56 protein-coding genes, 1 tRNA gene, 1 other RNA gene and 1 riboswitch (1 of these 59 only partly in view) are annotated in these 55,239 nt (G+C 65.8%); of the genes, 28 read left to right on the plus strand and 30 right to left on the minus strand.

Annotation, left to right across the window (positions count from 1 at the left end; genetic code table 11):
- Positions 1-174 precede the first annotated feature (174 nt).
- The 9 genes from BTE28158_RS23640 to BTE28158_RS23680 all read right to left on the minus strand — a co-directional run bounded on the left by BTE28158_RS23640 (position 175) and on the right by BTE28158_RS23680 (position 11,577).
- A complete protein-coding gene (locus tag BTE28158_RS23640) occupies positions 175-750 on the minus strand; it encodes a recombinase family protein (RefSeq protein WP_151048990.1) in 576 nt (191 codons plus the stop codon).
- Between the two features lie 159 nt (positions 751-909).
- On the minus strand, positions 910-1,107 hold the full coding sequence (locus BTE28158_RS23645) for a hypothetical protein (RefSeq protein ID WP_151048989.1): 198 nt from the start codon (positions 1,105-1,107) through the stop codon (positions 910-912).
- Positions 1,108-1,227: 120 nt separating this feature from the next.
- Positions 1,228-3,105 (minus strand): type VI secretion system baseplate subunit TssF, encoded by a 1,878-nt coding sequence (tssF, locus tag BTE28158_RS23650; RefSeq protein WP_151048988.1) that lies wholly within the window; start codon positions 3,103-3,105, stop codon positions 1,228-1,230.
- A 4-nt stretch (positions 3,106-3,109) separates the two neighbouring features.
- Positions 3,110-4,249 (minus strand): AcrVA2 family anti-CRISPR protein, encoded by a 1,140-nt coding sequence (locus BTE28158_RS23655; protein WP_151048987.1) that lies wholly within the window; start codon positions 4,247-4,249, stop codon positions 3,110-3,112.
- Between the two features lie 11 nt (positions 4,250-4,260).
- Positions 4,261-4,521 (minus strand): PAAR domain-containing protein, encoded by a 261-nt coding sequence (locus tag BTE28158_RS23660; protein WP_151048986.1) that lies wholly within the window; start codon positions 4,519-4,521, stop codon positions 4,261-4,263.
- Between the two features lies 1 nt (position 4,522).
- Positions 4,523-5,332 carry a DUF6708 domain-containing protein gene (locus tag BTE28158_RS23665; RefSeq protein WP_239007382.1) on the minus strand — a complete coding sequence of 270 codons (810 nt, stop codon included), beginning with the start codon at positions 5,330-5,332 and terminating at the stop codon, positions 4,523-4,525.
- Positions 5,333-5,607: 275 nt separating this feature from the next.
- Entirely contained in the window at positions 5,608-8,208 is a 2,601-nt protein-coding gene (locus BTE28158_RS23670; RefSeq protein ID WP_151048984.1) for a T6SS effector BTH_I2691 family protein, read from the minus strand.
- Positions 8,205-9,101: a DUF4123 domain-containing protein gene (locus tag BTE28158_RS23675; protein WP_239007383.1), complete on the minus strand. Its 897-nt coding sequence runs from the start codon at positions 9,099-9,101 to the stop codon at positions 8,205-8,207. Before BTE28158_RS23675 ends, BTE28158_RS23670 begins: the two co-directional genes overlap by 4 nt.
- 4 nt (positions 9,102-9,105) lie before the next feature.
- The gene (locus tag BTE28158_RS23680; protein ID WP_151048983.1) at positions 9,106-11,577 is read right to left on the minus strand and encodes a type VI secretion system Vgr family protein; all 2,472 of its coding nucleotides are present in this window, start codon (positions 11,575-11,577) and stop codon (positions 9,106-9,108) included.
- A gap of 696 nt (positions 11,578-12,273) precedes the next feature.
- Here BTE28158_RS23680 and BTE28158_RS23685 point away from each other — a divergent pair.
- The 8 genes from BTE28158_RS23685 to BTE28158_RS23720 all read left to right on the plus strand — a co-directional run bounded on the left by BTE28158_RS23685 (position 12,274) and on the right by BTE28158_RS23720 (position 17,651).
- Positions 12,274-12,465 (plus strand): helix-turn-helix transcriptional regulator, encoded by a 192-nt coding sequence (locus BTE28158_RS23685; protein WP_058039768.1) that lies wholly within the window; start codon positions 12,274-12,276, stop codon positions 12,463-12,465.
- Positions 12,462-12,986: a hypothetical protein gene (locus BTE28158_RS23690; RefSeq protein ID WP_151048982.1), complete on the plus strand. Its 525-nt coding sequence runs from the start codon at positions 12,462-12,464 to the stop codon at positions 12,984-12,986. Before BTE28158_RS23685 ends, BTE28158_RS23690 begins: the two co-directional genes overlap by 4 nt.
- Before the next feature lie 330 nt (positions 12,987-13,316).
- On the plus strand, positions 13,317-13,493 hold the full coding sequence (locus tag BTE28158_RS23695; RefSeq protein ID WP_151048981.1) for a hypothetical protein: 177 nt from the start codon (positions 13,317-13,319) through the stop codon (positions 13,491-13,493).
- Complete coding sequence (locus tag BTE28158_RS23700; RefSeq protein WP_151048991.1) at positions 13,486-13,788, plus strand: hypothetical protein; 303 nt, start codon at positions 13,486-13,488, stop codon at positions 13,786-13,788. The genes BTE28158_RS23695 and BTE28158_RS23700 overlap by 8 nt, the downstream gene beginning before the upstream one ends.
- Entirely contained in the window at positions 13,781-13,993 is a 213-nt protein-coding gene (locus BTE28158_RS23705) for a hypothetical protein (protein WP_151048980.1), read from the plus strand. The genes BTE28158_RS23700 and BTE28158_RS23705 overlap by 8 nt, the downstream gene beginning before the upstream one ends.
- On the plus strand, positions 13,986-14,333 hold the full coding sequence (locus BTE28158_RS23710) for a hypothetical protein (protein WP_011545898.1): 348 nt from the start codon (positions 13,986-13,988) through the stop codon (positions 14,331-14,333). Before BTE28158_RS23705 ends, BTE28158_RS23710 begins: the two co-directional genes overlap by 8 nt.
- A 10-nt stretch (positions 14,334-14,343) precedes the next feature.
- Positions 14,344-14,670 carry a hypothetical protein gene (locus BTE28158_RS23715; RefSeq protein WP_151048979.1) on the plus strand — a complete coding sequence of 109 codons (327 nt, stop codon included), beginning with the start codon at positions 14,344-14,346 and terminating at the stop codon, positions 14,668-14,670.
- A gap of 113 nt (positions 14,671-14,783) precedes the next feature.
- Entirely contained in the window at positions 14,784-17,651 is a 2,868-nt protein-coding gene (locus BTE28158_RS23720) for a DUF927 domain-containing protein (RefSeq protein ID WP_151048978.1), read from the plus strand.
- A 608-nt stretch (positions 17,652-18,259) separates the two neighbouring features.
- Here the strand turns inward: BTE28158_RS23720 and BTE28158_RS23725 are convergent.
- The 4 genes from BTE28158_RS23725 to BTE28158_RS23740 all read right to left on the minus strand — a co-directional run bounded on the left by BTE28158_RS23725 (position 18,260) and on the right by BTE28158_RS23740 (position 21,988).
- The gene (locus tag BTE28158_RS23725; protein WP_151048977.1) at positions 18,260-19,474 is read right to left on the minus strand and encodes a tyrosine-type recombinase/integrase; all 1,215 of its coding nucleotides are present in this window, start codon (positions 19,472-19,474) and stop codon (positions 18,260-18,262) included.
- A 172-nt stretch (positions 19,475-19,646) separates the two neighbouring features.
- Positions 19,647-19,731: transfer RNA gene (locus BTE28158_RS23730), tRNA-Leu, on the minus strand.
- Positions 19,732-19,824: 93 nt separating this feature from the next.
- Positions 19,825-20,982: an ABC transporter substrate-binding protein gene (locus BTE28158_RS23735; protein WP_151048976.1), complete on the minus strand. Its 1,158-nt coding sequence runs from the start codon at positions 20,980-20,982 to the stop codon at positions 19,825-19,827.
- A gap of 64 nt (positions 20,983-21,046) precedes the next feature.
- A complete protein-coding gene (locus tag BTE28158_RS23740) occupies positions 21,047-21,988 on the minus strand; it encodes a CysB family HTH-type transcriptional regulator (protein ID WP_009689198.1) in 942 nt (313 codons plus the stop codon).
- Positions 21,989-22,202: 214 nt separating this feature from the next.
- Between BTE28158_RS23740 and BTE28158_RS23745 the strand changes: the two genes are divergently transcribed.
- The 6 genes from BTE28158_RS23745 to cobA all read left to right on the plus strand — a co-directional run bounded on the left by BTE28158_RS23745 (position 22,203) and on the right by cobA (position 28,392).
- Positions 22,203-23,882, plus strand: coding sequence for a nitrite/sulfite reductase (locus tag BTE28158_RS23745; protein WP_124901030.1), 1,680 nt, complete (start codon positions 22,203-22,205; stop codon positions 23,880-23,882).
- 25 nt (positions 23,883-23,907) lie between these two features.
- Positions 23,908-24,450, plus strand: a complete 543-nt coding sequence (locus BTE28158_RS23750; protein WP_151048975.1) for a DUF934 domain-containing protein — start codon at positions 23,908-23,910, stop codon at positions 24,448-24,450.
- Positions 24,447-25,190 (plus strand): phosphoadenylyl-sulfate reductase, encoded by a 744-nt coding sequence (locus tag BTE28158_RS23755; protein WP_151048974.1) that lies wholly within the window; start codon positions 24,447-24,449, stop codon positions 25,188-25,190. Before BTE28158_RS23750 ends, BTE28158_RS23755 begins: the two co-directional genes overlap by 4 nt.
- A gap of 75 nt (positions 25,191-25,265) precedes the next feature.
- On the plus strand, positions 25,266-26,228 hold the full coding sequence (cysD, locus tag BTE28158_RS23760) for a sulfate adenylyltransferase subunit CysD (protein WP_059603846.1): 963 nt from the start codon (positions 25,266-25,268) through the stop codon (positions 26,226-26,228).
- Between the two features lie 22 nt (positions 26,229-26,250).
- The gene (locus BTE28158_RS23765; RefSeq protein WP_059603843.1) at positions 26,251-27,567 is read left to right on the plus strand and encodes a sulfate adenylyltransferase subunit 1; all 1,317 of its coding nucleotides are present in this window, start codon (positions 26,251-26,253) and stop codon (positions 27,565-27,567) included.
- A gap of 75 nt (positions 27,568-27,642) precedes the next feature.
- Positions 27,643-28,392 carry a uroporphyrinogen-III C-methyltransferase gene (gene cobA / locus BTE28158_RS23770; protein ID WP_151048973.1) on the plus strand — a complete coding sequence of 250 codons (750 nt, stop codon included), beginning with the start codon at positions 27,643-27,645 and terminating at the stop codon, positions 28,390-28,392.
- 77 nt (positions 28,393-28,469) lie between these two features.
- Here cobA and BTE28158_RS23775 read toward each other — a convergent pair whose 3' ends face one another.
- Genes BTE28158_RS23775 through lptF form a run of 3 tightly spaced genes read right to left on the minus strand, consistent with a single transcriptional unit; the run spans position 28,470 to position 31,122 of the window.
- Positions 28,470-28,853 (minus strand): sirohydrochlorin chelatase, encoded by a 384-nt coding sequence (locus tag BTE28158_RS23775; RefSeq protein ID WP_059603835.1) that lies wholly within the window; start codon positions 28,851-28,853, stop codon positions 28,470-28,472.
- 25 nt (positions 28,854-28,878) lie between these two features.
- Positions 28,879-30,027, minus strand: a complete 1,149-nt coding sequence (lptG, locus tag BTE28158_RS23780; RefSeq protein ID WP_059603833.1) for an LPS export ABC transporter permease LptG — start codon at positions 30,025-30,027, stop codon at positions 28,879-28,881.
- A gap of 3 nt (positions 30,028-30,030) precedes the next feature.
- Positions 30,031-31,122 (minus strand): LPS export ABC transporter permease LptF, encoded by a 1,092-nt coding sequence (gene lptF, locus BTE28158_RS23785; protein ID WP_151048972.1) that lies wholly within the window; start codon positions 31,120-31,122, stop codon positions 30,031-30,033.
- 122 nt (positions 31,123-31,244) lie between these two features.
- Between lptF and BTE28158_RS23790 the strand changes: the two genes are divergently transcribed.
- The 3 genes from BTE28158_RS23790 to BTE28158_RS23800 are packed head-to-tail and all read left to right on the plus strand — an operon-like array spanning position 31,245 to position 33,922.
- Positions 31,245-32,756, plus strand: a complete 1,512-nt coding sequence (locus BTE28158_RS23790; RefSeq protein ID WP_151048971.1) for a leucyl aminopeptidase — start codon at positions 31,245-31,247, stop codon at positions 32,754-32,756.
- A gap of 34 nt (positions 32,757-32,790) precedes the next feature.
- Complete coding sequence (locus BTE28158_RS23795) at positions 32,791-33,207, plus strand: DNA polymerase III subunit chi (RefSeq protein ID WP_059603821.1); 417 nt, start codon at positions 32,791-32,793, stop codon at positions 33,205-33,207.
- A 25-nt stretch (positions 33,208-33,232) separates the two neighbouring features.
- Positions 33,233-33,922 carry a DUF2486 family protein gene (locus tag BTE28158_RS23800; RefSeq protein ID WP_151048970.1) on the plus strand — a complete coding sequence of 230 codons (690 nt, stop codon included), beginning with the start codon at positions 33,233-33,235 and terminating at the stop codon, positions 33,920-33,922.
- A gap of 143 nt (positions 33,923-34,065) precedes the next feature.
- On the opposite strand, the gene BTE28158_RS23805 is transcribed toward BTE28158_RS23800, so the two are convergent.
- Complete coding sequence (locus tag BTE28158_RS23805) at positions 34,066-34,395, minus strand: c-type cytochrome (protein WP_059603815.1); 330 nt, start codon at positions 34,393-34,395, stop codon at positions 34,066-34,068.
- A 125-nt stretch (positions 34,396-34,520) separates the two neighbouring features.
- Positions 34,521-36,194: a dihydroxy-acid dehydratase gene (ilvD, locus tag BTE28158_RS23810; RefSeq protein ID WP_151048969.1), complete on the minus strand. Its 1,674-nt coding sequence runs from the start codon at positions 36,192-36,194 to the stop codon at positions 34,521-34,523.
- 135 nt (positions 36,195-36,329) lie between these two features.
- Here ilvD and BTE28158_RS23815 point away from each other — a divergent pair, with 135 nt between their 5' ends.
- Positions 36,330-37,247, plus strand: a complete 918-nt coding sequence (locus tag BTE28158_RS23815) for a LysR family transcriptional regulator (RefSeq protein ID WP_124901037.1) — start codon at positions 36,330-36,332, stop codon at positions 37,245-37,247.
- 89 nt (positions 37,248-37,336) lie between these two features.
- Complete coding sequence (gene lgt / locus BTE28158_RS23820) at positions 37,337-38,227, plus strand: prolipoprotein diacylglyceryl transferase (RefSeq protein ID WP_059603806.1); 891 nt, start codon at positions 37,337-37,339, stop codon at positions 38,225-38,227.
- A gap of 167 nt (positions 38,228-38,394) precedes the next feature.
- On the opposite strand, the gene BTE28158_RS23825 is transcribed toward lgt, so the two are convergent.
- The 5 genes from BTE28158_RS23825 to BTE28158_RS23845 form a co-directional block, all read right to left on the minus strand.
- Positions 38,395-39,135 (minus strand): SIMPL domain-containing protein, encoded by a 741-nt coding sequence (locus BTE28158_RS23825; RefSeq protein WP_059603803.1) that lies wholly within the window; start codon positions 39,133-39,135, stop codon positions 38,395-38,397.
- A 208-nt stretch (positions 39,136-39,343) separates the two neighbouring features.
- Positions 39,344-39,805, minus strand: coding sequence for an EVE domain-containing protein (locus tag BTE28158_RS23830; RefSeq protein WP_059603800.1), 462 nt, complete (start codon positions 39,803-39,805; stop codon positions 39,344-39,346).
- Positions 39,806-39,874: 69 nt separating this feature from the next.
- Positions 39,875-40,056: non-coding RNA, 6S RNA (gene ssrS / locus BTE28158_RS23835), on the minus strand.
- 80 nt (positions 40,057-40,136) lie between these two features.
- Positions 40,137-40,451 (minus strand): cell division protein ZapA, encoded by a 315-nt coding sequence (locus BTE28158_RS23840; protein ID WP_011885730.1) that lies wholly within the window; start codon positions 40,449-40,451, stop codon positions 40,137-40,139.
- Entirely contained in the window at positions 40,448-40,798 is a 351-nt protein-coding gene (locus BTE28158_RS23845) for a hypothetical protein (RefSeq protein WP_059603797.1), read from the minus strand. The genes BTE28158_RS23840 and BTE28158_RS23845 overlap by 4 nt, the downstream gene beginning before the upstream one ends.
- 165 nt (positions 40,799-40,963) lie before the next feature.
- Positions 40,964-41,216, plus strand: a riboswitch (cobalamin riboswitch).
- Between the two features lie 699 nt (positions 41,217-41,915).
- On the opposite strand from BTE28158_RS23845, the gene BTE28158_RS23850 reads away from it, so the two are divergent.
- Genes BTE28158_RS23850 through cobC form a run of 5 tightly spaced genes read left to right on the plus strand, consistent with a single transcriptional unit; the run spans position 41,916 to position 46,166 of the window.
- On the plus strand, positions 41,916-42,914 hold the full coding sequence (locus BTE28158_RS23850) for a FecCD family ABC transporter permease (protein WP_124621602.1): 999 nt from the start codon (positions 41,916-41,918) through the stop codon (positions 42,912-42,914).
- On the plus strand, positions 42,911-43,723 hold the full coding sequence (locus BTE28158_RS23855; protein WP_174920125.1) for an ABC transporter ATP-binding protein: 813 nt from the start codon (positions 42,911-42,913) through the stop codon (positions 43,721-43,723). The genes BTE28158_RS23850 and BTE28158_RS23855 overlap by 4 nt, the downstream gene beginning before the upstream one ends.
- 52 nt (positions 43,724-43,775) lie before the next feature.
- Positions 43,776-44,831 (plus strand): nicotinate-nucleotide--dimethylbenzimidazole phosphoribosyltransferase, encoded by a 1,056-nt coding sequence (cobT, locus tag BTE28158_RS23860; protein WP_124621605.1) that lies wholly within the window; start codon positions 43,776-43,778, stop codon positions 44,829-44,831.
- A complete protein-coding gene (locus BTE28158_RS23865) occupies positions 44,821-45,597 on the plus strand; it encodes an adenosylcobinamide-GDP ribazoletransferase (protein ID WP_059603788.1) in 777 nt (258 codons plus the stop codon). The genes cobT and BTE28158_RS23865 overlap by 11 nt, the downstream gene beginning before the upstream one ends.
- Positions 45,582-46,166, plus strand: a complete 585-nt coding sequence (gene cobC, locus BTE28158_RS23870) for an alpha-ribazole phosphatase (RefSeq protein WP_059603785.1) — start codon at positions 45,582-45,584, stop codon at positions 46,164-46,166. The genes BTE28158_RS23865 and cobC overlap by 16 nt, the downstream gene beginning before the upstream one ends.
- Before the next feature lie 47 nt (positions 46,167-46,213).
- Here the strand turns inward: cobC and BTE28158_RS23875 are convergent, their stop codons facing one another.
- From BTE28158_RS23875 to cobU, 4 genes are read right to left on the minus strand one after another with little or no spacing between them, the layout of a single operon-like run.
- Positions 46,214-47,131: a cobalamin-binding protein gene (locus BTE28158_RS23875; RefSeq protein WP_151052466.1), complete on the minus strand. Its 918-nt coding sequence runs from the start codon at positions 47,129-47,131 to the stop codon at positions 46,214-46,216.
- Positions 47,128-48,147, minus strand: a complete 1,020-nt coding sequence (gene cobD, locus BTE28158_RS23880; RefSeq protein WP_174920127.1) for a threonine-phosphate decarboxylase CobD — start codon at positions 48,145-48,147, stop codon at positions 47,128-47,130. The genes BTE28158_RS23875 and cobD overlap by 4 nt, the downstream gene beginning before the upstream one ends.
- A complete protein-coding gene (cbiB, locus tag BTE28158_RS23885; protein ID WP_124621612.1) occupies positions 48,140-49,084 on the minus strand; it encodes an adenosylcobinamide-phosphate synthase CbiB in 945 nt (314 codons plus the stop codon). Before cbiB ends, cobD begins: the two co-directional genes overlap by 8 nt.
- On the minus strand, positions 49,078-49,638 hold the full coding sequence (gene cobU / locus BTE28158_RS23890; protein ID WP_059604003.1) for a bifunctional adenosylcobinamide kinase/adenosylcobinamide-phosphate guanylyltransferase: 561 nt from the start codon (positions 49,636-49,638) through the stop codon (positions 49,078-49,080). Before cobU ends, cbiB begins: the two co-directional genes overlap by 7 nt.
- A gap of 75 nt (positions 49,639-49,713) precedes the next feature.
- On the opposite strand from cobU, the gene BTE28158_RS23895 reads away from it, so the two are divergent.
- From BTE28158_RS23895 to BTE28158_RS23910, 4 genes are all read left to right on the plus strand, one after another.
- On the plus strand, positions 49,714-51,219 hold the full coding sequence (locus tag BTE28158_RS23895; RefSeq protein WP_151052152.1) for a cobyric acid synthase: 1,506 nt from the start codon (positions 49,714-49,716) through the stop codon (positions 51,217-51,219).
- An 81-nt stretch (positions 51,220-51,300) separates the two neighbouring features.
- Positions 51,301-51,441 (plus strand): hypothetical protein, encoded by a 141-nt coding sequence (locus tag BTE28158_RS23900; RefSeq protein ID WP_170296487.1) that lies wholly within the window; start codon positions 51,301-51,303, stop codon positions 51,439-51,441.
- Between the two features lie 163 nt (positions 51,442-51,604).
- A complete protein-coding gene (locus BTE28158_RS23905) occupies positions 51,605-52,018 on the plus strand; it encodes a DoxX family protein (RefSeq protein WP_059604000.1) in 414 nt (137 codons plus the stop codon).
- A 127-nt stretch (positions 52,019-52,145) separates the two neighbouring features.
- Complete coding sequence (locus BTE28158_RS23910; protein WP_059603772.1) at positions 52,146-52,805, plus strand: ParA family protein; 660 nt, start codon at positions 52,146-52,148, stop codon at positions 52,803-52,805.
- A 188-nt stretch (positions 52,806-52,993) separates the two neighbouring features.
- Here BTE28158_RS23910 and panD read toward each other — a convergent pair whose 3' ends face one another.
- The 3 genes from panD to BTE28158_RS23925 all read right to left on the minus strand — a co-directional run.
- Positions 52,994-53,380 carry an aspartate 1-decarboxylase gene (gene panD, locus BTE28158_RS23915; protein WP_006484038.1) on the minus strand — a complete coding sequence of 129 codons (387 nt, stop codon included), beginning with the start codon at positions 53,378-53,380 and terminating at the stop codon, positions 52,994-52,996.
- 41 nt (positions 53,381-53,421) lie between these two features.
- Positions 53,422-54,261, minus strand: coding sequence for a pantoate--beta-alanine ligase (gene panC, locus BTE28158_RS23920; RefSeq protein ID WP_124901047.1), 840 nt, complete (start codon positions 54,259-54,261; stop codon positions 53,422-53,424).
- 258 nt (positions 54,262-54,519) lie between these two features.
- Positions 54,520-55,239 carry the 3' portion of a segregation and condensation protein A gene (locus BTE28158_RS23925; protein WP_059527573.1) on the minus strand. The gene runs 153 nt beyond the window's last position, so only the last 720 of its 873 coding nucleotides appear in the window; the start codon falls outside the window, past its right edge — the gene reads right to left on this strand; it ends in the stop codon at positions 54,520-54,522.

Consider the following 55,239-nt stretch of genomic DNA (forward strand, 5'->3'; position numbering starts at 1 on the left):
CGCTGCTTTACCCGGAACGATTCAACATCGGAATCTGAGTCTTAACCCGCCTCACACACAAGATTCCGGATACCTCCCCGGAACCGCGCATGCGCCGCCTCGCGCCTTTAAGCTGCTCGCTCCACGACCCAGCGAGCCGAGCTCTAGCACGTCGTGAGTTGAACGGCGCGCCGCTTAGACTGCGTCGCGTACCCGCATGATCGTCTGGCGGCTCGTGCCAAATCGCCGAGCGAGCGCGGCCACGCTTGCCCCCGTGTTCAACTCGCGCAGCACGCCCGCCCGCTGCTCGTCCGACAGGGCGGACGGCCGCCCCATCGCCTTGCCTTCCGCCTTGGCGCGAGCGATACCAGCGTGCGTGCGCTCAATCAACAGATCCCGCTCGAATTCGGCCACTGCGTTCAACACCTGCATCGTCATCCGGCCGGCCGCGCTCGTCAGATCTACGCCGCCCAGGGCGAGACAATGAACCCGGATACCGCGTTCGGCCAATCCCTCGACCGTGGCCCGCACGTCCATCGCATTGCGGCCGAGTCGGTCGAGCTTCGTCACAATCAACACGTCGCCTTCTTCCATCTTGACGAGCAACTGCGCAAACCCCGGCCGCTGATCGGCGCTTACGCTCCCCGAAATGCTTTCCGACACAACGCGGCGCTTGTCGACCGAGAAGCCGGCCGCCTCGATCTCTCGTAACTGGTTCGCGGTGGTCTGGTCGGACGTACTGACGCGGGCATAGGCAAAGGTTCGAGACATATCGGGCACTCAATCTGTACGAAATAGATGTCCGAATGTAAGACAATGTCCAAAACATTTCAACCCTTATTTACGGACAGGGCAAAATGCCCCTGTCCGCAAGGGATCAGTTTCGGACAGATTCGGTCGGGCATAACTTGTGACCGGCGCGCGCTGTCGTCAGTCATTGCGCTTCACCAGAGGGACGCGTCCGAATGGATCGTGCAGCGGCGTCGCCTTGTCGCGGCGAGCCGGGACGCCGGCATTGTGATACCGGAGCACCGCCGCTACCGCACGCGCGGCCACCGAATAGGCGAGTCCCTGGGCGTGCTCGGCCTCACGATAGGTTGTGCCATCCACCAGTACCGCACGCGCCATCGTTCGCTTGCAGTTCTGACCAGCGATTCGAACTCGATTGCCGTGAGATGCGGCAAATAGGGGTAGGCCGTCGTCACTTCGCACCTGTATCCGGAGGATATGGATTAGACCGGCTCGCGCTCAGATCAGCGGCTGCGTGCCGGGCGTGGCCGCGCCTCGCCTCAGTTCCTGGCCGGTCTGCGCCGAACGGACCACCAGTTGGACATAGCTGTTCGTCGGCCCGTACGGTGCGAAGAACCGTTCGAGCAGTTTCGTGAACACGACCAGGCTAACTTCGCGCAGCGCGGTCTCGTCGAACGACAGCATGATTTCGATGCCGCGCACGAACGACGGAAACTGACTATCGAGCGACATCCATTTGATCGCCGGCTTGTAGTCCAGATCGGTGATCGCGTCGATGCAGCGCTGCGCGAGCGGTGTCGTGCGCACCGCGTGCAGCCGCATGAATGCTTTCAGGGCCGGCAGCCCGTCCCGCGTCAGATCCAGCGGATGCGGCGATAACGTCGACAGCACACGCCACAACGCGCCGTTGCCGCGCGGCAGCTCGGCCGTCAATGTCGGTCGAGTGATCAACTGAATCGGACAATCCAGCGCGTTGCTTTCGAGCATCAAATCGCCCACCGCATTGCCGATCGACAAGCGCGCCGGCAAGTCGCGATTTGTCACCGTCGTCACCACATCGATTTGAGGCAGCTTTGGCCGTGCCGACTGTCCGTCCAGCCCGACCAGCGACAGCATCATGGTTTGACGGCCGGGCGATCCCGCGTCGCGATCACGAAACGCGACCCAATAGACCGTCGCCGAATCAGGGCGTGGATCGTGACTCAGCGCCTGATAGGGTCGCACCAGGGTTCTAGGTCGATCACTATCGAGCGACACGTCCTCGTCTTTGTCCTTCTTGTTGGAGAGTTCGCCCAGATAGACCGCGTCGACCGAATACACGCCCAGCGGCGAATGTTTCGCCAGTCGCATGGGCTGAACCGGATAGGCATCCTGCCCCTTCAACACAATGGGCTGGGCCGGTTGTGAGAATAGATTCACGACGGGCGTGCAAAACAGCTTGAACGCCGTTGCGTCGACCGACGCGAGCGCCAGCGCAGCGATCGAATCGGCAGGTGTATCGCGCAATACGACATGCAAGGTCAGTTCCCGAGCTTCAGTGGCGCTTGCTGCCCGCCACACACGGCCGATGTCGAGATCGACAAAATCGAACAGCTCGGGAAATGCGAAGTATTCCAGCAAGTTGCGGTAGGTGGTCGCAGTGAGGCTGGTGGTTCGGCTGCCCGGCAGCAAGCGATCGGTATCGGCGAAACCGACCGGTTCAAACGGCACCTTCGATATGGTCCGCCAGCGCCCACATTGATCGACCTCAACATACGCGGCGGCCGCGCGCAGCAGCAAAGCATCCAGCAGCGACGAGACAAACGGCCGCTCGCCAGAAAGGTAGACGCGTATGGGGCCGTCAGTAATGGCCGCCGTGAACGGGCCGGCGGCCGGCGTGAAACTGATCGACAGCACGCCAGTTGCGTCGGCGGGCAATCTCACGGCCGACGGTGCCAGCGTCGTCGGTGCATACCGTGCGGACCGGATTTGTAGTGGCGAGATGGTCACGTCGTAGGCCGATCGGAATCGCACCGGGGCTGTGCGTGCATTCAACTCCACGCCACGCGGCACGACGACCGGCTCTGTTAGTTGACCGACGATCGCCCGTGGTTCGAATCGGACAATCGCGCACGATGGCACCGTGCGCAGATAATGCGGGTAGACAACCTCAAGCAACGCCTCGGTGAATTCGGGATAGTCGTCGGCCAGCTTCGAATCGAGGTGCGCGGCAAGAAACGAAAAGTTCTGAATCAGACGCGTCACATGCGGATCGTCGGTCCGGCCGCTCTGGATGCCGAGCCGAGCGGCGATCTTCGGATAGCGGATCGCGAAATCGCCCAATGCCCGCGCGAACAACCCGAGCTCGTATTCGTAATGCGACAGCAGGTGATCCATTCAGCTACAGTCCCAGTCGGTCGGGACGCACCAGCGTTGGGCCGACGAAGACGAGTTTGCGCAATGCCGCTTGTGGGCCGTATGGCTGCATCCGGAAGTGCGGCCGCCGCCAGTGGCCACTTATTTCGCGCTGCGCGCTGTCCGATGGGACTGATCCGGCTGCCTCGGCGTCGAGAATCGCGGGGCCGACAATATGTCGATCGTAGAGCTGTTCGATTTCCGCGAGTCGCTCCGCGCGCTTGCGCTTGCCGAGCCCCGGAAAGTGTCGCGGCGCGTTCGAGTAAGCGCGATCATGTACAACCTGCGCATGGCGCACGTTGAGGTACAGCATCATCTTGATCGCATAGTCCAGGGCGTCGCGCCAGAACTGCTGAGCGTCGGGCGAATCGGGCATTCCGTCAGCCGCAGGCTTGCGGAACAACTCATCCACAAGCTCACGGATCGTCTTGTCGGGGTCCTCCAGCGGCAGCGTAATCGAATCCATTACCGCCCCTTCGCTGGGACCCCCGGCCATTAACCATGTCGCGAATCCGATCGACCGCTCGTTTTTGAAAATCGCGATCGCCTCAATGTCGCCGGCTTGTTTCCAGCGGGTAGGTTCAGGGATGATGCATAGCGTATCAGTCGGCATCTTGAGCATGCCAATCGGCACATCCTCCGCGATATAGGCGGCGTCGAGCAGGCGGTGCAGTGGTGGAGTCGGCTCGTAAAAAGCTCCTTTGCGCACCTCGAATGCCAGCCACACGGCGCTGTATTGAGCGACCCCGGCGAGTACGTCAGCCGGGCGGCCGTCAGCGCCGTGCGGCAAGAGATCCCGCGTAAAGCGATCGAAATAGCGCGTCAGGCGCAGGATACCGTGCGAGCGCAGCATCTCGGTGAGCGTCGGCGACGCCACGCGGTCTGATGCGGCCCGCAGCGCGTCCCACGCGGCGAGCGCACCGGTAACCCGATAGCGAACCGGTCCAGGCAGGCGAGCAAGCTTCGGATCGGTGACGGCGTCGCCCGAGCGCATCAGCGCGGTAACAAGCCGCTGACGAATGTCGGCGCGCAACGCTTGACGCTGAGCGTCGGATATCAAGACGGTGTTGCGTGACGACGCGCCCATCAAACTTGCTTCCTTCATCCGCTCTACCGAACCGCTCATGCACGACACCTCTATTCAAGCGACGAAATCAGTCGCGCCCCGCATTCCGTCAGATCGTCGTGGAAGGCGACCGGCGTACCGTGGTGATTGCGCGTGCTGTTTTGCGGAATGATCCTGAACTGGCCACCGCACTGCGGACACCATGTCAGATGCCCCTTCAGCGCGACCGGAACGCCAAGCGCAGTCAAATCCTCGCTCGCGGTGATCACTTCGCCGCCATGGGTCGTCTTGTCATGCAAGCGAATCACACCGCGTCCGCTTTCGTCTTTCATATCAATTTCGCGCCGGGTTGATCTTGGGGGTATCGAGCCACGACGCAGCATAACGCGTCGCGTCGCCATCTCCAGTCCAGTCTTCGACGCGAGCCTTAGGATTGATCGGGTAGTCGCCGCGTCGTCGTGCCATCACTGTGTCGCTCCAACCGACCGGCGTGCCAGCTCGCGGTTGTATATAGGAATCGTCAGGCTTGATCTCACTGATGCGCTCAATCGATTTCGGCCAGATTGGATTCCTGCTGGTGACGTTGGCAAGGATGCGCATCACCGTGAAAATGAGTATCAACGGCATCATAACGACACGGAAAATCGCGGGCGCGTCCATCCCGATACCGTAAAGCGAGAATAGGAACGATTCGCGCGGCGTCTCGTTCTCCGTGTGAAACAACATCGGCTTGGGCAGACCGTTCGGCCCGTCGTTCATAAACTTGCACCAGTAGTTCCACTGAGCAAGTGCCAACTCAACCTCAGCGGCCGGCATCCATCCGCGACCGATCGAGAAGACCCGCGTCACATTGCCGTGGTCGTCGACCGTGTAATGGCGGATGTGGAATAGCTCACCGAAGGTCGACATCTCGCGATGCAGGCAAAAAATGGAATCGGACGACCAAGGGGCTTCCCACACCACATCACCTTCGCCTGGCCTGGCGAAGAAACGACGTTTACGGACTAGGTACAGCTTGCGCTCACCACGGTGAAATCGAATCGGACGATATCTAAGGCCAAAGAGCAGGCCGCGACCAGCGGCCCAAGCGCCCACTGCACACGCGATAGAAATCACGAGCGCCATAAAATTGAAAATAGTCATCCAAAAATCGGGGACGCTCGGGCCAGCATGCATTACATAATATATATACGGGCCGACACTTATACAAATAAAAGCAAACACTGCAGCAGTTATTGACCAATGTTTTTCCAACAGAGATGGCTCAGTAACGTCCATATAGGCCGAGTTGATCCGAAAGATAGTCCCCGAGTCTTGAATTTCTGGGCTAATTGGTTGATTAATTGAAAGCCTATGCATGAGGTCCCATTCTGGAATGGGCATCCCTACACATTTCTTCATCAAGCGCTCGTCCAAAATTACCCCCCAACCGCAGAGTTGAACGCCTTCAGTTCGTCTTCCAGCGTGCGGTAGTGCTCACCCGTGCTGAACCTGCATCGCTTGACCCAATCGCTTAGCTCGGATGACTTCAACATGGCAATTCCAATACTTATAGCAATACCCACAAGAAACACTAACCAGAAAGCGGGAACCGATCCCCACAGCGCGAAAAATGCAACATACATACCCAAGGACCCGTTCAAAAGATAAAGAGCAGCCAATGGGTATTCTTGGTTGTTCCGAGCCTCGGGGAAGTTCTTTGTTAGGTCGCCGTAGGCGAGTAATGCCCCCGCAAACGAACCCGCAAAGCGGCCCAAGCCAACGCCAATCTTCGCGTACCTGCCGGCACCCGCCCAATGCTCCAGCAGGTACGCGGACAGTGGATGCGGTTCCTCAGCCGCAACCTTGACAGTGCTCGAAATCGTTTCGACCACGTTGCCAGCGATGGCCGCGACACAGCACCAGAACTTCTTCTTGTTCTCCTCGTTACTAAACTGATCGCTGCTCGCCCAATCTTTGGCGGCAAAAGCAAAGGTCGCCATCTGGATAATCGCAGTCGCAACGCCAAGATTGAAGTCGGCCGGCGCTGACGAGCCCATCCATCGCTTCAGCGTCGTCGCGCCGGGAATCTTGACCTCCTGGATGAGGCCTTCCTCAAGCCTACCTGTTCGTTGGAGTGCATCGACATCCATTTGCAGCGCAATGACCTTGGAATCCGGCGCATTCGCCGCATTCAGGGTCTTGTGCGCGAGTACACCGGCCGCGCGCCGCTGCTGATTCTTGCTGCCCTCCAGGTCGACGCCCAGTTCCTCTGCTTGTTTGAGCATCCATTTCGCGAGCTGGTTTGTGCTGATCGTCTTCGGGTTGATTGAGACTCCAGCCTGGAGGTGCAAACGAATCATCATGAGCCTCTTGGCGGCTGACTCGCCGGCCTGGGCGAGAGTGGCAACGATGACATTGCCAACGGTCAGCATCAAGCGATCTCGCAACGGAACCTGGCCATGTTTGTCTTCGAATTTTAGGAACGACCCTTTGTAGATGTTCATGAAGCTCTCGTACTGGATGTCGGAGCCGTGGAGCTTCGGTCCTGCTGCGTTCATCAGATTATCCTGACTGAACAACAACCCGCGTGCTATCAGGTTCCTAGTGTTCGCAAGGTCTGCCTGCGACAACCAGTCGTTCACAACTTTCATGCACGCCTCTGTACCCACGCTTGAGCCGATCGCCTGCGAGCAGGATTCACTGTAAGCAAAGCCACTGCGGATGTCTTGCCTGTCGGTAATACCCGTCAACCAGTCGGAAAGCAGTTTGCTGCTCAACCAATCCGCATGAGCTTGTGCGAGCTTTTGCCATGTCGGGTGAAACGCGTCGAGCGCCTTTTTGTACTCGTCGGGGAAACGCTTGAGTGCATCCAGATCTAGCGCGGGAACTCGCTTACCATGCTCGTCGAGCTTGGTGCTGGCATCGACCCAAGCATCGTCCGCAGCCTCTTTTTTCGTTGTCGGCATATCGTTGACTTTCCGACTCCAATCGTCCATTGCCTTCTTTGTGCTGCCGGGCTTGAACAGACTGAGAATCATGTTGAATCCACCCGCATAATCCGGTACGCCCCTCGCGCCTACTGGCGGAGGAGATTTGCTATAAAGATCGGCATTTGCTTGCGCTGCGGCGGCGGAAGATCCGTATTTCAATTCAGCCATCTCACTCCCGCGTGCGCGAATCCCTTCCTTTGCCCGCTCTAACAATTGGGCAGTAGTGGCTTTCCAATACATCTTTTCGTCGAAGCCGTTATTCAGGCTCGGCACCGTCAGTTCGCTCAGATCGTTCGCGATGCCGACAGGATCGTTGACCGCCAGAATGAACCCTTTCTGGTTCGGCGTCGCACGCATCGCATCGATGATTCGGGGCGGCAGCTTCCGCTTCCCCTGAGTAATTTCGCTTTTCGGGTCCCGGTTGCTGTATCCGAACGCCTCTTTCATCGCCTGCTCGTTCATCGAAAAGTGCGCGATCTGCGTGTAGGCCGCTTCGAAGCTCGCCGCGTCATCGGCGGTACCCGCCAATACTTGCGCTACCTCAACGCATTGCATGTGCTGCTTGCGCCAACTTGCGTCGTGGATCTTGTTAAAAACAAGATCCTTGGTCCACCGTACATTGGACCAACCTATCCAGAAATTCATGCCCGCCGGGTTGTCGCAGCCGGGCGTATACTCGATGTCGACGCAGCGGCCAAGCGTTTCGAAAGACAGATCACCGGCATTTGCACATCCTTGAGTCATCAGATTCTCAGCATCGGCCGGCGGTGGTGTCGAGCCTGGCGGGAAGCTCCACATAATCCCGTCTTCCAGTACCGTGTAAGCACGCAGTCGCCGACGCCTTTCGTCATAGGTGTACAGATAGCCCGGTCGCAGTGCCCTGAGAGAATATTTGGCCGTCGCGACCGACTGGGGTGCACGACTGTCGATCTTGAAGTGACCAGACAATCCCGGGGCCTTAGCTGCGCCGCGCGGACATGCGACTGCGTACCGAACGGGGTAGAACAGCAACGACTTGCGATCACATAATGGACAGGTGGCGGTCATGATTCGGTCCTCTGCGCCTTTGACAAGCGGGATGATTGTTCGAGTTGTCGGAGTTCGTCGGGGGTAAAGAGCGACACAATCTCGGGCCACGTTATACGGCCATCGACCATTTCGGTTCTCGCCTGAACGAGTGTTGGATGCTGCTCAAATGCGGAGCCGTATTTCACGCAGTGCCAGGCATAGTCCGCTAGATCGTCTGCCTGCGTAAGCCCAAACTGGGCGGCATCGCCGAATAATCTATCGAGCGTGGCCGGCAGCGATGCAACCTCCTGAACTGGCACATCGGATAATCGATCGACCACTTGGGTAGCGACATCGCTGCGGTTGATGCGCGGCCATTGATCGTTGCGAGGCCACGCAGGCACGTGCCCTTCGAGCAGATCGGTCGCGACTCCTCGCCCCGAGATACTCCACCGGTGCCCTGCCCAGATAAATTGCCATGACTGGATCGGCCCCAACAACGCTTGTCGCTGCGCCGGATCGAAGGTTGCTAGAGTCAACGCCAGTACACGAGGATCGTAGAAACGCCAGAACACTGGCTTGCCATCCACACCGGGACCAACAAGGTAACGGGCGATATGCTCGACGAGCGATTCACCATCGAGATCGCTATCGAGCCACGCGCAAACGACGGGCGGACGGTCTCTGACGGTTTCTGCATCCCAGGCTTCGGTAACGATAGTCTGAGCTGCTTCATCAAGAGCGGCCACGTCAACGAGCCTTGGCATCAATTCCTCACGATGCGCGAGTACGTGGGGCGTGCAAGGACACATGTCAAGCGCAGCCAGTGCCGGCGCGTGGGCAAGCGTCGCCGGCTCGATCAGTAGGAAGCCGCGCGTCAGGGGTCCCGAAGGCTCGGAAACGGCCTGCATTGGCAAAAGGATTGTCGTCATCGCGTTACGTCAGTGAGATCGACGCATTACCAGCCTGCGCGGCACCGTCAGCCAATTGTGAGCACAAATCCGATCCAGGGAATTGCGCCGGCATGCTCTGCGGGCCCACCGTATCGTGGCTGCCCGCATGAATCTTGTTCTCGCCGGGCGTATAGCCGACAATGCCTTTCGCGCTGACTTCGAGCTGGCTGTTGCCGGCGGTCAAGCGAATGCCCTGCTTGGCAGTGATGTTGATCCAGTCCGTCGTGCTGATGATCGACAAGACCTTCTTCGCCAGCAGCTCCAGCTCGTCGTTTTCCGCATGCACCTGCACTTTGCCGCTCGCCGCGATCAGCTTCATCCCCATCTTGTGCACAAACAAGGAGAACTTGTCGGAGACGCTGGCGAAGAGCGATTTTCCCGTCGCGACTGACACGCTGTCGCCGGCCGTGACGGCCACGTGCTGGCCGCCAGTGACATGCGCCGTCGCGGGCGTCGTGACGGCGATGCCGGCCGCGCCGGCCAACAGCAGATGCGCTTCATTGAGTTCAGGGAAGTCGCCCTTGTCACTGCTGCCCGTCGCACCCGCGCCCTGGATACCATCCACCTGCGATTTCAGCGCGTCGGCGATCGGTGTCTGGTCCGCCCCGTTGTCCTGCGCCTGATAATGCTGGGCGAGCTTGCCAAGTTGCCCGTGTAACGTTTGCGCTTTGGTCAGGCGTGATGCCGGCTCTCCGATATCCGAGAGATGCCCCTGTGCGGCGGGACGCACCTCCGTGCTGATCACCATGCCCTTGCCGGTGCGGATCGCGCCGACCTCATCCGTACGCAGCTCGAAGCCCTCGCCGCGGGCATCCTTGCGCCCCTGCCAATCCTCGATTCGCTTGATCTTGCCGAGCGAGAGCTGGCTTGCCGCATGGTCGGACCGAAGCTGCACCTGAATGGCATTCGCCGTATCGTCGAAAATTAGATGATTGCTGCGACCGGACGAAGCGTTGCCGTCCGCACCGGTCAGCTCCCGGCTGCGAATGCCCATCAGCGCATTCTCGTCCGGCAGCTTCCACGACGGGACGTTGCGCGCGTTCATCACGCGGCCCGTAATGATCGGGTGGTCCGGATTGCCGTCGAGCCATTGCACGATGACTTCGGAACCGATGCGGGGCAGTGCAGCCACCCCTTGGCCGCCACCGGCCCAACCGCTTGCGACCCGCACCCACGTCGAATACTTGCCTTCGCGATCCCAATGGAATTGAACCAGCACGCGGCCGTGCTCGTCGGTGTGAATGCTCGTGCCGGACTGGCCGACGACGGTCGCCGTCTGCGGCGCGAGAATCTTCGTGTCGACGCTGTTGAAGCCGCGCCCGGGCCGCCACGGGGTCGCCTTGGGTACACACGTGAATTCATTGCGGTATTCCGCCAGCACCCCCGTGTCCTGCAAATAATTGTTGGTCGCCACATGCCGAACCGCGATGATCAGGTATTCGTCGTCGCTCTGATCGCGGCTTAGCGCTGAGCCATAACGGTCCGTCAACCGGAACCAGCGGCCCGGCTGCACGAAGCGATTGTTGCCCTTCGCATCGAAGCGTTTGATCGTCGCTTCGATTTCCTCCATCCGGCGGTTCGCGACCTGATAGCCGTGCTCCATGTTCCGATAGCCGTACGCGCCGGCGTACTCATTCCATTCAAGCTTCGGCAGCGCGGCTTCGGGGTTCAACAGGCTCGTTTGGACGTGGGTTGGCGTCGGGCTCTTGAAGTCGAAGCGTGACAGCTCCGCATGCGTCGACGTGGTCTGCTGGAACGGGGACCAGCTCAGAATGCTGTCCGATTCCTCCGCGCCCATGCCATTGTGAAAGCGGATTTCGTGAACCTTGCCGTCGATCGCGTGCGCGCGACGCGTCGGATCGGAGACGGTCAGCTTGTGCGACGTGGCCGTGTGCTCGTACCAGTACAGATAGCCCGCGTGTTCCCAGCGCCGATGAAGGTAATTGTGGTCGTCTTCGTCGAACTGGCAGGCCATCGTCATTCGCGGATCGTCTTCGCCGACCTGCCACGCCCATTCGGGTAACACACCGTAGTCCTGAAAGACCGTCGCGGTCTGGTCGTGAAGGTTCTGATCGAGGAACAGGCGATTGTGCTGGCTGTACTTCAGGTAGCGCAGCCACGGGCCGACGTGCGCCTCATAGAACACCCAGCCGCCGTCCGTGCGATCGTGCCGGAACGCGAAGATATGGCCGTTGAAATAGCGGTGGCTGCCGTCGCCGCGCGCCAAGCTAGCCGTCACGCGCTTGCCAATGAAATCGTTCGGCGCGAGGTGATCGTTGTCCGACAGGATTTCGATCTTGTACGCGAAATCCTTTGATAGCGCTTCAATCGCCTCGAATGCGTTCGGCAGCAGGATTCTGTAAGGCGCGTTATCGTCCGGAAAGCTGATTTGCACTTGCCGGTTGTGCTGCGGCCCCAGCGCAAGGTCTCTCAGGGCTTGTGCCGTGTTCTGCATTGTTCTTATCCGTTGATCCGGGCGCGGAGTGCCGCCGGGCCGCCCGTGCGCCCTTGAATGCACCGGCAAAGTGGGGCTGACAATGCGCATGCCCGTCCCGACGTGCCGCAATAAGCTCAGACGTATACCACAAAGGCCCGAGAAGGCCCACGGGGAGAATTGTTAGGGATGTTGAAAATGACTGGCAGCGGCTGAGTGATGCCACACGGCACCTCAACGAACTTAACGGGACACAACATCATCTTGATCCGGGCGGCGACCGGTCAATCGTACCGAAAGAGTGCTTTTAGGGGCGCACCCCATTCGATATAATTACGCCCTTGTCGGCACTCAGACGAACGCCTGTGGCCCTTATAGGCTATACGATTGGGGTAAAAAGCGCGGGAAGCTTGGTTCAAGCAGACTGCGCCAAGCCGACAGAAGAGGTGCCGGGAGCGTGCTACCAACACAACCCCCGGCGATTTTTTTGGCTTGGGAGCCTGTTCCGTGGAGGGAACACCACAGCTATCACATCTTTGTGGAAGATAGTGAAGCACTGTAGTCGATGCGAACAATAAGGGGGCAGGCGCGCCGCGTCAAGCCCTTGCGCGCGCCATGCGTGGATTTTCATCGCGTACGATTTTTCGATAGTGCTGTGATTTTATACAGTACTGTCGCCATTCCCTCTTTCGGAGCAGGCCATTTTCTAGGTGGAAAATGGTTTTCAAACTGCTTCGTCTTGTCGGCGTGCTCGATACCGTCGGCGTCAAGAAAACAACGCTGTATCGCTGGATTCGCGAGGGTAAGTTTCCAGCGCCGGTCCAGTTGGGTGCCAGGAGCGTCGGCTGGCGCGCCACAGACGTCCAACAATGGGTCGAATCCCGTCAGTCCACGCGGGGGCAGGCATGAGTGCGCACGCCCCGCTGATCAGTCGCGGCGGCCCGTATGGTCGAGCGATGGGCGCGGCCGTCACGGCCCGCGACGCTGCGTTCGTGCGTTGCCGCGATGCCCGACTCCGCAAGCTCGCCGGAATCCTTGATGACATCGAGGGGCGCTTTTGGAATCGTGGCGACGACGCCGGCAAGCTCGTCGCGATCGCCGTCACGCTCGCCTCGACGCTCGCGCTCGAAGCCCCGCACCTGACTGCAAAGCAACTTGGCACCGCCTGCGAGAAGTTCGTCCAGGCGATCGCCGCTGCTGAACAGGATTCGGCGAACTATCGTCGTCGGCAGTATCGACAGCTGCGGAAAGCCTATCGTGCGCTTTACAACGACATCGATGCGCAGTGCACGGACGGGACGCGCCGCTTGGAAGCTAGCGCCCTGCTGCGGGGCGTCGCGCTCGGCCAATCGCTGGCGCAGGGCAACTCGCGACTGGATATCGAACAGCTAAAGCTGGCGACCGCCGTACTCAAGGGGGAGGCCGTCTGATGCTCACCCAAAGTTGCTTTGCACTAGGCAATACACGGCGAGGGCGTCGCGATTTGCGTCGCCCAGTATCGCGCGGTATCCTGTGCGCGTCGCTGAGACAACAGCGACCGGGATTTGCAGCCCGACAGTTCCAAGGCGGACGACCGCCGCAGTGCGTTTTTTTTACGTCCGTGTGCCTTCGCGCGCCTCTACGATCAATGGGTGGGCGACGGTGGGGAGGCTTCGGCCTGCCGGTTCCCTTGGACGCCGGTCTGCAAACCCTGCCGTCTGCCCGCCCACCCCAATTTGCAGTGGGGAGCGGGTTCAACCCGTCCAAGGAGGTCGCACCCAATGCGCCAGTCCACGCACGCCCGTACCGGGCAGCAATCCCACCTCATTCGATCCATCGTCCGCACAGCACTGCGCGACGCGGCAACGGCCAACACGTATCAAGACGCGCTCGATGCAACGGGCGCGGCACTGGCAGCGATCGCGGCGCTCGTTCGCGCGGAGGTGCGTCATGGCTGACCTGCGCTGCAAGATTGGCGATCTGGCGATCGTCACGAAATGTGATGCTCGCTCGCGCATCGGCATGCTGGTTGAAGTGGCATCGGCTCGCCCGACGCGCGATCACGATTGGCGCGTGCGGATCTTGGGCGGCCCCGTCAAGGGCCGCAGTGTCTACGATCGGCGGTTCGGCGAGTTCACGCATGCAGCGGTCCACGACTGGAACCTCACGCCGATTCGCGGCGAAGCGGAGCTGGATTGCGCGATCGACGTCGGGCAACTCCTCGCGTCGATTCTGGAGGTGCGCCATGTCTGAATTCCGCCTGCCGAATGAAGTCACAATGATCGCCATGTGTGCGGCCCATCAATTCGCCCAGCTCGAAGCGCTGTTCGATGCTGTCCGTTCGCATCTTGCGGAGGGCACCTACGAGCGAGCGCTCGTCGACATGGGGCAAAGCGTCGCGAGCCGGTATTCGGCCGAAATGCGCCGTACTGCGCAGCCGGAGGTGTGCCATGACTGACCAGCGCATTCGAACCGCGGTTATCAATGGCTTCGATAACGCACCGCCACTCGATACCGGCGCTCCGATCGAGCTGCAATTCGCCGTCGACCTGGGCGCGATCTGCGCCGACGCATGGCTCGACCTGAAAGGCGACGTGCGCCTGCACGACTACGCGGCCCATCAGGCCGCCGCGTTCGCACGCGGCATGGAATCCGCCATGCAGGACGCTGGCGACGTCGACGCGCACCGCGTGACGATCAGCCGCCAAGCGTTCGCGGCCGGCCTGATGGGGCGCGTGCAACAGCACCTGTTCGCGGCGCTCGGCCTCGTCACGCGCGAACCGCGCACGACGCACTGACGGAGCGGCCATGGCAAAGACGAACAAGAACGCCGTGCAACCGCTCGCGCCGCACTTCGTGGCCGAGGTGAACCGCCCCGACCGCAACCGCATCGGTACGCGGATCAGCGATGCGATGGAGCTGCTGGACAGCCTGCATTGGGCGGCCGACAGGGCCATGTCCGATGACGACTACTGGCTTGTCCTGAGCCTGTTCCGCGCGTCCCTGCCATCGATCGGTGCGGCGCTTGAGGCGGCGAACGACGCCCTCGGCGAGTCGCGGCTCGGCCGGTACGTCTACAGCAATGACGTCACGGCCGGCGGGGCCGTTCTGTCGGTGCCGCGCGCGGCCGGCTGACGCTCCGCCGCTAGGCACCGTCGCATCATTCAATTCTTCGCGCGTCGGATCGCTGCTCGCCCGATATGGACTACTAATCGGAGAGTTGGCCGGCGCGCGTCCAGTGGGAACCTATGAGTCACGCACCCCTATCCGAATTCGAGCGGGCACGCGTCGCGCTCGGATATATCGCACCCGACGACCGCGACACGTGGCATCAGGTCGGGATGGCGCTCAAGGCCGAGTTCGGCGAAGAGGGTTTTGCCCTCTGGAACGAATGGAGCCAAGGCGCGCAGAACTACAACGCCAAAGACACACGCGATGTGTGGAAGTCGTTCAAGGGCGGCAAGATCACCATCAAGACGCTGTTTCACCTTGCCAAACAAGGCGGCTTCGATCCGCGTGCGCATCGAGCGAAGCCGGTCGATCCAACGGAGCGCGAGCGGCAGAAAGCCGACCGCGCGGCTCGCGAAGCGGCCGAGCTGGCGGAGCTGACCGAGAAACAGCAAGCCGCGTCGACGCTGGCTGAATCGATCTGGTCGGCGGCCGAGCCAGCGCCGGCCGATCACCCGTATCTCGTTCGCAAGCGCATCCCGGTCGACGCGCTACGTGTCTATCGCAGCGGCTTGTGCATCGGCACGGCCGCGTGCGACGGCGCACTCGTCATCCCGGCCCGTGACGCGGCCGGCAAGCTGTGGACGCTGGAATTCATCCTCACGGACGGGCAGAAGCGTTATCTGCCGAACGGCCGCAAAGCGGGCTGCTTCTCGTTGATCGGCGGCCCCGTGGTGTCCACGCTGCTGATTGGCGAGGGTTACGCCACGTGCGCGACGCTCGCGGCCGCGACCGGCTATCCGGCCGCCGTCGCGTTCGACGCCGGCAACCTGCAAGCGGTCGTGACGGCTCTGCGCGGTCAGTATCCGGACGCCCGCATTGTCGTGTGCGCCGACGACGACCACACGACGAAGGGCAATCCGGGCGTGACGAAGGCCCGCGCGGCGGCCGAGGCCGTCGCCGGCATCGTGGCCGTGCCCGACTTCGGTTCGAACCGTCCGGCGAACGGGACCGACTTCAACGACCTGGCTGCGCACGTCGGCCCGGATGCGGTGGCCGCCGCCGTGCGCGCTGCGCTTGCGCCGGCCGGCTCGGCGGATGTCGGCAAGGGCAAGGTTGCTCCAGCCGCCGCGAAGCCCGCCAAGCGCCCCAAAACGGCCCGCGCGCAGGACGGCAAGTCGCGGTTCGTCGTGGACGACAAGGGCGTATGGTTTCACGGCTTCAACAATCAGGGCGACCCGCTGCCGCCGCATTGGGTCAGCACGCGGATCGACGTGATTGCGGAGACCCGGAACGAGATGAACAGCGAGTGGGGCTACCTGCTCGAATTCACGGACCGTGACGGCATCCTGAAACGGTGGGCGGTGCCGGCCGGCCTCTTTGCCGGCGACGGCACGGAGCTGCGCCGCATGCTGCTGGATATGGGCGTGAAGCTCGGCGTCACGCAGATTGCCCGCACGCAGATCGCGAACTATATCCAGATGGCCCAGCCGGACGAGCGCGTGCGCTGCGTTCCGCGTGTCGGCTGGCATCACGGCGCGTTCGTGCTGCCTGATCGCGTCATCGGCACCGGCAAGGAGGCGCTGATCTATCAGGCCGATACACCGATCCAGAGCCAGTTCAAGGAGCGCGGCACGCTGGAGGACTGGCGACGCGAGGTCGCTGCCTACTGCGTCGGCAATAGCCGGCTGCTGTTCTGCGTCGCAACCGCCTTCGCTGGTCCGTTGCTGCACTTCTCCGGGCTTCAGTCGGGCGGTTTCCACTTGCTCGGCACGACGTCCAAGGGCAAGTCGACCGGCGGCGTCATCGCCGCGTCCGTGTTCGGCTCGCCGGACTACGTGCGGAGCTGGAAGGCGACTGACAACGCGCTCGAAGCCGTGGCCACGCAGCATAGCGACGCGCTGCTGATCCTTGACGAAATCGGGCAGGTCGAGCCGCGCTTGGTCGGCGATGTGATTTACATGCTTGCGAACGAGTCGGGCAAGGCCCGCGCCTCGCGTAGCGGCTCGGCCAAGCCCGTGCTCACGTGGCGACTGCTGTTCCTGTCGAACGGCGAAAAGAGCGTGTCCGCGCTGATGGCCGAGGGCAACAAGCCGATGAAAGGCGGTATCGAGGTGCGCTTGCCCGCGATCCCGGCCGAGGTCGGCGAAATGGGCGTCGTCGAGAAGCTGCACGGCTTCCCGACGCCGGCCGCGCTGATCGAGCATCTAGAGCGGCACGCCGGCATGCATTACGGCACGGCCGGCCCCGCGTTCATCGAGTGGGCGTCGTCGCAGGCCGGCGAGCTGGCCGAGCATCTGCGCATACGCGTCGACGAGCTGGTCGGACAATGGGTGCCCGACGGCTCGCATTCGCAGGTCGCGCGCGTCGCTAAGCGGTTCTGCCTCGTCGCGGTGGCGGGCGAGCTGGCGACGGCGCACGGGCTGACCGGCTGGCCGCAGGGCGAAGCGGTGGAGGCTGCACGTCGCTGCTTCGAAGGCTGGCTCGAACTGCGCGGCGGCACCGGCAACTCGGACGAGGCGGAAGCCGTGCGGCAGGTACAGCACTTCCTCGCCGCGCACGGCGACAACCGTTTCGTGTGGATGAACCGGGCGCAGGACGACCATCGGCCGAACGTGCCGCATCGAGCGGGCTTCAAGCAGCACGTGAAGCGCGACGAGCGGCGCACGCCCATCGCCTCCGATCGGGAGTATTACGCCGAGTTCGGCGGCAAGATGAGCGCCGACGATGCGGAAAGCGTCGAGACGGAATACCTGATCGAAGCGGCCGTGTTTCGCAAGGACGTGTGCGCCGGCTTCGATCACAAGATCGTCGCCAAGGCACTGATGAAGCGAGGCGTGCTGATGCCGCGTAGCGACGGCTATCCATACCGGCAGGAGTACATCCCCGGTCACGGCAAGTTCATGGTCTATCGCGTGCTGCCGTCCATCTTCACACTCGAACTGTGAAAGACGCCGCCGCCGTCCGGGAGGGCGGTGGCGGGCATTCCTTTGCGCGGCATTTTTGGCCCGTGCGTCAAAGTTACTTTGAGCGATCCGCTCCAGACGGAACCGGGCGGGCGCTTGCCGCGAATCTTGCCGCCACCGTAACAATCCAGCCCGGTTTATCTCCAGTATCTCCAGCGCTCTCCAAATCGTTTGGAGACACGCGAAGCCTTACCCCACAAGGCTTTGCGGCCGATTCAGGCGTTTATCTCCAACTCTCCAACTCGTTTTGCACTGAGCGGACAGGCGTCGACCGTCTGCGTCGACCGCGAAGCTATACGGGGCGCGGCTCTCCGGGATTCGAAGGGCGTCGAAACCGTGTTTTCGAGGGGGGCGTCCGCGATGCACACCAATCGGGCATTGTTACGTTGGCCGCAAGTGTCGAGGGCGAGCAAGGGACCCTGTAGCGGAGTCAATATGCGGGGGCTCACACCCGCGTCTTTTCTCTATCCCCGACACGCCAAGGGGGGTCATATTCATACGGAAATGCAGGTAGCCGGTAGTGCAGTGCCAACTCTGAAAAATCGGTGGGAGGTGCGCGGCAAGGGGGTCATACACGTCGCAGCATGGGTCTATCTTGCCGCCGCGATCGGGATGATTTCCGCCCCGGCTTTGAGCTTGTCGAGGTAGTCCGCCCACTGTTGCATCATCGAGCGTCGTGCCTTGATGAACTTTGTTCGGTTGTACGCCCGCCCAAGGCTGTCAGGGACGGTATGCGCTAGTTGGTGCTCGATTACTTCCGGCTTTTCCTCCAACTCTTCATGCAGGATCGTCCGTGCCATTGCCCGGAAGCCGTGACCGGTAATCTCGGTGCGAGTGTCGTAGCCGAGCCGACGAAGGGCTGCATTGATAGCGGCCTCGCTCATCGGCCGATTTCGGTCGCGAGCACCGGGGAACACGTAGACGCCTTCGCCAGTCAGGGCGTGAAGCTCGCGCAAAATCGTGACAGCCTGCGCGGCCAGCGGAACAAGGTGATCCGTTTTCGTTTTGTTGACGAAATAGCGCCATTCGCCTTTGTCGAGGTCGAATTGCGCCCATTCTGCCTTCCGCAACTCGCCCGGCCTAACGAACAGCATGGGGGCTAGCTTCAGCGCGCAGAGAACCGGGAACGTGCCTGTGAAGCCGTCGAACGCGCGAAGCATCTCGCCCACTTTCTCCGGCTCGGTGATTGAGGCAAAGTGTGTTGTCTGCGCGGGCGGGATTGCATCTACCAGATCGCGGGCCGGATCGGCCTTGCAGTGCCCCTCTTTGATGCCGTAGCGGAATACTCGGCTTATCTCGCTGCGGATGCGATGGGCGGTAAATCTCGCTCCGCGCCCGTCTACGCGCTTCAGTACAACCAGTATCTCCGGGGCGTCGATTTCAGCGATAGGGCGCTTGCCGAGCCATGGGAATACATCGTTCTCCATGCGGGCGAGCGTCTTGTCATGCTGCGCTGGCTCTACAGTCGTCTTGCGCTCGTCCATCCAGCCGCGAGCGACAACCTCAAACGAATTGGCGGCCGCGAGCAGGCTGGCTCTTTTTTCTGCCTTCTTCGCTTCACCCGGATCGATGCCGGCAGCGAGCTTTTCGCGGGCTTCGTCGCGCTTCTTCCGTGCGGTCGCCAATGTAACTTCCGGGTAGACGCCGAGCGAGTAGCGCTTTTCCTTGCCCCCAAATCGGTATTTGAGGCGCCACCCCTTGCCCCCGCTCGGGGCGATTTCCAGATAGAGGCCGCCTCCGTCGAACAGGCGCACGGGCTTGTCGGCAGGCTTGGCGTTCCGGATGGCTGTATCGGTTAATGGCACGGGGGCAACTCCTGACAGGTAAGGCAATTTCAGATGGGTTGCCCCCAATGTTGCCCCCGCTTGCCCCCGGCTGTCTACGCACCACACGGCACTTTGCCGGAATGAAAAAACCCGCGAAGCCTTGTGCTGTCGCGGGTTTTGGGACTTCCGGGAATTTCCCGGAACTACGTCATGGTGCCCAGGGCCGGAATCGAACCGGCACGCCTTGCGGCGGGGGATTTTGAGTCCCCTGCGTCTACCAATTTCACCACCTGGGCTTTGATCCTGGCCGCGCATGCGATTGTGCGCGGCGAAACGCAAATTATGGCGGAAAACGGGGCACCGGGCAAGCTTTCCGGCGGCCGCCAGTGTTACTGGCTCAGGTAGACGAACTGGCCGTGCTTCACGATCCCCATCACGCTCGCGCGTTGGTCGAGCCCCACATGGTCCTTGTTGCTGGTGTTGACGACGCCGTTCGGCACGACGAGCTCGTGCGCGCGTTCGAGCTCGCGCCGCAGCGCCGCGCGGAAGGCCGGCGTGCCGGGCTGCGCGGCCTTGAGCGCGCGGCCGACTGCGTCGGCAAGGCGCGGGTACACGCCCGCCGCGTCGCCAGCGAACTGCGTGACGGTGCCGGCGCCGTATTTCGCTTCATATGCATCGACGAACGCGAGCGCGGCCCTGCGGGCCGGATGGTCGGCCGGCAGCGTGCGCGCGACGACGACCGGCTGGGTCGGAAACAGCGTCCCGTCGACGTCCTTGCCGCCGAGCTTGATGAATTCCGGCGTCGCGATCCCGTGCGTCTGGTAGATCGCGCCCTTGTAGCCGCGCTCGATCAGCGTGCGCTGCGGCAGCACGGCCGGCGTGCCCGAGCCCGCGATCAGGATCGCGTCCGGCTTCGCCGCGATCAGCTTCAGCGCCTGGCCGGTAACGCTTGCGTCGGTGCGGTTGAAGCGCTCCGTCGCGATCACGCGGATCTTGCGGACTTCCGCGAAGCGTGTGAATTCGTTCAGCCAGCTGTCGCCGTAGCTGTCCGCGAAGCCAATGAAGCCGACCGTCTTCACGCCGTGGTTGGCCATGTAGCGCGTCATCACGTCGGCCATCGCGCTGTCGCTCTGCGCCATCTTGAATGCCCAGGTCCGCGCGCCTTCCTGCGGCTCGACGATCGCGCCGGAGCCGACCAGCGTAATCATCGGCGTCTGCGCGGCCGCCACCGCGTCGAGCGCCGCGAGCGCGGCCGGCGTGATGTTCGGCCCGACCACGACGTCGACGTGATCCTCGTCGACCAGCTTGCGGATGTTGCGCACAGCGGCGCCCGGATCGGACGCGTCGTCGAGCACCGTCACCTGCAGCGGCTGCCCGGCGATCGTCTTGGGCCACATCAGGATCGCGTTCTTGCTGGTGATGCCGATCGCGGCGGCCGGGCCGGTCGACGACAGGTCGACGCCGACCTTCAGGTCGGCATGCGCGGCCGCGCAGGCGAGCACGAGGGCGGCGCCGGCGGCGCGGCGCAACAGGGCGGGAAGCGTCATGCGGGATTCTCCGTCGGACAGCAAAAAGGGGCGCGATATGCGCCCCCGTGGTTATACACGCCGCTCAGAGTTCGTACGATTCGGATTCGCCCTTGAGCGCCTGTTCGATCAGCTTGCGGTTCAGCGTCGGCGACAGCAGCTCGACGAGCGTATACACATAGCTGCGCAGGTAGGCGCCCTGCTTGAGCGCGACGCGCGTCACGTTGCTGCCGAACAGGTGGCCGACCGGGATCAGCCGCAGGTTGCGGTCGCGCTCGGGATTGAACGCGATGTCGGCCATGATCCCGACGCCGAGGCCGAGTTCGACGTAGGTCTTGATCACGTCGGCGTCGATCGCCTCGAGCACGATGTCCGGCGACAGTCCGCGCAGCGCGAACGCGTGATTGATCTTCTTGCGGCCCGCGAACGCGTCGTCGTACGTAATCAGCGGATACTGCGCCAGATCGTCCAGCGTGACCGGCTTGCGCTCCAGCAGCGGATGGTCGGCCGGCACGACGGCCGCGTGGTGCCACTGGAAGCAGGGCAGCGACACGAGTTCCTTGTAGTCGGCGATCGCCTCGGTCGCGATCGCGAGATCGGCCTGGTCGTGGATCACCATCTCGGCCACCTGCGTCGGGCTGCCCTGCAGGATCGACAGGTGCACCTTCGGGAAGCGCTTCTTGAATTCGGCGATCGCGGCGGGCAGCGAGTAGCGGGCCTGCGTGTGGGTCGCCGCGATGGTCAGGTTGCCCTGATCCTGCGCCGCATAATCCTTCCCGACCCTTTTGAGGCTCTCAACCTCCTGAAGAATCCGCTCGACCGACGCGAGGATGATCCTGCCCGGCTCGGTGAGCGAGCGCACGCGCTTGCCGTGCCGCGTGAAGATCTCCACGCCCAGCTCGTCCTCGAGCTCGATGATCGCCTTCGATACCCCTGGTTGCGACGTGTAGAGCGCCTTCGCGGCCTCGGTGAGGTTGAAATTCTGCCGGACGGCCTCGCGCACGAAGCGAAATTGGTGCAGGTTCATTTATAACCCTTCCGCATATCAACAGAATTTTTTAGTCGTTTGAAATATAAGGCGAGTTTATTACGATTCACCGGAGTTTTTCAAATATGGATATCTGTTTTCGTCATTAGCAATCCACCCGGCAGCGGATGGTGGCGGTGACGGCGGAACGGAGATTCGGGCGCGACGTGGCTAGGACGTCGCGCGGTCACCACGAAAACCCTGGGGTCCCCGAATGTATCAGTACGACCAGTACGACCAGACGATCGTCGACGAGCGAGTCGCGCAGTACCGCGATCAGGTGCGCCGCCGCCTGTCGGGCGAGTTGAGCGAAGACGAGTTCCGTCCGCTGCGCCTGCAGAACGGCCTGTACATGCAGCGCCACGCGTACATGCACCGCATCGCGATTCCGTACGGCAACCTGCGCAGCGAGCAACTCCGCATGCTGGCGCGCATCGCCCGCGAACACGACCGCGGCTACGGCCACTTCTCGACCCGCTCGAACATCCAGTTCAACTGGGTCCAGCTCGAGGAAACGCCCGAGATCCTGGCGAAGCTCGCGTCGGTGCAGATGCATGCGATCCAGACGTCGGGCAACTGCATCCGTAACATCACGGCCGACCAGTTCGCCGGCGTCGCTCAGGACGAGGAGATCGATCCGCGTCCGTGGTCGGAAATCCTGCGCCAGTGGTCGACGTTCCATCCCGAATTCGCATGGCTGCCGCGCAAGTTCAAGATCGCGGTGTCCGGTTCGAAGGACGATCGCGCGGCCGTGCAGATCCACGACCTCGGCGTGTACCTGAAGAAGAACGCACAGGGCGAAGTGGTCGCGAGCATCCTCGCGGGCGGCGGTCTCGGCCGCACGCCGATCGTCGGCGCGGTGATCAAGGAAGACCTGCCGTGGCAGCATCTGCTGACCTACTGCGAAGCCGTGCTGCGCGTATACAACCGCTACGGTCGCCGTGACAACCTGTACAAGGCGCGTATCAAGATCCTCGTGAAGGCGCTGTCGCCCGCGAAGTTCGCGCAGCAGGTCGAGGAAGAGTGGCAGCACCTGAAGGACGGCCCGTCGACGCTCACGCAAGCCGAACTCGACCGCGTGTCGCAATACTTCAAGCCTCCCGTCTACGAGAAGCTCGCCGACACCGACGCGTCGTTCGAACAGCACCTGCTCGAGAACAAGGCGTTCGCGCGCTGGGTCGAGCGCAACGTCGCGCCGCACAAGGTGCCGGGCTATGCCGCCGTCACGCTGTCGCTGAAGGATCACCGCGTGGCCCCGGGCGACGCGACCGACGCGCAGATGGACCTGGTGGCCGACTGGGCCGACGCGTACTCGTTCGGCGAACTGCGCGTGTCGCACGAGCAGAACCTGATCCTCGCCAACGTGAAGAAGCGCGACCTGTTCGCGCTGTGGGAAAAGGCGAAGGCGGCCGGTTTCGCGACGCCGAACGTCGGCCTGCTGACCGACATCATCGCGTGCCCGGGCGGCGATTTCTGCTCGCTCGCGAACGCGAAGTCGATCCCGATCGCGCTGGCGATCCAGCAACGTTTCGACGATCTGGACTACGTGTACGACCTCGGCGACCTTTCGCTGAACATTTCCGGTTGCATGAACTCGTGCGGTCACCACCACGTCGGCAACATCGGCATCCTCGGCGTCGACAAGGACGGTGCCGAGTGGTACCAGGTGTCGCTTGGCGGCGAGCAGGGCACGGGCCGCAACGGCGCGCGCCTCGGCCGCGTGATCGGGCCGTCGTTCTCCGCGGAGGAAGTGCCGGACGTGATCGCGAAGCTGATCGACACGTTCGTCGAGGCACGCATCGACGGCGAGCGCTTCATCGACACGTACGACCGCATCGGCATCGCACCGTTCAAGGAGCGCGTGTATGCAGCGCGCCAGGCAGTGAACGCGTAACCAACCGGCTAGAAGGAATTTGCAGATGGCTTCGATTATCAAGAACCGCGCAGTGATCGACGACGCATGGCAGGTCGTGCGCGCGGCGGAAGACGGTGCGCTGCCCGCGGTCGACGCGTTGCCGGCCGGCAAGGTGCTGGTGCCGTTCGCCCTGTGGCAGGCCGAGCGCGCGGCGCTCGTCGCCGCGAAGACGAAGGACGAACTCGGCGTGTGGCTCGCGCCGGACAGCGAGCCGGCCGATCTCGTGGCCGACTTCGGTGCGATCTCGCTGATCGCCGTCGATTTCCCGCGCTTCGCGGACGGCCGCGGCTACAGCATCGCGCGCCTGCTGCGCGAGCGCCACGGCTGGACCGGCGAGCTGCGCGCGATCGGCGACGTGCTGCGCGACCAGCTGCTGTACATGTCGCGTTGCGGCTTCGACGCATTCGCGGTGCGTGCAGACAAGGACATCCGCGACGCGCTGAACGCGTTCGGCGAATTCACGCAGCGTTACCAGGGCGCGTTCGACGAGCCGGCACCGCTGTTCCGCCGCCGCGCCGCCGCGGCCGACGCCAAGGTGAGCGCATGAGCACCGCGACCGCACTGACGCCGGAACTCGCCGCGAAGGTCGAGCGCCTCGACGCACTGCTTGCGCAGATCGGCGCGCGCCACGAGAAGGTGAAGTTCGCGAGCAGCCTCGCCGCGGAAGACATGCTGCTCACGCACGCGATCCTGTCGAAGGGCGTGTCGATCGGCATCTTCTCGCTGAACACCGGCCGTCTGCACGCGGAAACCGTGGGCATGATCGACCGCGTGCGCGAGCGCTACGGCTACGAGATCGAGCAGTTTCACCCGCGCCAGGACGCGGTCGACCAGTACGTCGCCGAGCACGGCCTGAACGCGTTTTACGAAAGCGTCGAGCTGCGCAAGTCGTGCTGCCACATCCGCAAGGTCGAGCCGCTGAACCGCGCGCTGGCCGACGTCGGCGCGTGGGTCACGGGCCAGCGCCGCGAGCAGTCGGTCACGCGTGCCGAGCTGCACGAGGAAGAGCAGGACGAAGCGCGCGGGATCGCGAAGTACAACCCGCTCGCCGACTGGACGGAAGCCGATGTATGGGCGTACCTGAAGGCGTTCGACGTGCCGGTCAACCCGCTGCATGCGCGCGGTTACCCGAGCATCGGCTGCGAGCCGTGTACGCGCGCGATCCGCCCCGGCGAGGACAGCCGGGCGGGCCGCTGGTGGTGGGAGTCGCGCGACACGAAGGAATGCGGGCTGCACATCACGATCACGCCGATTCCCGCGAATGCCGAAGCCGGCGCCGCGCACTGAAAGCCGACAAGAAACCGAATATTGCGCCGCCTGCGACAGCGGGCGGCACGAACCCAGAAAAGAAGGACTGAAATCATGAGCACGACGCTCGAGCAATCCGCCTTTGCCCCGCCCACCGGTGCCGACGACCGCATGGGCCACCTCGACTGGCTCGAAGCCGAGTCGATCCACATCCTGCGCGAACTCGTTGCCGAATGCAGCAAGCCGGCGCTGTTGTTCTCGGGCGGCAAGGACTCGGTCGTCGTGCTGCACCTCGCGCTGAAGGCATTCGGCCTCGGCGCGAACCGCAAGACGACGCTGCCGTTCCCGCTCGTGCACATCGACACGGGCCACAACTACGAGGAAGTGATCGACTTCCGCGACCGCCGTGCGCAAGAGCTGGGCGCCGAGCTGGTGGTCGGCCACGTCGAGGATTCGATCCGGCGCGGCACGGTCGTGCTGCGCCGCGAAACCGATTCGCGCAACGCCGCGCAGGCCGTCACGCTGCTCGAGACGATCGAACAGCACGGCTACACGGCGCTGATCGGCGGTGCGCGCCGCGACGAAGAGAAGGCGCGCGCGAAGGAGCGGATCTTCTCGTTCCGCGACGAATTCGGCCAGTGGGATCCGAAGGCGCAGCGCCCGGAACTGTGGAGCCTGTTCAACGCACGCCTGCACAAGGGCGAGCACCTGCGCGTGTTCCCGATCTCGAACTGGACCGAGCTCGACGTGTGGCAGTACATCGCGCGCGAGAACCTCGAACTGCCGTCGATCTACTACGCGCACCAGCGCGAGATCGTACGCCGCAACGGTCTGCTCGTGCCGGTCACGCCGCTCACGCCGATGCGTGACGGCGAGACGAGCGAACTCGCGCAGGTGCGCTTCCGCACGGTCGGCGACATCAGCTGCACGTGCCCGGTCGAGAGCGATGCGGACGACGTCGAGAAGATCATCGCCGAGACGGCGGTGACCGAGATCACCGAACGCGGCGCGACCCGGATGGACGACCAGGCATCCGAAGCCGCGATGGAACAGCGCAAGAAGCAAGGTTATTTCTGAAGCACACGAGGACATTCACATCATGAGCATCATCGAGAACACCGAAGACCTCGGCGTGTTGCGCTTCATCACCGCGGGCAGCGTCGACGACGGCAAGAGCACGCTGATCGGCCGCCTGCTGTACGACAGCAAGGCCGTGCTGTCCGACCAGCTGTCCGCGCTGTCGCGCGCGAAGAACAAGCGCACGGTCGGTGACGAGATCGACCTCGCGCTGCTGACGGACGGGCTCGAAGCCGAGCGCGAGCAGGGCATCACGATCGACGTCGCATACCGCTACTTCGCGACCGCGAAGCGCAAGTTCATCATCGCCGACACGCCGGGCCACGAGCAGTACACGCGCAACATGGTGACGGGCGCATCGACCGCGCATGCGGCGATCATCCTGGTCGATGCGACGCGCGTGACGGTCGAGAACGGCGTTGCGGAACTGCTGCCGCAAACGAAGCGCCACAGCGCGATCGTGAAGCTGCTCGCGCTGCAGCACGTGATCGTCGCGATCAACAAGATGGACCTCGTCGACTACAGCGAAGCGCGCTTCAACGAGATCCGCGATGCGTACGTTGCGCTCGCGAAGCAGCTCGGCCTGAAAGACGTGCGTTTCGTGCCGGTGTCGGCGCTGAAGGGCGACAACATCGTCGGCGCGAGCGAGCGCATGCCGTGGTATGCGGGCGAGCCGCTGCTCGACGTGCTCGAATCGCTGCCGGTCGAGACGCAGGCCCATGACGCGCTGCGCTTCCCGGTGCAGTGGGTCGCACGCCAGGACGGCAGCTCGGCCGACGATTTCCGCGGCTACATGGGCCGGATCGAGTCGGGCGAGGTGAAGGTCGGCGACGAAATCGTCGTGCTGCCGTCGAACCGCACCGCGACGATCGCCGAGATCGTCGCGCCGGTGCCGGGCGGCACCGCGTCGGTTGCGCACGCGTTCGCGGGCCAGACGGTGACGATTCGCCTTGAACAGGACGTCGACGTGTCGCGCGGCGACATGTTCGTCACGACCGCCGAGACGGTCGCGCCGGCGAAGAAGCTCGAGGCGGACCTGTGCTGGTTCGACGAGACGCCGCTGTCGCCGCACCGCAAGTATCTGCTGAAGCAGACCACGAGCACGGTGTTCGCGAAGATCGGCGCGGTGAAGGAAGTGCTCGACGTGCATACGCTGTCGCACGCGACCGACCGCCAGGAACTGAAGATGAACGACATCGGCCGTGTGGCGCTGACGCTGCAGAAGCCGATCGTCTGCGACACGTACGACGCGCACCCGGGCACGGGCGCGTTCGTGCTGATCGACGAGGCGACGCATCATACGGTCGCCGCCGGCATGATCCGGGCGTTCTCGGCATAACCGGCGTTGAGCGCCGCCCGTGCGGGCGGCGCGCGCCGGTTGCCGTCCACGAGCAGGACAAGCGAAGCGACAAACATGGGCAAGGTGTATCTGATCGGAGCAGGGCCGGGCGCTGCGGACCTCATCACGGTGCGCGGCGCGCGGCTGCTCGAGCAAGCCGACGTCGTGCTGCACGACGCGCTCGTCGAGCCGGCGATGCTCGACCATGCGCCGAACGCGCGGAAAATCGCGGTCGGCAAGCGCTGCGGGCAGCGTTCGACCGCGCAGCACTTCATCAACAAGCAGATCGTCGACGCGGCGCGCGAGCATGCGTGTGTCGTCCGCCTGAAGGGCGGCGATCCGATGCTGTTCGGTCGCGCCGAAGAAGAAATGCGCGCGCTCGAGGCGGCCGGCATCGATTACGAGGTCGTGCCGGGCATCACCGCGGCGCTGGCCGGCGCGTCGACGCTGAAGCGCTCGCTGACGTTGCGCGGCGTGTCGCGCAGCGTCGCGTTCGCGACGCACAGCCGTGCACCGGGCAGCGACGAGATTCGCGAGGCCGCGCGCGCCGATTCGATCGTCTACTACATGGGCCGCGACAGCGCGCCGGGCATCGCCCGCGAATTGATCGACGCGGGCCGTGCGCCCGCGACGCCGGTGGCGATCGTCGAGGCCTGCAGCACCGTGCGCGAGCGCACGCTGACGCTCACGCTTGCGCAGATGGCGGCGGGCGACGCGCAGGCGTGGCTCGACCCTGCGGAACCGAGCCTGCTGATGATCGGCGATGCGTTCGCCGAACGCGTGCGGCGCGTGAAAGAGGGCGATGCGCTGCAGGACGCCGCTTGAGTCGAACGCGTGGTTTGCAGGCAAAAAAAGCGCTGGCTTCCGAAGCCAGCGCTTTTTTGTTTGGGCCAACGATTCGCTTATGCGTCGCGGCCGAGCTGGTCGATGCAGTAGCGTGCGATCGCATCGAGCACGCCGTCGTCTTCCCCGACGGCCGTCGCGCAATGGATCTCGATGCCCGGATGCGCGGCACGGCACGCGTCGACGAGCTGCGGCAGGTCGCGGCGCACATGGCCGCCCTGGCCGAAGAACACGGGCACCACGGTGATGCGCGTGCAGCCGGCCGCGACCTGCGCGGCAACGGCCGTATCGAGCGACGGCGTCATCAGCTCGAGAAACGCGAGCGACACGTGCGGGGCAGGGGAGCCGGCCGCGCGCAGCCGTGCGGCGAGCCGCTCGAACGGCTCGGCCCAGCGCGGATCGCGTGCGCCGTGGCCGAACAGGACGATACCGTGCGAACTCATGTCGAAGCCTCCGTCGTGACGGCGCTCAGTGCCGGTCGACCCATTTGAGCGCGAACAGGCCGAGCGCGAGATAGATGAGGCCCGGTGTCGCCGCGGTCAGCGGCGCGGGCCACGTGTTCAGCGTGCCGATGTGCGAGAACAGCGTGTTGAGCAGCTGGAAGCTCATGCCGAGCATGATGCCGCCGAACACCTTCACGCCGACCACGCCGGCTCGCGTATGCAGGTACGCGAACGGCAGCGACAGCACGAGCATCACGAACACCGCGAACGGGTAGAGCAGCTTGCGCCACAGTGCGATGTCGTAGCGCTGCGTGTCCTGCTGGTTTTCGCGCAAGTGCTGGATGTAGCGGAACAGGTTGATGAGCGACATCCGTTCCGGCGACACGAGCAGCACCGACAGGATCTGCGGCGTCAGGTCCGAGCGCAGCCGGTATTCGGGCAGCATCACCTGCTGCGACCGGTATACGGGGTTCAGCGCGTCGGCCGGTTCGCCGCTGATCGGCTTGATCGGCGTCAGTTCCGTTTCCGTCACGCCCTTGAGCAGCCAGTGGCCGGGCGGCTCGTAGCGGCCGGTCTGCGCGATCCGCACGTTCTGCAGCTGGAATTTCGAGTCGAATTCGTAGATGCGCACGTTGCTGATCGTCGAATCGGGCGACAGGCTGCCGACGTTGACGAAGCGCGTGACCTGCTCGCCGTTCTCGCGGGCCGCGAGCGTGTCCTTCACCCACACGCCCGACTGGAAGTTCGACGATACCGACGCACCGAGCGCCTGCAGCCGCACGCGTTCGGACAGCTGGTCGGCGTACGGGCCGACGAATTCGCCGATCAGGTAGGTGATGATCACGAGCGGAATGCCGATCTTCAGCAGCGAGCGCAGCGCCTGGTTGGTCGCGAGGCCCGACACGCGAAAGATCGTGAATTCCGAGTTCGCCGCCATTTGCGCGAACACGTAGATCGCGCTGATCAGCGCGGCGACCGGGATGATCTCGTAGAAGCGCGACGGGGTCTGCAGCGCGACGCGCAGCACCGCGTAGCCGAACTTGTAGTTGCCGTGCCCGACCGAGTTCAGTTCGCTGATCAGGTCGAAGAAGAAGAACAGGCCTGAGAACGCGAACAGGATGAAGACGAACGTGACGTAGATCTGCCGCGCGAAGTATTTTTCATAGAGCCGCATCGATCATGCTCCCGAGCGGCCGAACAGCGCGCGTGTAAACAGCGGACGATTGCGCACGCGCAACCAGAAGATGAACGCGACGATCGCCGCGACGACCAGGTGCAGGCCGACGAGGCCGACGCCGAACGACATCTTGCCCTGCTCGATCTGCGACTGCACGACGTTCAGCAGGTTCGAGTACGTGAGGTAGATCAGCACGGCCATCACGAGATTGATCGTGCGGCTGCGGCGCGGGTTCTGGTACGACAGCGGAATGCCGAGCACCATCAGGTTGATCGCGATCAGCGGCAGCCCCGCGCGCCACGCGAATTCAGCGAGGTTGTCGCGCGTCGGGTTGCGCAGCAGGTCGGGCGTCGGCGTGCTGTTGGTGGTCGGTACGTTGGTGACCGGCGTGTTCGTGATCTTCACGCCGTAGCGCTGGAACTCCATGATCTTGAAGTTCGGCTGGCCGGGCGTGCCGTCGTAGCGGCGGCCGTCCTCCAGTACGACGAAGCGATCGCCGTCCTTGGTTTCCGTGTGGCCGGTGTGCGATACCACGACGTTGACCTTGCCGTTCTCGGTCGACGTGACGAACACGTTCTGCACCTTGCTCTGGTCCGGCGACATCTTCTCGATGAAGAACACGCGATGGTTCGACGCCGATTCGCGGAACTGGCCCGGCGCGAGCAGCGAGATCTCGTCGCGCTGCTGGAAGCGCGCCTTGATCATCTTGCTCTGCTGGTTCGACCACGGCCAGCCGACGAACGCGAAGAACGCGATCAGCAGGATGATCGGCGTGGCGAACACGCCGATCGGCTTGATCAGGCGCGTCAGGCTCACGCCCGACGCGAGCCAGACGACCATTTCGGAGTCCCGGTACCACCGGGTCAGCACGAACAGGATCGACACGAACAGCGTGACGACGAGCATCACGGCGAGATAGCCGATCACGGTCAGGCCGATCAGCACGAGCACGTCGCGCGGATCGATTTCGCCGGACGCGGCATAGCCGACGATGCGGATCATCATCGTCGTGAGCATGATCGTGAGCAGCACCATGAACACGGCGCCAGCCGTATACGCAAGCTCGCGCTGGAGGGAGCGTTCGAAGATCATTCTTGATGAGAAGAGGGCGGGAGGCTGCGCACGCGTGGTGGAGCGCTCGCGCCGCCACGGGAAAAATAGCGGATAATTGCGGCTTTCATCCTTAGCCCAGATTTTATCCGAGGACAAGCGCGATGGACTTTAGCATAAAAGGCTGTGATTGGAGCAAAGGCGAGGCCAAGGGGTTCCTGACCGGGAAGTCCGACTGCATCGTGCTCGGCATCTTCGAGGCGCAGACTCTCTCGGGCGCGGCGCTCGACATCGACACGGCCACCAAGGGGCTGATCTCGCGCGTGGTGAAGGCCGGCGACATGGACGGCAAGCGCGGCAAGACGCTGTTCCTGCACGAGGTATCGGGCATCGGTGCGTCGCGCGTGCTGCTCGTCGGCCTCGGCAAGCAGGATGCTTTCAATCAGAAAGCCTACAACGACGCTGCGACGGCCGCATGGCGCGCGCTGCTGGCCACCAAGGTCGTGCAGGTCACGTTCACGCTCGCGCAACTGCCGGTCGACGAGCGCGGCTCCGACTGGGGCGTGCGTGCGGCGATTCTCGCGCTGCGCAACGAGACCTACCGCTTCACGCAGATGAAGAGCAAGCCGGAACCGGCGTCGCATGCGCTCAAGCGCGTCGTGTTCAGCGTCAATCCGGCCGATGAAAAGGCCGCGAAGCTGGCGGCCAAGCAGGCCGTCGCGCTGGCGAACGGGATGGACCTCACGCGTGACCTCGGCAACCTGCCCGGCAACGTGTGCACGCCGACCTATCTCGGCAATACCGCGAAGAAGATCGCGAAGGATTGGGGTCTGAAGGTCGAGGTGCTCGGCCTGAAGCAGATCCAGGCGCTCAAGATGGGCTCGTTCCTGTCGGTCGCGCGCGCGTCGGTCGAGCCGCCGCAGTTCATCGTGCTGCATTACCAGGGCGCCGCCGCGAAGGCCGCGCCGGTCGTGCTGGTCGGCAAGGGCATCACGTTCGACACGGGCGGCATCTCGCTGAAGCCGGGCGAGGGCATGGACGAGATGAAGTACGACATGTGCGGCGCGGGCTCGGTGCTCGGCACGATGCGTGCGGTCGCCGAAATGGGCCTGAAGATCAACGTCGTCGCGATCGTGCCGACCTGCGAGAACATGCCGGGCGGCAACGCGACGAAGCCGGGCGACATCGTCACCAGCATGAAGGGGCTGACGATCGAGGTGCTCAACACCGACGCCGAGGGCCGCCTGATCCTGTGCGACGCGCTCACTTATGCGGAACGCTTCAAGCCCGCGGCGGTGATCGACGTGGCGACGCTGACGGGCGCTTGCGTGATCGCGCTCGGCGGGCACAACAGCGGCCTGTTCTCGAAGGACGATGCACTCGCGGGCGAGCTGCTCGACGCTTCGCGCGAAGCGAACGATCCGGCTTGGCGCATGCCGCTCGACGACGAATACCAGGATCAGCTGAAGTCGAATTTCGCGGACATCGCGAACATCGGCGGGCGTCCGGCCGGCGCCGTGACGGCGGCGTGCTTCCTGTCGCGCTTCACCGACAGCTATCCTTGGGCGCACCTGGACATCGCCGGCACGGCGTGGAAGGGCGGCGCGGCGAAGGGCGCGACCGGCCGTCCGGTGCCGCTGCTCGCGCAGTTCCTGATCGACCGCGCGGGCCAGTGATGGCAGGTCTCACGACGATGCGGGTGCGCGGGCAATGACGCGAATCGATTTCCATTCGAACGTCGGCGATTCGCTCGCGTACGCGTGCCGGCTGCTGCGCAAGGCCTACCAGGCCGGGCAGCCGGTCGTCGTGCTCGCGGAACCCGCGCGCCTGCGCGCGCTCGACGAGCAGCTCTGGACGTTCTCGCCGCTCGATTTCATTCCGCACTGCGGCGTCGACAGCGCGCATGCGGCCGGCACGCCGATCGTGCTGACCGCTGATCTCGACCAGGCGCCGCATCACCACGTGCTGCTGAACCTCGGCGCGGCCGTGCCCGCGCAGTTCGCGCGCTTCGAACGCCTGCTCGAGGTGGTCGGCAATGCGCCGGACGAACTGGCCGCGGGCCGCGACCGCTACCGCTTCTACCGCGATCGCGGATACGCGCTGAACAACTACAAGCAAGGCAGCTAGCCGAAACCGTCGACGGAGCGTCCCCGTGACACAAGCCGAATCCTCTTCGATCCCGACGCTGACCGACGTGCTGGTGCCGGGCAAGCCGGTGCCGGCGCGTTCGTCCGCGACCGATGTGCCGCCGCGTGACGATGCCGGCGCCCCGGAGCGCACGGGAACCGACCCCGAATTCGTGGTGGTCGAGCCGGTGCCGACGCCGGACGTCCCGACCGTCGAACTGCCGGGCGACAGCGATGCGCCGGCGCAACCCGGTGCCGCCGGACACGTCGTCGCCGAGGAATCGGCTGCGGCGCATGCGCCGTTGCGCTCCGCGCTGGCCGATGACGAGGGGCAGCAGGCCGGCGTTGCCGCGACGCCGCGCGAGCCCGGTGAAGCGATGCCGTCCCACGCGGGCGCACCGGCTGCCGACGGGCTGGCCACCGATCATCCTGCTCGCGCAGCGCTCCCGGAGTCGCGTGCGGCCGCCGCGCTGACACCGGAGGACGCGCACCATATCGCCGAGCGTCTGCGCAATCGGCTGACGAATTATCTGACCGGGGAAGGGCGCGAGGCCATCGAGGCACGCTGCCGCGACGCGCTGCACGACCATACGGCCTGGCTGGTCGGCCAGATCACGCGCGAAGTGGCGCTGGCGCTCGAAACCGAAGTGATGGAATGGGTTCGCGACGCGGTCGACGAAGAGATCGCTCGCCGCCGGACGGGTCGTTCAGGCTGAGCGCACGGCGAGTGTCGTGCGCTGGCGCCGCGGGCGCGGCTCCGATCGCCGTTGCTGACGATCGCCGATCCGGTTGCAACGAGAGGCATGGAATCGTGCCGGGCGCCAGGCGCGGCGCGCGTGCACGCGCCCGGTCATCCAACTCAGTGGAGCGATAGCACCCACTGCGCGAGCGTGTGCGCCTCGACGCTCGTCAGCTGCGTATTGGCGGGCATCGGCACGCCGCCCCACACCCCGACGCTGCCCTTCACGATTGATTGCGCGAGGTAATCGACGGCGTCGGCACGTGCCGCGTACTTGCCGGCGATGTCGTGGAACGACGGGCCCATCAGCGGCTTGCCGACCGCATGGCAGGCCATGCAGTTCTTGCGCTGCGCGAGCACGAGTCCGTCGCTGGCCTGGTCGGCGTGTGCCGCCGCCGCGCCGCCGGTCAGCAGCGCCACGAGCAGCGCGCGCGATATCGTCTGTTTCATGCGGTTCTCCGCCGGCGGGAACGGCCGGCTTCACGGTCCGCGCATTATAAAAGCAAAGGGAATGCGCGTTTTGCGCGTTTCCCCGGCGGCCGTCTGCAATGGGGTCGCATGACCTGCGTGCCGCATCAACCGGTGACGGCACCCTTGTTCGCCGGGCGGGCGAGGGCTGCGTACTTGGCGAGCACGCCGCGCGTGTAGCGCGGTGCCGGCTGCTTCCACGCGGCGCGCCGGCGCGCGAGCTCGGCGTCGTCGACGTTCAGCTGCAGCACGAGCCGGTGCGCATCGATCGTGATCGAGTCGCCTTCCTGCACGAGCGCGATCGTGCCGCCGACGAAGGCCTCGGGCGCGACGTGCCCGACCACCATCCCCCAGGTGCCGCCCGAGAAGCGGCCGTCGGTGATGAAGCCGACCGATTCGCCGAGCCCCTTGCCGATGATCGCCGACGTCGGCGCGAGCATTTCCGGCATGCCGGGGCCGCCCTGTGGACCGAGATAGCGCAGCACCAGCACGTCGCCTGCGCGGATCCGGTCGCCGAGGATCGCGTCCATCGCGCTTTGCTCGTCGTCGAACACGCGCGCCGGGCCCGTGATCACGGGGTTCTTCAGGCCGGTGATCTTCGCGACCGCACCGTCTTGCGCGAGGTTGCCCTTCAGGATCGCGAGATGCCCTTCCTTGTACAGCGCGCGGTCGATCGGGAAGATCACCTTCTGGTCCGCGCGCGGCACGCCCGGCACGTCCTTCAGCTCCTCGGCGATCGTGCGGCCGGTGATCGTCATGCACTCGCCGTGCAGCAACCCCGCATCGAGCAGGATCCGCAGCACCTGCGGGATGCCGCCGGCCTGGTGCAGATCGGTCGCCACGTACTGGCCCGACGGCTTCAGGTCGCAGATCACCGGCACGCGCTTGCGGATGCGCTCGAAGTCGTCGATCGTCCAGTCGATCTCGGCCGCGTGCGCGATCGCCAGATAGTGCAGCACCGCGTTGGTCGAGCCGCCGGTCGCCATGATCAGCGACACCGCGTTCTCGATCGACGCCTTCGTGATGATGTCGCGCGGCTTCAGGTCGCGCTTCACGGCCTCGACCAGCACGCGCGCCGATTCGGCGGCCGAGTCGACCTTCTCCTGATCGGGGTTCGCCATCGTCGACGAATACATCAGCGACATGCCGAGCGCTTCGAACGACGAGCTCATCGTGTTCGCGGTGTACATCCCGCCGCACGACCCCGACGTCGGACACGCGTTCTGCTCGACACCCTCGAAATCTTCCTGCGACATCCGGCCCGCGGTGAACTCGCCGACCGCCTCGAACGACGACACGATGGTCAAGTCGCGGCCCTTCCAGTGGCCGGGCCGGATCGTGCCGCCGTACACGTAGATGCCCGGCACGTTCAGGCGCGCGAGCGCGATCATCCCGCCCGGCATGTTCTTGTCGCAGCCGCCGACCACCACCACGCCGTCCATCCACTGGCCCTGCACGCAGGTCTCGATGCAGTCGGCGATCACTTCGCGCGACACGAGCGAATACTTCATGCCCTCGGTGCCCATCGACATGCCGTCCGAGATCGTCGGCGTGCCGAAGATCTGCGGGTTCGCATCGGCCGCCTTCACGGCCGCGACGGCCGCGTCCGACAGCCGCTGCAGGCCCGAGTTGCACGGCGTGATCGTCGAGTGGCCGTTCGCGATGCCGATCATCGGCTTGTCGAAATCGTCCTTCTGGTAGCCGAGGGCGTAATACATCGAGCGATTCGGCGAACGGGCCACGCCTTGCGTGATGTGCTTCGAGCGACGGTTGTACGGCATGGGGGACTCCATCGTTGTATTGGCGACTCCCGCGAACGGCGCGCCGGTTCGGATCAATCAAGAATGGAGTTTCCGGTTTGGAATGTCCAATATATTATTTGTCGATTATTAAGTCGTTTTGCGAATGAGTGAGACATGGCCGACCCGACGCCCGATCTGCGCCAGTGGCGCTATTTCGTGACCGTTGCCGACGAGCGCCATTTCGGCCGCGCGGCCGAGCGCCTGTCGATGACGCAGCCGCCGCTGTCGCAGGCGATCCGGGCGCTGGAGGAGGCGCTCGGCGTCGCGCTGTTCGCGCGTACCAAGCGCTCGGTCGCGCTGACGGCGGTCGGCGCGGCGCTGCTGCCCGACGTCCGCCGGCTGCTCGCGTCGGCTGACGCGCTGCCGCCGCTCGCGCGGCGTCTCGCGCGCGGCGAAGCCGGTTCGCTGTCGCTCGCGTTCGTGTCGACCGCCGATTACGGGCTGCTGCCGTCGCTGCTGCGCGCGTTCGGCGCACGCTATCCGCACGTGCGGCTGCAGCTCGCGGAAGCGACGAGCGACGTGCAGATCGACGAACTCGTCGCCGGCCGCATCGACGCGGGGCTCGTGATTCCGCCGGTGCCGCCGCGCCACGCGGCCGGGCTGTCGTACCTGCCGGTCGTGCGCGAGCCGCTGGTGGTCGCGATGCCGGCGGCCGCGGCCCCCGGCGTGCCCGAAGACGAACCCGTGCATCTGGCCGAGCTGTCCGCGCTGCCGCTCGTCATCTTCCCGCGTCGTTTGGCGCCCGGCTTTTATGACATCATTACGGGCTGCTACGGCGCGGCGGGGGAAACCCCGCGCATCGGCCAGGAGGCAATCCAGATGCAGACGATCGTCAGCCTCGTGTCGGCCGGCATGGGCGTCGCACTGGTGCCGCAGTCGTTGCGTAACCTGCGGCGCACCGGCGTGGTCTATCGGCCGCTCGCCGGCGACGCACCGGTCGTCGAGACTGGCCTCGTGTGGCGCACGGGCGATGTCAGCCCGGTGCTCGCCGGCTTCATCGACGTCGTGCGCGCGCACGGTCTCGCCGCATGATGCGAACGATGGCGCGCCAGCGCCGTCCAATGCGCGGTGCGGCGCCGGTGCGAGCGCCGTACCGCATTCGAAAACTTCATCGCTAACCCATGATCATTCACCCGAATTTCGACCCCGTAGCGATCCATCTCGGGCCGCTGGCCGTGCGCTGGTACGGCCTCATGTATCTCGTCGGCTTCATCGCGGCGATCGTCGTCGGCCGGATCCGCCTGAAGCTGCCGTACGTCGCCGCGCAGGGCTGGACCGCCAAGGACATCGACGACATGATGTTCTACGGTGTGCTCGGCACCGTGCTCGGTGGCCGGCTCGGCTACGTGCTGTTCTACAAGGCCGACTTCTACTTCTCGCATCCGCTCGACGTGTTCAAGGTGTGGGAAGGCGGAATGTCCTTCCACGGCGGCTTCCTCGGCGTGACGCTCGCGATGGCCCTGTTCGCGTGGCAGCGCAAGCGCCACTGGCTGCAGGTCACCGATTTCGTCGCGCCGATGGTGCCGACGGGGCTCGCGGCCGGGCGGCTCGGCAACTTCATCAACGGCGAGCTGTGGGGCCGCGTGACCGATCCGAGCGCGCCGTGGGCGATGCTGTTCCCGGGTGCGATGCGTGACGACGCGGCGTGGCTGCCGAGGCATCCGGCGCTCGTCGAGAAGTGGCATCTCGCCGACGTGTTCATGCAGTACCAGATGTTGCCGCGCCATCCTTCGCAGCTCTACGAAATCGCACTCGAAGGCATTGCGCTGTTCTTCGTGCTCTTCTTCTTCTCGCGCAAGCCGCGGCCGATGGGCGCGATATCCGCGCTGTTCCTGATCGGCTACGGGCTCGCGCGCTTCACGGTTGAATTCGCGCGTGAACCGGACGACTTCCTTGGCCTGCTTGCCCTCGGCCTGTCGATGGGGCAGTGGCTGTCGCTGCCGATGATTCTCGCGGGCATCGCGCTGCTGGTGTGGGCGTACCGTCGCCGCGCGGCGAGCGTGGCGGCGTGATGTTGCTGCGTCATGCGGTTGCGTCACGCGCGAGCTGTGTGACGCATGACGCGTGATGCGATGCGGATGCGCACGATCGGCGTGCGCATCGATCGCAGACTCTCGAACGAAAAACGCCGGCCCGAAGGCCGGCGTTTTCGCATTTGCCGCGCGTTGCGCGACGTGCGTTACTTCATCTGCACCGAGCCGTTGACCGTGACCGACACGGTCGCCTTGCCGCCTTCGACCGAGATCGGCGCGCTCATCTTCGCGCTGTCCGTCGGTGCCGCGGCCATTGCCAGCATGCGCGGGTACGGCTGCACGTTGCGGCTGCCGCCGACGTTCACGTCGCGGATCGAGTAGCTGTTGTAGCCGAAGGCCTTCGCGGCTTCGTCCGCGCGTGCGCGGAACGACTTGATCGCTTCGGTCGTGAGCTTCTGCTCGGCCGTGCGCTGTGCTTCGGGCGACAGCGAGAACTCGACGTTCGCGACCTGCATCTGATTCGACAGCTGGCCCGCGAGCTTGGACGCCGCCGCGAAATCGCGCGATTCGAGCACGACTTCGGTACGGCCGCGCCATGCGGAGATCTTGCCGTCGCGATCGGTGCTCGGATACACGGAGAACGCACCGGTGTGCGCGGTGACGCCCGATACGCCCTTCGCCTGCGCGAGCGCCGCGTCGGCCCGCTGGTTGAGCGCGGACGTCAGGCTGCCCGGGTCCTTCGCCTGCTGTTCGTAGAACAGCGTGATGTGGATGATGTCCTGCGGCACGTCGGCGCTGGCCTGCGACGACAGCGACAGTACGCCCGCCGGTTCCGGAAAGTGCGGGTTCGCGGTCTGCGCGTGCGCGGCCGGTGACGCGAGCGTCAGCGCGACGGGCACGGCGGCGGCGAGGGCGAGCGACAGCGCGAGTGCGGATTTCTTGGTCATTGTTGGACTCCTTGTGCGAGGGCGCGCATGCGGATCACGCGTGCGCGACGCGGGCGTACCGCGCGACGAAAAAACGGCCGTCGTCCCGATCGGGCGACAGCGGTTGCTTAGGCCGCACGAACGCGTCGCGAGTTCCGTGGCGGCGGCGCGTCTTGACGGGATTTGACCTTTGCTGTTTGTCTGATGCGCATGCCGCGACTGCGTGCGCCTACTTCATCAGCCTTTCGGTGATGAAGCGCCACTCGGCGCGCGTGACGGGCGTGATCGACAGCCGATTGCCGCGTGCGAGCACGCGCATGTCGGCGAGTTCGTCATGCTCGCGCAATGCGGCGAGCGGCACGAGCGGCGACTTCTTCACGAAGCGCACGTCGACGAGCAGCCAGCGCGGTGCTTCCTGCGTCGACTTCGGATCGTAATACGGGCTTTTCGGATCGAACTGGGTGGGGTCGGGGTAGGGCGTCGACGAGACTTCGGCGAGGCCCGCGATGCCCGGCTCAGGGCAGCTCGAGTGATAGAACAGCACGCCGTCGCCGATCTTCATCGTGTCGCGCATGAAATTGCGCGCCTGATAGTTGCGCACGCCGGTCCATGGCAGCGAGTGCTGCGGTGCGTGCGCGAGATCGTCGATGCTTGCTTCGTCCGGTTCGGACTTCATCAGCCAGTATTGCATGGATCGTAATCGACGCAGAAAGGGCTGCTACAAAAGGAAACGGCATCGGGGATCCCCGATGCCGTTGGATAGGCCCCCGCCTTGGCCGCTAGGCCGGCATCCTGAACCTGGGGTTCAGAATTGGTCGCAGTTAGCAGCACTTCGGGTACATCAGACAGAGTGACGCGCGCGCCCGTGCTACAAATTTCCGCAACCGTGCACATGGCATTGGTTCAAGGAATATATGACCTTGGCGAACCAGGCAGGGAAGCTGACTGAACTGTGTTTCGTTGCGCCAATTTGACCACCGTTGATCGCCGAGATCAAGGGGAATCGACGCATCGATCAAACGTTACTGCGTCTCGTGCTGTGCGAGCACCGCGCCGAGCTGTTCGTTCATCTGGTGCATTGTACGACGGATTTCTTCTGCCGGAAATGCTTCACCGTGACGCACGCTCGTTTGCAGTCGCAGCAATTCGGATGCGAGCGACAGTGCCGCCATCACCGCGATACGGTCGGTGCCGCGCACCGAACTGTTCGCGCGGATCTTCGACATTTCAGCGTCGACGCGTGCGACGGCCTCGAGCAACGCCGCTTCGGTCTCGGCCGAACAGGCGAGCCGATAGGGCTGGCCGAGAATCGAGACTTCGATCTGCTTGGTGCTCATGCATGTTCTCCGTGGCTGGCCGCGTCGTCGCCATCCGTGCGCGCCTGCGCATCGAGCAGGTCGAGCTGGTTGTCGGCTTGCTCTGCGTTCTTCGTGCGCGGCAGCTTTTCGAGAATCGCGTTCAGTTTGACCTGAGCGTCGTCGATCTTTGCCGACAGCGTGTCGCGCTCGGCCGCGAGCGCATTGCGTTCGTCGCGCAGTTGCGCGAGTTCCGCGCGGACCGTGTCCGCTTCCGCGCGCATTTGCGCGACTTGCTCCTCGAGCGCGAGCCGTTCCGCGTGATAGCGCTTGTTCAGCGAGATCAGACGGCCAATATTTTGAGATAAGGTTTCGAGTTCGTTGAGCATTTGCTGCGTCCTCTAAAGACCCAGTATTTTAGCGCGGAATAACGCGCATTCCGACATCTGTAACGTTTCCAGTCGTAACACCCCGGCTTCTTGCCGCGAATACGCGGCTCCGGCGTGCTCCCGGCATACGTCCGGCCGTTTTCTTGACGCTTGCGCGACCCGCTCCTAAACTGGCGCCGCCTCGGTGCTCGCGCGCGTGTCGCGCGGTTAAACGGGAAGCAGGGCGCGTGCTCCGCATGGAGATCGCCAACCTGCGCTGCCCCCGCAACGGTAAGCGGCCGCGTCGGACGACGCAGGCCGGCTCGGGCGCGTTTCGCGTGCAGGTCGCACGCGGGCGCGGGCCACTGCGCGTGATACGCGCGGGAAGGCGAGCCGGTACGCCGCCAGCCCGGATACCGGCCGAGGTGCGGAGCCTGTACGGCTTCATGACGCGCGGCCTGCGGGGACGCGGGGCGCGCAGTGCTTCACGGGACTTGTCTTCGATGCTGACCCCAATCGTCCGCACGGCCTCCGGCGCACGCCGCGGCGCGCCGCATCTCGCCGTCGCGCACACTGCGGCGGCGGCTGGTTCGCCCGGATCGGCGACGACGCAGGCCGTTGCGGCGCCGGCACGTGTCGCGCCGCGCGCCGACGCGCCGTTGCCGCCGGAAGTCGCGGTCGCCGCGCCGAACATGCCTGACGGCGACGACGCAACCGCGATGCCGATCGACCCGATGCGGCGGCTTCCTCTATATTGCGCAGAATGTCGGCCGCACGCAGGTGCGGCTCGATGGATCGTGGCCGTGTCACGCCGGTGCGACCGACGTTCGGCCGGCCGAACGCTTGCGGGACGCGATCGGCCAAACGCGGGAATCGGGGTACCGATCGTCGTGCGCGCGCTAGTGCGCCGCCGGCCGTACGTCACTCGCTTTGCCGTACATGGGCATGGCATCCGAGCCGCGCGCGCGATGACATCACCGGGTCGCTATTCGTCCGTGCACGCATCAACAACCTGTTCGACGAGGATGACGAGCTTGCGTAAGTCTGCAACACACCGGAGCGCGACGCTGGTGCCGCGCCCGGCCGGCAACGATGGTCGGCGGAAGCATCGCGCGTCGTGCGCGATGCCGTGCGGCGCATGAGCGCCGCGCGTGCCGCCGCGATCTGGCTAGCGCTCGCGGCCGTGGTCGCGTTGCTGTTCGTCGCATCGCTGTCGATCGGCAGCGTGCCGATGTCACCGTGGCAGGCGCTCGCGTCGCTCGTGCCGCACGGCGGCGACGCACTGTTCGCCGACATCGTGCGCACGCTCCGGCTGCCGCGTGCGCTCGCGGGGTTCGCGTGCGGCGCGCTGCTTGCGCTGGCCGGTGCGCTGCTGCAGGTGCTGCTGCGCAATCCGCTCGCGGAGCCGTATGTGCTCGGCGTGTCCGGCGGCGCGGCCGGCTTCGCGCTCGTCACGATGATCGCGGGCGGCGCGTGGTGGCTCGTCGATGCGTCCGCGTTCGCCGGCGCCCTCGTTTCCGTCGCGCTCGTGCTCGGGCTTGCTCGCCGCGAGCTGTGGCGCGGCGACTCGCGCGATGCGTCGCCGCGGCTGCTGCTCACGGGTGTCGTGATCGCGGCCGGGTGGGGCGCGCTCGTCACGCTGCTGCTGTCGCTCGCGCCCGATGCGCGGCTGCGCGGCATCATCTTCTGGCTGACGGGCGACCTGAACGGCGTGACGGCGCCGTGGTTCGCATGGGGCGCGCTGCTGGTGGCCGCATGCGTCGCGCTGCCGGCCGCGCCGCAGCTCAACGTGCTGCTGCGCGGCGACGCGACCGCACTCGCGCTCGGTGTGCCGGTCGCGCGAGTTCGCGTGCGGATCTACCTCGTCGCGTCGCTGGCCGCCGCGGCCGCGGTGACGACGGCCGGCACGATCGGCTTCGTCGGCCTCGTCGTGCCGCATGCGTTGCGGCTCGCATTCGGAAACGACCAGCGCATGCTGCTGCCCGCCGCGATGCTCGCGGGCGGCGGCGGCGTGATGGCCGCCGACCTGCTCGCGCGCACGGCGATCGCACCCGCGCAATTGCCGGTCGGCGTGATGACCGCGTTGATCGGCGTGCCGGTGTTCCTGTGGATGTTGCTGAGGAGACCGATGCGATGACGCACGCCGCACCGCACACTGCCGGCGACATGACCTACGCAGCGATCGATCTCACGCTGAAGGCCGGCGAACGGACGCTGCTCGACGGCTTCACGCAGGCGTTCCGTTCCGGCGAGATCTGGTGCGTCGCGGGGCCGAACGGCGCGGGCAAGACGACGCTGCTCGCGACGCTCGCGGGCCTGCAGCGACCGGCCGGCGGCCACGTCGAGATCGACGGTCGGCCGCTCGCCGCATGGCCGCCCGAACAGCTCGCACGGCGCCGCGCACTGATGCCGCAGCAATTGCACGATGCGTTCAGCGCGACGGTATTCGACACGGTGCTGCTCAACCGCTTCCCGTATCTCGGCGGCTGGGGATGGGAGCGCGACGGCGACCGCGCGGCCGCGCGCGACGCGCTCGCGACGTTCGGGCTGACCGCACTCGCGTCGCGCGACGTGCTGTCGCTGTCGGGCGGCGAGCGGCAGCGCGTCGCGCTGGCCGCGACGCTGTGCCAGGACGCGCCGCTGATGCTGCTCGACGAACCGCTCGCCCATCTTGACCTGCATCACCAGATCGACGGCCTGACCGCGCTGAGCGCATGGCTCGAAGGGGGCCCGCGCACGGTACTGTTCTCATGCCACGACCTGAATCTCGCGCGGCGTTTCGCGACGCACGCGCTGTTGCTCGACGGCCGCGGCCATGCGTGGGCGGGCCCCGTGCACGATGTCCTGACGCCGGCGCGCGCGAGCGACGCGTTCGGCTACCCGCTCGTGCTGATCCGCGAGAACGGCCGCGACGCGCTGCTGCCTGCGTGGCCCGAGCGACGATGAACTTCATTCTTTCGATGCGCGGCACCGGCCGCGCCAACAAGGCAACCTTCCGATGACGAATCCGACCGACTTCCCGCCCGCGATCGCGCCGCTCGACGACACGCTGCGAAAGCGCCTGCAGCATGTGATCGATCACAAGACCAAGCCGCCCGGCAGCCTCGGCCAGCTCGAGGCTCTCGCGCTGCAGATCGGCCTGATCCAGTGCACCGAGAAGCCGCATGTACAGCGTCCGGTGACGATCGTGTTCGCCGGCGACCACGGGATCGCGGCCGAGGGCGTGAGCCCGTATCCGCAGGCGGTCACCGCGCAGATGGTCGCGAACTTCCTGGCCGGCGGCGCGGCGATCAATGCGTTCTCGGGCGTCGCGCAGAGCGTGCTCGAGATCGTCGATGCGGGCGTCGCGTCGCCGCTGCCGGTGTCCGACCGGCTCGTGTCGCTGCCCGTCGCGCGCGGCACGCGCAACTTCGCGGTTGAACCGGCGATGACGCCCGACGAAGCGAAGACGGCGCTCGCCGCCGGCGCGGCGCGCGTGCGCCTGCACGCCTCGCTAGGCACGAACGTGATCGGCTTCGGCGAAATGGGGATCGCGAACACGTCGTCGGCCGCATGCCTGATGAGCCGTCTGCTCGACGTGCCGATCGACGCGTGCGTCGGGCGCGGCACGGGCCTCGACGACCAGGGGCTCGCGCACAAGCGTGCGGTGCTCGGCCGCGCGCTCGTCCGGCATTCGCATGCGATCGCGCCGCTCGATGTGCTCGCGACGTTCGGCGGTTTCGAGATCGCGATGATGACGGGCGCGTATCTCGCGGCCGCGAGCGAGCGGATGACGATCCTCGTCGACGGCTTCATCGCGACGGCCGCGCTGCTGGTCGCCGAGCGCATCGCGCCCGGCGTGCGCGACTACTGCGTGTTCTCGCACGCGTCGCACGAGGCCGGGCACCGGCGCATGCTCGAGCATTTCGGCGCGAAGCCGCTGCTCGCGCTCGACCTGCGCCTCGGCGAAGGCACGGGCGCCGCGCTCGCGCTGCCGCTGGTGCGCGCGGCGGTCGCGTTCCTCACCGAGATGGCGAGCTTCGAATCCGCGGGCGTAGACAATCGTGACGCCTGAGCGCGCGAGCGGTGTACGCGCCGAACTGCGCTATTTCTTCGTCGCGCTCGGCTATTTCACGCGCGTGCCGGTGCCGCGCGCGATCGGCTACGCAGCCGGCGATCTCGATCAGGCCGCACGTTACTTTCCGCTGGTCGGCGCGTGCGTCGGCGCGTGGGGCGCGCTCGTTTATCTCGCAACACTGCGCGTGTTGCCCGCGTCGATCGCGGTCGGCCTGTCGATGGCCGCGACGCTGCTCGCGACCGGCGCGTTCCACGAGGATGGCCTGGCCGACAGCTGCGATGCGTTCGGCGGTGGCTACGCGCGAGACGACGTGCTGCGCATCATGCACGATTCGCGCATCGGCACGTTCGGCGCGGTCGCGCTCGTGATCGCGCTCGGCCTGAAATGGCAGGCGCTCGCGGCCATGCCGCCGCTGCGCGCCGCGTGGACGATGATCGCCGCGCATGCGGCGAGCCGCGCGGGGGCCGTGAGCCTGCTGATGTCGCTCGACTATGTCCGGCCGGAAGGCAAGGCGAAACCGGTCGCGCAACGCATGGGCGCGCGCGCGGCCTGGATCGCGGCCGCATTCGGGCTGCCGTGGCTGTTCTGGCCGGACTGGCGCGCGGGTCTCGCGGCTCTCGTCTCGCTCGTGCTCGTGCGCGCATGGGCGGCCCGCTATTTCGTGAAGCGGATCGGCGGTTATACGGGCGACTGCCTCGGCTTCGCGCAGCAGTTGAGCGAGCTGGCGATTTATCTCGTGGTGCTCGGATGGATCTCGTACTGATTCGCCATCCGGCCGTCGATGTCGAACCGGGCGTTTGCTACGGACGCAGCGACGTGCCGCTCGCCGCATCGGCCGAGGCGGGGGCGCGGGCCGTGCGCGAGCGTCTGGCGGCGCTCGGGGCGCCGTTGCCCGAGCAGGTCTGGACGAGCCCGCTGACACGGTGCACGTCGGTCGCCGAGCGGCTCGCACAGACGTTCGACGTGCCGCTGCGGCGCGATGCCGGCTGGCAGGAAATGGACTTCGGCGCGTGGGAGCTGCGGCGCTGGGACGATATCGACCGCGCGGCGCTCGATGCATGGGCGGCCGACCTGATGCATGCGTGCGCGCATGGCGGCGAAAGCGTCGCACGGTTCGCCGCGCGCGTCGCACGGATCGCGGACGCGGTCGCGCGGACCGACGCGCCGCAATGGGCGCTCACGCATGCAGGCGTGATTCGCGCATTCGCGTCGCATGCGTTGCGCGTGCCGCTCGATACGCTGCTGTCGCGACCGGTGCCGACGGGCGGCGTCGTCTGGTTGCGGACGGAGGATGCTGCGCGCACATGGGAAGTCGTCCACTGGGACGAATAGGCTAGCGCTTGCTCGTCTGACGCGCGCAAGGGCATCGAGGCCCGAAGTCAGCGCGCCGGCCGCCGCGCCCGTGCGGCGTCGAGATCCTCGCACAGTGCGGCCGCGCCTTGCGCGATGCGCGGCGACGGGCGGGTCAGCAAATCGCCGTCGATCGCGAACAGGTTGTTGCGCGCCACGGCCGTCAGCGCAGGCCACGCACGCCAGCGCGCGAGGCTCGGCAGCGGTGCGTCCGAACGTGTCGCGCCGGCACTCGTCGTCACGATCGCTTCCGGATTCGCCGCAAGCACGGCCTCGTCGGTGACGGTCGGCGCGAGCGGCTTCAGCGCCGCGAACACGTTGCGACCACCGCACAGCGTGATGACTTCGTTGAACAGATGCGCGCCGTTGAGCGTCGTCAACGGGCGATCCCAAACCTGGAAGAACATCGTGACGGGCGGGCGTGCCGCGTAACGCGCGCGCAGCGCGGCGATATCGTGCGAGAACGATGCCGCGGCTGCGTCGGCGACCGGTTCCGTGCCGAGCAGCGTGCCGAGCCGGCGCAGCGACGTGGCGACGTCGTCGAGATGTTTCGGTTCACTGAAGAACAGCGGAATGTGGAGTGCACGCAGCGCGTCGGTTTGCCGTTCGGCGTTGCCGTGTCGCCAGACGACGATCAGGTCCGGCTTCAGCGCGGCGATTCGTTCGAGGTCGAGCGCCTTGTTGTCGCCGACGCGCGGCACGGCCTGCGCGGCGGGCGGGTAGTCGCTGTACGTGACCGTGCCGACCAGTTTCGCACCGCCGCCGGCCGCGTAGACCAGCTCGGTCGCATGCGGCGCGAGGCTGATCACGCGTTGCGCCGGCGCGGGCAGCGCGACCGTATTACCGGCATCGTCGCGGGTCGTCACGTCCGCGTGAGCGAAGGGCGCGTGCGCGAGCGCGACCAGCGACGCGAGGGCCGGCGACCGGCGGAACAGGCAGGCGTTCATGCGGATGCCGGTGACACCGTCGGGACGCACTGCGAGAGTGCGTCGGCGACGCGCCGCCATTCGGCTTCGTTGCCCGGCAAGCCGACGCGCACGCTCGACGGTCGTGCAAAGTACCGCGTCCAGATCCCGTGTGCGGCGAGCGCCACGTGCAGCGCGGCGGCGCGCGGATCGTCGGTCCAGCTGAACAGCGGCGTCGCGTGCACCGCGAAGCCGTGCGTGCGCAGCAGCGCGGCGAGGCGCTGGCCGTCGGCCGCGAGCCGCGCGCGCGCGGCGGCCTGCCATGCGCGATCGGCGAAGGCGGCGGCGACCGCGTGACGCGCGGGGCCGCTCACGGTCCATGCGCCGAGCATGTCGTGCAGCGCGGCGACCCGCTCGGGACAGGCGAGCACGAAGCCCGCTCGAATGCCGGCGAGTCCGAAGAACTTGCCGACCGAGCGCAGCACGACGAGGCCCGGACGATCGGTGAACTGCGCCAGCGATGGCGTGGCGCCCGTATCCGCGAATGCCTCGTCGACGATCAGCGTGCCGCCGCGTGCCGACAGCTGAGCATGCCAGCCGAGCAACCGCTCGGCCGGAACGAATTCGGCGGTCGGATTATTCGGATTCCCGACGATGACGTGGCGTAGCGTTGCGGGCAGCACGTCCGCGTCGATGTCGAGCGGGACGACGCGATGGCCGTGGCGCGCGAATGCAGGTGCGTATTCGCCGTACGCGAGCGCAGCGACGCCGGCGTCGCCAGTGGGCAGCAGCGCGGGCAACGCGCGGATCGCGGCCTGGCTGCCGGCGACCGGCAGCACGTGCGCGGCATCGGGTGCGCCGTAATAGCCGGCCGCGCATGCGGCGAGCGTATCGCCGTCGTCGGGCAGCCGGCGCCATGCGTCGGCCGGGACCGGCGGCACCGGATAGCCGACCGGATTGATGCCGGTCGACAGGTCGAGCCAGGCGTCGTACGGAATGCCGTGGCGGCGCACGGCTTCGTGCAGGTTGCCGCCGTGCGGGATGCGTGCGTCAGACATGATGGGTAGCGAGAATGAGTGCGCCGCTCGCGACGAGCAGCGCGAGCCACAGCGCGAGCGTGCGCGTGACGAGCGACAGCGCGGCGACGACGTGCACGGCCGTCGCCGGCGCGCCGGTGCCGAGCGCGGGACGGTCTTCGATTTCGCCATGATAGACGGCCGGGCCGCCGAGCTGCACGTTCAGGCTGCCGGCGCCGGCAGCCATCACGGGGCCTGCGTTCGGGCTGTCCCAGTGGCGCGCCTGCGTGCGCCAGCAGCGCCACGCGGCGGCCGTGTCGCCGAGCAGCGCGTAGCTCGCGGCAGTGAGGCGCGCGGGAATCCAGTTGAGCGCGTCGTCGAGGCGCGCGGCGGCCCAGCCGAACGTCAGGAAGCGCGGTGTGCGGTAGCCCCACATCGCGTCGAGCGTGTTCGCGAGGCGGAACAGCAGCGCGCCGGGGCCGCCCGCGACGACGAACCAGAAGAGCGCGCCGAAGATCGCGTCGTTGCCGTTCTCGAGCGCCGATTCGACGGCCGCGCGCGACAATGCGCCTTCGTCGGCTTCGCTCGTGTCGCGCGAGACGATGCGTGCGGTCAGCGCGCGCGCGGCGTCGAGGTCGTGCCGCAGCAGCGCGGCGGCGATCGGAGCGACATGGTCGGCGAGGCTTTTCGCGCCGAGCGCGAACCACAGCAGCGCGACGTGCAGCGCGGCCGCGAGCGGCCAGGGCAGCACGGCCGCGAGCCACGCGGCGACGGCCACCGGCGGCACCACCGCCGCGAGCCATGCGGCGACGCCGACCATGCGGCCGCGCCGGCCCGTGTTCAGCGCGCCTTCGATACGCGCGGCGAGCCGGCCGAACGCGACGAGCGGATGCCAGCCGGCCGGTTCGCCGACGATGCGATCGACGATCGCGGCCGCGACCGCGAGCATCGCGACGACCGGCAGCGACAGCATCAGCATGACGGCGCTCCGGCCTTGAGTTCGAGCGGCAGCCCGGCGACCAGCAGCGTCACGCGCGTCGCGAGCGCGGCGATGCGCTGGTTCAGGCGCCCGAGTTCGTCGACGTAGCGGCGCGTGACCGACCCGAGCGGCACGACGCCGAGCCCGATTTCGTTGCTGACGACAATCACCTTCGCGCGCGCCCCGCACAACGCGTGCTCGAGCCGCTCGACCTGCGCCGCATACTGCGCATCGTCGAGCGGTTCGCCGTCGAGCGGGCACAGCAGGTTCGTGAGCCAAAGCGTCAGGCAGTCGACGAGCAGGCACGCGCGCGGATCGTCGAGCCGCGCGAGCGTGCCGGCGAGGTCGACGGGCGCGTCGGCGAAGCCCCAGTCGGCCGGCCGGCGCGCGCGGTGATGCGCGATGCGCCGTTCGAATTCGGCATCGGCGGCCGTCGCGGCCGCGGTCGCGATATAGGTGACGGGGCGGCCGCTGTCGGCGGCGAGCCGCTCGGCGTGCGCGCTCTTGCCCGAGCGCGCGCCGCCGAGGACGAAGGTGAGGTCGTGCGGAATCATCGCGTGATTGTAACGGCGCACGCGTGGCGGCGCGGGCGATAATGCGGCCTTCGCTTCGCCACGACCTTGCATACGATGAACGCACCCGAACCGCAGCCGCGCGGCACGTTGATGATCCAGGGCACGACGTCCGACGCGGGCAAGAGCACGCTCGTCGCGGGCCTGTGCCGCCTCGCGCGTCGCGCTGGCGCGCGCGTCGCGCCGTTCAAGCCGCAGAACATGGCGCTGAACAGCGCGGTGACGGCCGATGGCGGCGAGATCGGCCGCGCGCAGGCGTTGCAGGCGCTCGCCGCGGGTGTCTTGCCACATACCGATTTCAACCCGGTGCTGCTGAAGCCGACGAGCGATCGCGGCGCGCAGGTGATCATCCACGGCAAGGCGCGCATGAACCTCGATGCGCGTGCGTACCACGACTACAAGCCGGTTGCGTTCGACGCGGTGCTCGAGTCGTACGCGCGGCTGCGTGCCGGCTACGACACGGTGCTCGTCGAAGGCGCGGGCAGCCCGGCCGAAATCAACCTGCGCGAAGGCGATATCGCGAACATGGGCTTCGCCGAACGCGTGGACTGCCCGGTCGTGCTGGTGGCCGACATCGACCGCGGCGGCGTGTTCGCGCACCTGGTCGGCACGCTCGCGTGCCTGTCGGACAGCGAGCGCGCGCGCGTGCGCGGCTTCGTGATCAACCGCTTTCGCGGCGACATCAAGCTGCTCGAACCGGGCCTCGACTGGCTGCGCGCGCAGACGGGCAAGCCGGTGTTCGGCGTGCTCCCGTACCTGCACGGCTTGATGCTCGACGCCGAAGACATGCTGCCATCGCAGGCGCGCAGCGCCGCCGCCTTGCGCGGCGACGCCGGCGTGCTGCGCGTGGTGGTGCCCGCGCTGCCGCGGATCAGCAACCATACCGATTTCGATCCGCTGCGCGCGCATCCGCAGGTCGAGTTCACGTACTGGAAGAGCGGCCCGGTGCCCGATGCCGACCTGCTGATCCTGCCCGGCTCGAAAAACGTGCAGCGCGATCTCACGTGGTTGCGCGACGCAGGCTGGGACGCGCTGATCCGCCGGCACCTGCGCTATGGCGGCAAGGTGATCGGGATCTGCGGCGGCATGCAGATGCTCGGCCGCACACTGGACGATCCGCTCGGCCTCGAAGGCGCGCCCGGCAGCATGCCGGGGCTCGGGCTGCTCGACTTCGACACGACGCTGCAGCCGGACAAGACGCTGAAGAACGTGACCGGGCATCTCGCGCTGCCCGGCGCGGCCGCCGTGCACGGCTATGAGATCCATATGGGCGACACGCGCGGACCCGCGCTCGCGTCGCCCGCGCTGGAACTGGCGGCGGGCGACGCACCGGGCGGCGTGCGCACGGACGGCGCACGGTCGGCCGACGGGCAGATCCTCGCGACCTACGTGCACGGACTGTTCGACGCGCCCGACGCGTGTGCGGCACTCCTCGCGTGGGCGGGGCTCGACGGGGCGGCGCGCATCGACTACCCGGCGCTGCGCGAGGCGTCGCTGGAGCGGCTGGCCGATTCGTTCGCCGAGCATCTCGACCTGCGCGCGCTGTACGCGGAGTTCCGCTGACGCAGGGCGTGCCTGGCCTGGCATTTTGCGGCGGAGCGTGTACAACTCAGATGGGCGGAGGTCCGCCGAAGGAGCGCGACGATGAAGGCTCGATGGTGGTTGGGCATGCTGCTCGCGGCGCTGCTGGGCGCGTCGGCGGTGGCGCATGCGTGCGACTCGTACGCGCCGGGCGGCGGCCCGGCCGGTTCGGGTGACGCCGCGCAAGGCAAAAGCGGCGGCTGACGTTCGTAGCCAGTACGGGCAGCGGGGCATGATCGGTCATGCCCCTTTTTACGCCGCAATTCGTTCCTGCGGGGAATCAGTTAAAGCCATATCGGGTGTTTATTGGCCGAATTGATTCGAATAGAGTGCGATCCATTCTCATCCACTCATGAAGGAATTCGCCATGACCCCGCATCGCCTGAACGATCTCGGCGCGACGCTGCTGCGCGTCGCACTCGGTGTGCTGTACCTCGCGCACGTCGCGCAGAAGGTGTTCGTCTTCACGCTGCCCGGCACCGCGCAGTTCTTCGCGTCGATCGGCCTGCCGGGCTGGCTCGCGTATGTGACGACGTTCGTCGAACTGGCCGGCGGCCTTGCGCTGCTCGCGGGCTTCCGCGTGCGTATCGCCGCGCTGGTGCTGCTGCCGTTCATGCTCGGCGCGGTGTCCGCGCATCTGCCCAACGGCTGGAGCTTCGCGTCGCCGAACGGCGGCTGGGAATATCCGGCGTTCTGGGCCGTCACGCTGGCCGTGCAGGCGCTGCTGGGCGGCGGCGCATTCGCGCTCGGCGCACCGCGTGCCGCGGCGCGAACCGCTTGAAAGGGGGCGCGCATCGGCGCAACCCGTTCCGGTGACACCCCGTTTGCCGATATCATCGCTCCCTGTATCCGCAATCGAGCGGCGCCTGCCAGGCGGCAGGTGCCGCGCGGCTTTTTCGGGGGAATTCATGACGGTCATCGTGGTGGCAAATCCGAAGGGCGGCGTGGGGAAAAGCACGCTGTCCACCAATCTTGCCGGCTATTTCGCGGCGCAGGGCGCATGGGTCGCGCTCGCCGATCTGGATCGGCAGCAGTCCGCGCATGCGTGGCTCGACCTGCGGCCGGCCGGCCTGCCGGCGATCGAGGCGTGGAGTCTCGATCCGGACGCGCCGTCGAAGCCGCCGCGCGGCCTCGAATATGCGGTGATCGACACGCCGGCCGGCCTGCACGGCAACCGGCTGAACGTCGCGCTGCAGCTCGCCGACAAGGTGATCGTGCCGCTGCAGCCGTCGATGTTCGATATTCTCGCGACCCAGCAGTTTCTGGAGCGCCTCGCCGGCGAAAAGGCCGTGCGCAAGGGCAGCGTCGAGGTCGGGATCGTCGGGATGCGGGTGGACGCGCGCACGCGCTCGTCCGACCAATTGCACCGTTTCGTCGAAGGGCTCGGGCTGCCGGTGCTCGGCTACGTGCGCGACACGCAGAACTACGTGCAGATCGCCGCGCACGGCCTGACGCTGTGGGACGTCGCGAAAAGCCGCGTCGAGAAGGATCTCGAACAGTGGCGGCCGATCGTCGAATGGGCCGAGCGTCGCGCGCCGAAAGCGGAGAAGGTCGCCAAGGCGTCTTGATCGCCGATGGCCGAATACCCGCGAGGCCAGGTGCGGCAGGGTGAATGAAGAAGGGCCTGATCCGGCATCGTGACGGATCAGGCCCTTCCTCTTCCTGCATATGCGACTGCGCGGCGCCGGCCGTCACGGCGCGTGGGCGCGCCGCGGCAGCGATCCGGCGCGTCGCGACACGCCGGCCGCGGCGTGGATCAGGTCCAGTTCTGCGTCGGCACGTGATCGCGGTGGCCCTTGATCTTGTTGCCTTCGTCGATGAACACGAGCTTCGGCTTCCAGCCGGCTTGCAGCTCGGCTTCATCGACCATCGCGAACGCCGCGATGATCACGAGGTCGCCGAGTTGCGCGCGGCGAGCGGCCGAGCCGTTCAGCGAAATCATCCCGCTGCCGCGCTCGCCCTTGATCGCGTACGTCGAGAAGCGCTCGCCGTTGTTGATGTTCCAGATGTCGATCCGTTCATTTTCGATGAGGCCCGCCGCTTCGAGCAGGTCTTCGTCGATCGCGCACGAGCCTTCGTAATGCAGCTCGCAGTGCGTGACGGCCGCGCGGTGGATCTTCGATTTGAGCATATGGCGCTGCATGGTATCTCCGTGATGCGTGAGAGGCGAGGGCGGGCGGCCCGTCAGATTTCCAGGTTGTCGATCAGGCGCGTCGCGCCGAGTTTCGCGGCCGCGAGCACGACGAGCGGCTCGCCGGCTTCGAGTTCGGCGGCGCTCGGCGCGATCAGGTTCGCGCGGCGGCGGATCGAGATGTAGTCGGGCGCCCAGCCGCGCTCGGCCAGGTGCGCGCGCGCGGTCTGCTCGAGCCTGCCGAGGTCGCGCTCGCCGCCGAGCACGCTGTCGCGCACGCGCTGCAGCGTCTTCGCGAGTTCGGGCGCTTCCTTGCGCTCGTCGGTCGTCAGGTAGCGGTTGCGCGACGACAGCGCGAGGCCGTCCTCGTCGCGCACGGTCTCGGCCGCGACGATGTCGACCGGCAGCGCAAGCTGCTGGCACATCCGGCGCACGATCATCAGCTGCTGGTAGTCCTTCTTGCCGAACACGGCGACGCGCGGCTGCACGCACGACATCAGCTTCGTGACGACCGTGCACACGCCGGCGAAGAAGCCCGGGCGAAACTCGCCCTCGAGAATCCCGCCGAGATCGTCGGGCGGCAGCACGCGGTACTCCTGCGGCTCCGGATACATGTCGCGCTCGGTCGGCGCGAACAGCACGTAGACGTTTTCCTTCTGCAGCTTCTCGATGTCGTCCTGGAGCGTGCGCGGATATTTGTCGAAATCCTCGTTCGGGCCGAACTGCAGCCGGTTGACGAAGATGCTCGCCACGACCGGGTCGCCGTGCTGGCGCGCGAGGCGCATCAGCGACAGGTGACCTTCGTGCAGGTTGCCCATCGTCGGCACGAACGCCGTGCGGTTCTGTCCGCGCAACTGGTCGCGCAGTTCCTGGATCGAGCTGATGACTTTCATGATCGGGTAGCGGGTTCCTCGCGCAGGCGCGCGTTGGCGCCGCAACAGCGGCGTCGGGGTCGAAGCGGAGAACGCCGGCGCGCGGGCGGCGCATCGGGCGTCGGCGGATTGTAGAGGATTTGGCCGCCGGGCGCATCGAAAAAAGTACGATCGTTCACTTTTTGATCGGGCGCACCGCGAGCGAGCCGCGCCGGCGGGCCCGGCGGCAGGATGCGGTGCATTTCGGTGTGCGGGGTGGCGCGGGCGCAGCGGCGCGCCTTACGCGGGCAGGTACGCGAGGCGCACGTAGATCGGCGCGAACGGTTCGGCCTGCGTGATCTCGACGAGCGATTCGCGCGCGAGTTCGAGCATCGCGATGAAGTTCACGACGACGACTGGCACGCCGCGCGACGTGTCGAACAGGTCGGCGAACTCCATGAAGCGTGCGTTTTGCAGCCGGCGCAGGATCAGGCTCATGTGTTCGCGCACCGACAACTCCTCGCGGGAGATCTTGTGGTGCTGGACGAGCTTCGCGCGCTTGAGCACGTCGGCCCATGCGGCGCGCAGGTCGTCCGAATCGACGTCCGGGAAGCGCGGCGTGATGCTCTGCTCGATGTAGACCTCGGCGCGCAGGAAGTCGCGGCCGAGCTGCGGCAGCTGGTCGAGGCGTTGCGCGGCGAGCTTCATCTGCTCGTATTCGAGCAGGCGGCGCACGAGTTCCGCGCGCGGATCCTCGGCTTCCTCGCCGGTATCGGCCTTCTTGACCGGCAGCAGCATCCGCGACTTGATCTCGATCAGCATCGCGGCCATCAGCAGGTATTCGGCCGCCAGCTCGAGGTTCGACGTGCGGATCTGGTCGACGTAGCCCAGATATTGCGCGGTGACCTGCGCCATCGGGATGTCGAGCACGTTGAAGTTCTGCTTGCGGATCAGGTACAGCAGCAGGTCGAGCGGGCCTTCGAACGTCTCGAGGAACACCTCGAGCGCATCGGGCGGGAT

The sequence above is a fragment of the Burkholderia diffusa genome, assembly GCF_902499115.1.
Lineage (GTDB): Bacteria > Pseudomonadota > Gammaproteobacteria > Burkholderiales > Burkholderiaceae > Burkholderia > Burkholderia diffusa.

Coding starts and splice junctions, on each gene's coding strand:
- BTE28158_RS23640 (WP_151048990.1), bottom strand. CDS start 750: ATGTCTCGAACCTTTGCCTATGCCCGCGTCAGTACGTCCGACCAGACC.
- BTE28158_RS23645 (WP_151048989.1), bottom strand. CDS start 1,107: ATGGCGCGTGCGGTACTGGTGGATGGCACAACCTATCGTGAGGCCGAG.
- tssF (WP_151048988.1), bottom strand. CDS start 3,105: ATGGATCACCTGCTGTCGCATTACGAATACGAGCTCGGGTTGTTCGCG.
- BTE28158_RS23655 (WP_151048987.1), bottom strand. CDS start 4,249: ATGAGCGGTTCGGTAGAGCGGATGAAGGAAGCAAGTTTGATGGGCGCG.
- BTE28158_RS23660 (WP_151048986.1), bottom strand. CDS start 4,521: ATGAAAGACGAAAGCGGACGCGGTGTGATTCGCTTGCATGACAAGACG.
- BTE28158_RS23665 (WP_239007382.1), bottom strand. CDS start 5,332: ATGACTATTTTCAATTTTATGGCGCTCGTGATTTCTATCGCGTGTGCA.
- BTE28158_RS23670 (WP_151048984.1), bottom strand. CDS start 8,208: ATGACCGCCACCTGTCCATTATGTGATCGCAAGTCGTTGCTGTTCTAC.
- BTE28158_RS23675 (WP_239007383.1), bottom strand. CDS start 9,101: ATGACGACAATCCTTTTGCCAATGCAGGCCGTTTCCGAGCCTTCGGGA.
- BTE28158_RS23680 (WP_151048983.1), bottom strand. CDS start 11,577: ATGCAGAACACGGCACAAGCCCTGAGAGACCTTGCGCTGGGGCCGCAG.
- BTE28158_RS23685 (WP_058039768.1), top strand. CDS start 12,274: ATGGTTTTCAAACTGCTTCGTCTTGTCGGCGTGCTCGATACCGTCGGC.
- BTE28158_RS23690 (WP_151048982.1), top strand. CDS start 12,462: ATGAGTGCGCACGCCCCGCTGATCAGTCGCGGCGGCCCGTATGGTCGA.
- BTE28158_RS23695 (WP_151048981.1), top strand. CDS start 13,317: ATGCGCCAGTCCACGCACGCCCGTACCGGGCAGCAATCCCACCTCATT.
- BTE28158_RS23700 (WP_151048991.1), top strand. CDS start 13,486: ATGGCTGACCTGCGCTGCAAGATTGGCGATCTGGCGATCGTCACGAAA.
- BTE28158_RS23705 (WP_151048980.1), top strand. CDS start 13,781: ATGTCTGAATTCCGCCTGCCGAATGAAGTCACAATGATCGCCATGTGT.
- BTE28158_RS23710 (WP_011545898.1), top strand. CDS start 13,986: ATGACTGACCAGCGCATTCGAACCGCGGTTATCAATGGCTTCGATAAC.
- BTE28158_RS23715 (WP_151048979.1), top strand. CDS start 14,344: ATGGCAAAGACGAACAAGAACGCCGTGCAACCGCTCGCGCCGCACTTC.
- BTE28158_RS23720 (WP_151048978.1), top strand. CDS start 14,784: ATGAGTCACGCACCCCTATCCGAATTCGAGCGGGCACGCGTCGCGCTC.
- BTE28158_RS23735 (WP_151048976.1), bottom strand. CDS start 20,982: ATGACGCTTCCCGCCCTGTTGCGCCGCGCCGCCGGCGCCGCCCTCGTG.
- BTE28158_RS23740 (WP_009689198.1), bottom strand. CDS start 21,988: ATGAACCTGCACCAATTTCGCTTCGTGCGCGAGGCCGTCCGGCAGAAT.
- BTE28158_RS23745 (WP_124901030.1), top strand. CDS start 22,203: ATGTATCAGTACGACCAGTACGACCAGACGATCGTCGACGAGCGAGTC.
- BTE28158_RS23750 (WP_151048975.1), top strand. CDS start 23,908: ATGGCTTCGATTATCAAGAACCGCGCAGTGATCGACGACGCATGGCAG.
- BTE28158_RS23755 (WP_151048974.1), top strand. CDS start 24,447: ATGAGCACCGCGACCGCACTGACGCCGGAACTCGCCGCGAAGGTCGAG.
- cysD (WP_059603846.1), top strand. CDS start 25,266: ATGAGCACGACGCTCGAGCAATCCGCCTTTGCCCCGCCCACCGGTGCC.
- BTE28158_RS23765 (WP_059603843.1), top strand. CDS start 26,251: ATGAGCATCATCGAGAACACCGAAGACCTCGGCGTGTTGCGCTTCATC.
- cobA (WP_151048973.1), top strand. CDS start 27,643: ATGGGCAAGGTGTATCTGATCGGAGCAGGGCCGGGCGCTGCGGACCTC.
- BTE28158_RS23775 (WP_059603835.1), bottom strand. CDS start 28,853: ATGAGTTCGCACGGTATCGTCCTGTTCGGCCACGGCGCACGCGATCCG.
- lptG (WP_059603833.1), bottom strand. CDS start 30,027: ATGCGGCTCTATGAAAAATACTTCGCGCGGCAGATCTACGTCACGTTC.
- lptF (WP_151048972.1), bottom strand. CDS start 31,122: ATGATCTTCGAACGCTCCCTCCAGCGCGAGCTTGCGTATACGGCTGGC.
- BTE28158_RS23790 (WP_151048971.1), top strand. CDS start 31,245: ATGGACTTTAGCATAAAAGGCTGTGATTGGAGCAAAGGCGAGGCCAAG.
- BTE28158_RS23795 (WP_059603821.1), top strand. CDS start 32,791: ATGACGCGAATCGATTTCCATTCGAACGTCGGCGATTCGCTCGCGTAC.
- BTE28158_RS23805 (WP_059603815.1), bottom strand. CDS start 34,395: ATGAAACAGACGATATCGCGCGCGCTGCTCGTGGCGCTGCTGACCGGC.
- ilvD (WP_151048969.1), bottom strand. CDS start 36,194: ATGCCGTACAACCGTCGCTCGAAGCACATCACGCAAGGCGTGGCCCGT.
- BTE28158_RS23815 (WP_124901037.1), top strand. CDS start 36,330: ATGGCCGACCCGACGCCCGATCTGCGCCAGTGGCGCTATTTCGTGACC.
- lgt (WP_059603806.1), top strand. CDS start 37,337: ATGATCATTCACCCGAATTTCGACCCCGTAGCGATCCATCTCGGGCCG.
- BTE28158_RS23825 (WP_059603803.1), bottom strand. CDS start 39,135: ATGACCAAGAAATCCGCACTCGCGCTGTCGCTCGCCCTCGCCGCCGCC.
- BTE28158_RS23830 (WP_059603800.1), bottom strand. CDS start 39,805: ATGCAATACTGGCTGATGAAGTCCGAACCGGACGAAGCAAGCATCGAC.
- BTE28158_RS23840 (WP_011885730.1), bottom strand. CDS start 40,451: ATGAGCACCAAGCAGATCGAAGTCTCGATTCTCGGCCAGCCCTATCGG.
- BTE28158_RS23845 (WP_059603797.1), bottom strand. CDS start 40,798: ATGCTCAACGAACTCGAAACCTTATCTCAAAATATTGGCCGTCTGATC.
- BTE28158_RS23850 (WP_124621602.1), top strand. CDS start 41,916: ATGAGCGCCGCGCGTGCCGCCGCGATCTGGCTAGCGCTCGCGGCCGTG.
- BTE28158_RS23855 (WP_174920125.1), top strand. CDS start 42,911: ATGACGCACGCCGCACCGCACACTGCCGGCGACATGACCTACGCAGCG.
- cobT (WP_124621605.1), top strand. CDS start 43,776: ATGACGAATCCGACCGACTTCCCGCCCGCGATCGCGCCGCTCGACGAC.
- cobC (WP_059603785.1), top strand. CDS start 45,582: ATGGATCTCGTACTGATTCGCCATCCGGCCGTCGATGTCGAACCGGGC.
- BTE28158_RS23875 (WP_151052466.1), bottom strand. CDS start 47,131: ATGAACGCCTGCCTGTTCCGCCGGTCGCCGGCCCTCGCGTCGCTGGTC.
- cobD (WP_174920127.1), bottom strand. CDS start 48,147: ATGTCTGACGCACGCATCCCGCACGGCGGCAACCTGCACGAAGCCGTG.
- cbiB (WP_124621612.1), bottom strand. CDS start 49,084: ATGCTGATGCTGTCGCTGCCGGTCGTCGCGATGCTCGCGGTCGCGGCC.
- cobU (WP_059604003.1), bottom strand. CDS start 49,638: ATGATTCCGCACGACCTCACCTTCGTCCTCGGCGGCGCGCGCTCGGGC.
- BTE28158_RS23895 (WP_151052152.1), top strand. CDS start 49,714: ATGAACGCACCCGAACCGCAGCCGCGCGGCACGTTGATGATCCAGGGC.
- BTE28158_RS23900 (WP_170296487.1), top strand. CDS start 51,301: ATGAAGGCTCGATGGTGGTTGGGCATGCTGCTCGCGGCGCTGCTGGGC.
- BTE28158_RS23905 (WP_059604000.1), top strand. CDS start 51,605: ATGACCCCGCATCGCCTGAACGATCTCGGCGCGACGCTGCTGCGCGTC.
- BTE28158_RS23910 (WP_059603772.1), top strand. CDS start 52,146: ATGACGGTCATCGTGGTGGCAAATCCGAAGGGCGGCGTGGGGAAAAGC.
- panD (WP_006484038.1), bottom strand. CDS start 53,380: ATGCAGCGCCATATGCTCAAATCGAAGATCCACCGCGCGGCCGTCACG.
- panC (WP_124901047.1), bottom strand. CDS start 54,261: ATGAAAGTCATCAGCTCGATCCAGGAACTGCGCGACCAGTTGCGCGGA.